The sequence below is a fragment of the Bradyrhizobium sp. ISRA430 genome (genome assembly GCF_029909975.1).
Lineage (GTDB): Bacteria > Pseudomonadota > Alphaproteobacteria > Rhizobiales > Xanthobacteraceae > Bradyrhizobium.
The window spans coordinates 1-53,235 of sequence record NZ_CP094516.1; the positions used below are offsets into that span (position 1 = coordinate 1).

60 protein-coding genes and 2 pseudogenes (1 of these 62 only partly in view) are annotated in these 53,235 nt (G+C 64.6%); 33 read left to right on the top strand and 29 right to left on the bottom strand.

Annotation, left to right across the window (positions count from 1 at the left end):
- The first annotated feature begins 243 nt into the window (after window positions 1-243).
- A complete protein-coding gene (locus MTX21_RS00005; RefSeq protein WP_280969916.1) occupies window positions 244-2,484 on the top strand; it encodes a DUF1522 domain-containing protein in 2,241 nt (746 codons plus the stop codon).
- A 291-nt stretch (window positions 2,485-2,775) separates the two neighbouring features.
- A complete protein-coding gene (flaF, locus tag MTX21_RS00010) occupies window positions 2,776-3,144 on the top strand; it encodes a flagellar biosynthesis regulator FlaF (RefSeq protein WP_280969917.1) in 369 nt (122 codons plus the stop codon).
- A gap of 63 nt (window positions 3,145-3,207) precedes the next feature.
- On the opposite strand, the gene MTX21_RS00015 is transcribed toward flaF, so the two are convergent.
- The 4 genes from MTX21_RS00015 to MTX21_RS00030 all read right to left on the bottom strand — a co-directional run bounded on the left by MTX21_RS00015 (window position 3,208) and on the right by MTX21_RS00030 (window position 5,728).
- Entirely contained in the window at window positions 3,208-3,567 is a 360-nt protein-coding gene (locus tag MTX21_RS00015) for a hypothetical protein (protein WP_280969918.1), read from the bottom strand.
- A gap of 159 nt (window positions 3,568-3,726) precedes the next feature.
- Window positions 3,727-4,227, bottom strand: a complete 501-nt coding sequence (locus tag MTX21_RS00020; protein WP_280969919.1) for a hypothetical protein — start codon at window positions 4,225-4,227, stop codon at window positions 3,727-3,729.
- Window positions 4,228-4,238: 11 nt separating this feature from the next.
- Complete coding sequence (gene flgJ / locus MTX21_RS00025) at window positions 4,239-4,604, bottom strand: flagellar assembly peptidoglycan hydrolase FlgJ (RefSeq protein ID WP_280969920.1); 366 nt, start codon at window positions 4,602-4,604, stop codon at window positions 4,239-4,241.
- Window positions 4,604-5,728: a flagellar basal body P-ring protein FlgI gene (locus MTX21_RS00030; RefSeq protein WP_280969921.1), complete on the bottom strand. Its 1,125-nt coding sequence runs from the start codon at window positions 5,726-5,728 to the stop codon at window positions 4,604-4,606. The genes flgJ and MTX21_RS00030 overlap by 1 nt, the downstream gene beginning before the upstream one ends.
- 270 nt (window positions 5,729-5,998) lie before the next feature.
- Between MTX21_RS00030 and MTX21_RS00035 the strand changes: the two genes are divergently transcribed.
- Window positions 5,999-6,412, top strand: coding sequence for a flagellar assembly protein FliX (locus tag MTX21_RS00035; protein WP_280969922.1), 414 nt, complete (start codon window positions 5,999-6,001; stop codon window positions 6,410-6,412).
- Between the two features lie 185 nt (window positions 6,413-6,597).
- On the opposite strand, the gene MTX21_RS00040 is transcribed toward MTX21_RS00035, so the two are convergent.
- The gene (locus MTX21_RS00040) at window positions 6,598-6,969 is read right to left on the bottom strand and encodes a helix-turn-helix domain-containing protein (protein ID WP_063697924.1); all 372 of its coding nucleotides are present in this window, start codon (window positions 6,967-6,969) and stop codon (window positions 6,598-6,600) included.
- Between the two features lie 140 nt (window positions 6,970-7,109).
- On the opposite strand from MTX21_RS00040, the gene MTX21_RS00045 reads away from it, so the two are divergent.
- The 3 genes from MTX21_RS00045 to MTX21_RS00055 all read left to right on the top strand — a co-directional run bounded on the left by MTX21_RS00045 (window position 7,110) and on the right by MTX21_RS00055 (window position 9,520).
- Window positions 7,110-7,721, top strand: coding sequence for an NAD(P)-dependent oxidoreductase (locus MTX21_RS00045; RefSeq protein ID WP_280969923.1), 612 nt, complete (start codon window positions 7,110-7,112; stop codon window positions 7,719-7,721).
- Window positions 7,722-7,935: 214 nt separating this feature from the next.
- On the top strand, window positions 7,936-8,301 hold the full coding sequence (gene dksA / locus MTX21_RS00050) for an RNA polymerase-binding protein DksA (RefSeq protein ID WP_085966600.1): 366 nt from the start codon (window positions 7,936-7,938) through the stop codon (window positions 8,299-8,301).
- A 439-nt stretch (window positions 8,302-8,740) separates the two neighbouring features.
- On the top strand, window positions 8,741-9,520 hold the full coding sequence (locus MTX21_RS00055) for a fumarylacetoacetate hydrolase family protein (RefSeq protein ID WP_280969924.1): 780 nt from the start codon (window positions 8,741-8,743) through the stop codon (window positions 9,518-9,520).
- A gap of 266 nt (window positions 9,521-9,786) precedes the next feature.
- Here MTX21_RS00055 and flgH read toward each other — a convergent pair whose 3' ends face one another.
- Genes flgH through flgF form a run of 4 tightly spaced genes read right to left on the bottom strand, consistent with a single transcriptional unit; the run spans window position 9,787 to window position 13,202 of the window.
- Window positions 9,787-10,551 carry a flagellar basal body L-ring protein FlgH gene (flgH, locus tag MTX21_RS00060; protein WP_280969925.1) on the bottom strand — a complete coding sequence of 255 codons (765 nt, stop codon included), beginning with the start codon at window positions 10,549-10,551 and terminating at the stop codon, window positions 9,787-9,789.
- 3 nt (window positions 10,552-10,554) lie between these two features.
- Complete coding sequence (gene flgA / locus MTX21_RS00065; protein WP_280969926.1) at window positions 10,555-11,625, bottom strand: flagellar basal body P-ring formation chaperone FlgA; 1,071 nt, start codon at window positions 11,623-11,625, stop codon at window positions 10,555-10,557.
- 10 nt (window positions 11,626-11,635) lie between these two features.
- The gene (flgG, locus tag MTX21_RS00070) at window positions 11,636-12,424 is read right to left on the bottom strand and encodes a flagellar basal-body rod protein FlgG (RefSeq protein ID WP_279376780.1); all 789 of its coding nucleotides are present in this window, start codon (window positions 12,422-12,424) and stop codon (window positions 11,636-11,638) included.
- Between the two features lie 16 nt (window positions 12,425-12,440).
- Window positions 12,441-13,202 (bottom strand): flagellar basal-body rod protein FlgF, encoded by a 762-nt coding sequence (flgF, locus tag MTX21_RS00075; RefSeq protein WP_280969927.1) that lies wholly within the window; start codon window positions 13,200-13,202, stop codon window positions 12,441-12,443.
- A 385-nt stretch (window positions 13,203-13,587) separates the two neighbouring features.
- On the opposite strand from flgF, the gene fliL reads away from it, so the two are divergent.
- Genes fliL through MTX21_RS00095 form a run of 4 tightly spaced genes read left to right on the top strand, consistent with a single transcriptional unit; the run spans window position 13,588 to window position 16,520 of the window.
- Window positions 13,588-14,088 (top strand): flagellar basal body-associated protein FliL, encoded by a 501-nt coding sequence (fliL, locus tag MTX21_RS00080; protein WP_280969928.1) that lies wholly within the window; start codon window positions 13,588-13,590, stop codon window positions 14,086-14,088.
- Between the two features lie 18 nt (window positions 14,089-14,106).
- Window positions 14,107-15,309: a flagellar motor switch protein FliM gene (gene fliM / locus MTX21_RS00085; RefSeq protein WP_280969929.1), complete on the top strand. Its 1,203-nt coding sequence runs from the start codon at window positions 14,107-14,109 to the stop codon at window positions 15,307-15,309.
- Complete coding sequence (locus tag MTX21_RS00090) at window positions 15,306-15,752, top strand: DUF6468 domain-containing protein (RefSeq protein ID WP_279376784.1); 447 nt, start codon at window positions 15,306-15,308, stop codon at window positions 15,750-15,752. Before fliM ends, MTX21_RS00090 begins: the two co-directional genes overlap by 4 nt.
- Window positions 15,753-15,761: 9 nt before the next feature.
- Window positions 15,762-16,520: a flagellar protein FlbB gene (locus MTX21_RS00095; RefSeq protein ID WP_280969930.1), complete on the top strand. Its 759-nt coding sequence runs from the start codon at window positions 15,762-15,764 to the stop codon at window positions 16,518-16,520.
- 11 nt (window positions 16,521-16,531) lie between these two features.
- Here the strand turns inward: MTX21_RS00095 and MTX21_RS00100 are convergent, their stop codons facing one another.
- Window positions 16,532-16,735, bottom strand: a complete 204-nt coding sequence (locus MTX21_RS00100) for a hypothetical protein (protein ID WP_280969931.1) — start codon at window positions 16,733-16,735, stop codon at window positions 16,532-16,534.
- A gap of 394 nt (window positions 16,736-17,129) precedes the next feature.
- Here MTX21_RS00100 and MTX21_RS00105 point away from each other — a divergent pair, with 394 nt between their 5' ends.
- The 3 genes from MTX21_RS00105 (at window position 17,130) to MTX21_RS00115 (ending at window position 22,040) form a co-directional block, all read left to right on the top strand.
- Window positions 17,130-17,321: a hypothetical protein gene (locus MTX21_RS00105; protein ID WP_280969932.1), complete on the top strand. Its 192-nt coding sequence runs from the start codon at window positions 17,130-17,132 to the stop codon at window positions 17,319-17,321.
- Window positions 17,322-17,619: 298 nt separating this feature from the next.
- Entirely contained in the window at window positions 17,620-21,387 is a 3,768-nt protein-coding gene (locus MTX21_RS00110) for a tetratricopeptide repeat protein (protein WP_280969933.1), read from the top strand.
- Between the two features lie 365 nt (window positions 21,388-21,752).
- Window positions 21,753-22,040 carry a GIY-YIG nuclease family protein gene (locus tag MTX21_RS00115; RefSeq protein ID WP_280969934.1) on the top strand — a complete coding sequence of 96 codons (288 nt, stop codon included), beginning with the start codon at window positions 21,753-21,755 and terminating at the stop codon, window positions 22,038-22,040.
- 398 nt (window positions 22,041-22,438) lie between these two features.
- Here the strand turns inward: MTX21_RS00115 and fliP are convergent, their stop codons facing one another.
- Both fliP and MTX21_RS00125 read right to left on the bottom strand, forming a co-directional pair.
- Complete coding sequence (fliP, locus tag MTX21_RS00120; RefSeq protein ID WP_280969935.1) at window positions 22,439-23,194, bottom strand: flagellar type III secretion system pore protein FliP; 756 nt, start codon at window positions 23,192-23,194, stop codon at window positions 22,439-22,441.
- Complete coding sequence (locus MTX21_RS00125; protein WP_280969936.1) at window positions 23,191-24,150, bottom strand: flagellar biosynthetic protein FliO; 960 nt, start codon at window positions 24,148-24,150, stop codon at window positions 23,191-23,193. Before MTX21_RS00125 ends, fliP begins: the two co-directional genes overlap by 4 nt.
- Window positions 24,151-24,503: 353 nt before the next feature.
- On the opposite strand from MTX21_RS00125, the gene flgB reads away from it, so the two are divergent.
- From flgB to MTX21_RS00175, 10 genes are all read left to right on the top strand, one after another.
- Window positions 24,504-24,908, top strand: coding sequence for a flagellar basal body rod protein FlgB (gene flgB / locus MTX21_RS00130; protein WP_280969937.1), 405 nt, complete (start codon window positions 24,504-24,506; stop codon window positions 24,906-24,908).
- A 123-nt stretch (window positions 24,909-25,031) separates the two neighbouring features.
- Window positions 25,032-25,457: a flagellar basal body rod protein FlgC gene (gene flgC, locus MTX21_RS00135; RefSeq protein WP_280969938.1), complete on the top strand. Its 426-nt coding sequence runs from the start codon at window positions 25,032-25,034 to the stop codon at window positions 25,455-25,457.
- A gap of 16 nt (window positions 25,458-25,473) precedes the next feature.
- Complete coding sequence (gene fliE, locus MTX21_RS00140; protein WP_008142413.1) at window positions 25,474-25,782, top strand: flagellar hook-basal body complex protein FliE; 309 nt, start codon at window positions 25,474-25,476, stop codon at window positions 25,780-25,782.
- A 167-nt stretch (window positions 25,783-25,949) separates the two neighbouring features.
- On the top strand, window positions 25,950-26,213 hold the full coding sequence (fliQ, locus tag MTX21_RS00145) for a flagellar biosynthesis protein FliQ (RefSeq protein WP_011088555.1): 264 nt from the start codon (window positions 25,950-25,952) through the stop codon (window positions 26,211-26,213).
- A gap of 17 nt (window positions 26,214-26,230) precedes the next feature.
- Window positions 26,231-27,001, top strand: coding sequence for a flagellar biosynthetic protein FliR (gene fliR / locus MTX21_RS00150; protein ID WP_280969940.1), 771 nt, complete (start codon window positions 26,231-26,233; stop codon window positions 26,999-27,001).
- A 13-nt stretch (window positions 27,002-27,014) separates the two neighbouring features.
- Window positions 27,015-28,094, top strand: a complete 1,080-nt coding sequence (gene flhB / locus MTX21_RS00155; protein ID WP_280969941.1) for a flagellar biosynthesis protein FlhB — start codon at window positions 27,015-27,017, stop codon at window positions 28,092-28,094.
- A 154-nt stretch (window positions 28,095-28,248) separates the two neighbouring features.
- On the top strand, window positions 28,249-30,825 hold the full coding sequence (locus tag MTX21_RS00160) for a PAS domain-containing protein (protein ID WP_280969942.1): 2,577 nt from the start codon (window positions 28,249-28,251) through the stop codon (window positions 30,823-30,825).
- A 304-nt stretch (window positions 30,826-31,129) separates the two neighbouring features.
- Window positions 31,130-32,116, top strand: a complete 987-nt coding sequence (locus tag MTX21_RS00165) for a Tim44 domain-containing protein (protein WP_280969943.1) — start codon at window positions 31,130-31,132, stop codon at window positions 32,114-32,116.
- Window positions 32,117-32,255: 139 nt separating this feature from the next.
- Window positions 32,256-32,945: a lectin gene (locus MTX21_RS00170; RefSeq protein WP_280969944.1), complete on the top strand. Its 690-nt coding sequence runs from the start codon at window positions 32,256-32,258 to the stop codon at window positions 32,943-32,945.
- Between the two features lie 229 nt (window positions 32,946-33,174).
- A complete protein-coding gene (locus tag MTX21_RS00175) occupies window positions 33,175-33,882 on the top strand; it encodes a glutathione S-transferase (protein WP_280969945.1) in 708 nt (235 codons plus the stop codon).
- 1 nt (window position 33,883) lies between these two features.
- Here MTX21_RS00175 and MTX21_RS00180 read toward each other — a convergent pair whose 3' ends face one another.
- The 3 genes from MTX21_RS00180 to MTX21_RS00190 all read right to left on the bottom strand — a co-directional run bounded on the left by MTX21_RS00180 (window position 33,884) and on the right by MTX21_RS00190 (window position 35,624).
- Entirely contained in the window at window positions 33,884-34,558 is a 675-nt protein-coding gene (locus MTX21_RS00180; RefSeq protein ID WP_280969946.1) for an isoprenylcysteine carboxylmethyltransferase family protein, read from the bottom strand.
- A gap of 117 nt (window positions 34,559-34,675) precedes the next feature.
- On the bottom strand, window positions 34,676-34,849 hold the full coding sequence (locus MTX21_RS00185) for a hypothetical protein (protein WP_280969947.1): 174 nt from the start codon (window positions 34,847-34,849) through the stop codon (window positions 34,676-34,678).
- Window positions 34,850-35,144: 295 nt separating this feature from the next.
- Window positions 35,145-35,624, bottom strand: coding sequence for a hypothetical protein (locus tag MTX21_RS00190; protein ID WP_280969948.1), 480 nt, complete (start codon window positions 35,622-35,624; stop codon window positions 35,145-35,147).
- A gap of 245 nt (window positions 35,625-35,869) precedes the next feature.
- Here MTX21_RS00190 and MTX21_RS00195 point away from each other — a divergent pair, with 245 nt between their 5' ends.
- Window positions 35,870-37,525, top strand: coding sequence for a fumarate hydratase (locus tag MTX21_RS00195; RefSeq protein WP_280969949.1), 1,656 nt, complete (start codon window positions 35,870-35,872; stop codon window positions 37,523-37,525).
- 159 nt (window positions 37,526-37,684) lie between these two features.
- On the opposite strand, the gene MTX21_RS00200 is transcribed toward MTX21_RS00195, so the two are convergent.
- The 4 genes and pseudogenes from MTX21_RS00200 to MTX21_RS00215 form a co-directional block, all read right to left on the bottom strand.
- On the bottom strand, window positions 37,685-37,981 hold the full coding sequence (locus tag MTX21_RS00200) for a hypothetical protein (RefSeq protein ID WP_280969950.1): 297 nt from the start codon (window positions 37,979-37,981) through the stop codon (window positions 37,685-37,687).
- A gap of 176 nt (window positions 37,982-38,157) precedes the next feature.
- On the bottom strand, window positions 38,158-38,712 hold the full coding sequence (locus MTX21_RS00205; RefSeq protein WP_280969951.1) for a septation protein IspZ: 555 nt from the start codon (window positions 38,710-38,712) through the stop codon (window positions 38,158-38,160).
- 12 nt (window positions 38,713-38,724) lie between these two features.
- Window positions 38,725-39,300: a hypothetical protein gene (locus MTX21_RS00210; RefSeq protein WP_280969952.1), complete on the bottom strand. Its 576-nt coding sequence runs from the start codon at window positions 39,298-39,300 to the stop codon at window positions 38,725-38,727.
- A 297-nt stretch (window positions 39,301-39,597) separates the two neighbouring features.
- Window positions 39,598-40,991, bottom strand: a pseudogene (locus MTX21_RS00215) (carotenoid oxygenase family protein).
- Window positions 40,992-41,095: 104 nt separating this feature from the next.
- Between MTX21_RS00215 and MTX21_RS00220 the strand changes: the two are divergent.
- Together MTX21_RS00220 and MTX21_RS00225 are read left to right on the top strand one after the other, a co-directional pair.
- On the top strand, window positions 41,096-41,824 hold the full coding sequence (locus MTX21_RS00220) for a TetR/AcrR family transcriptional regulator (protein WP_280969953.1): 729 nt from the start codon (window positions 41,096-41,098) through the stop codon (window positions 41,822-41,824).
- 195 nt (window positions 41,825-42,019) lie between these two features.
- Entirely contained in the window at window positions 42,020-42,580 is a 561-nt protein-coding gene (locus MTX21_RS00225) for an SET domain-containing protein (protein WP_280969954.1), read from the top strand.
- A 139-nt stretch (window positions 42,581-42,719) separates the two neighbouring features.
- Here the strand turns inward: MTX21_RS00225 and MTX21_RS00230 are convergent, their stop codons facing one another.
- The gene (locus tag MTX21_RS00230; protein WP_280969955.1) at window positions 42,720-43,118 is read right to left on the bottom strand and encodes a hypothetical protein; all 399 of its coding nucleotides are present in this window, start codon (window positions 43,116-43,118) and stop codon (window positions 42,720-42,722) included.
- A gap of 34 nt (window positions 43,119-43,152) precedes the next feature.
- The gene (locus MTX21_RS00235; RefSeq protein ID WP_280969956.1) at window positions 43,153-43,383 is read right to left on the bottom strand and encodes a hypothetical protein; all 231 of its coding nucleotides are present in this window, start codon (window positions 43,381-43,383) and stop codon (window positions 43,153-43,155) included.
- A gap of 101 nt (window positions 43,384-43,484) precedes the next feature.
- On the opposite strand from MTX21_RS00235, the gene MTX21_RS00240 reads away from it, so the two are divergent.
- Together MTX21_RS00240 and MTX21_RS00245 are read left to right on the top strand one after the other, a co-directional pair.
- The gene (locus MTX21_RS00240) at window positions 43,485-44,306 is read left to right on the top strand and encodes a helix-turn-helix transcriptional regulator (protein ID WP_280969957.1); all 822 of its coding nucleotides are present in this window, start codon (window positions 43,485-43,487) and stop codon (window positions 44,304-44,306) included.
- A 69-nt stretch (window positions 44,307-44,375) separates the two neighbouring features.
- Entirely contained in the window at window positions 44,376-45,041 is a 666-nt protein-coding gene (locus MTX21_RS00245; RefSeq protein WP_280969958.1) for a DsbA family oxidoreductase, read from the top strand.
- A 5-nt stretch (window positions 45,042-45,046) separates the two neighbouring features.
- On the opposite strand, the gene MTX21_RS00250 is transcribed toward MTX21_RS00245, so the two are convergent.
- Window positions 45,047-46,216, bottom strand: a complete 1,170-nt coding sequence (locus MTX21_RS00250; protein ID WP_280969959.1) for a GNAT family N-acetyltransferase — start codon at window positions 46,214-46,216, stop codon at window positions 45,047-45,049.
- 192 nt (window positions 46,217-46,408) lie between these two features.
- Between MTX21_RS00250 and MTX21_RS00255 the strand changes: the two genes are divergently transcribed.
- Entirely contained in the window at window positions 46,409-46,837 is a 429-nt protein-coding gene (locus MTX21_RS00255) for a YeeE/YedE family protein (RefSeq protein WP_280970933.1), read from the top strand.
- 5 nt (window positions 46,838-46,842) lie between these two features.
- Window positions 46,843-47,310: a DUF6691 family protein gene (locus tag MTX21_RS00260; RefSeq protein ID WP_280969960.1), complete on the top strand. Its 468-nt coding sequence runs from the start codon at window positions 46,843-46,845 to the stop codon at window positions 47,308-47,310.
- 79 nt (window positions 47,311-47,389) lie between these two features.
- Here MTX21_RS00260 and MTX21_RS00265 read toward each other — a convergent pair whose 3' ends face one another.
- From MTX21_RS00265 to MTX21_RS00280, 5 genes and pseudogenes are all read right to left on the bottom strand, one after another.
- Complete coding sequence (locus tag MTX21_RS00265; RefSeq protein ID WP_280969961.1) at window positions 47,390-47,716, bottom strand: hypothetical protein; 327 nt, start codon at window positions 47,714-47,716, stop codon at window positions 47,390-47,392.
- A gap of 111 nt (window positions 47,717-47,827) precedes the next feature.
- Window positions 47,828-48,298, bottom strand: coding sequence for a PaaI family thioesterase (locus MTX21_RS00270; RefSeq protein ID WP_280969962.1), 471 nt, complete (start codon window positions 48,296-48,298; stop codon window positions 47,828-47,830).
- Window positions 48,295-48,624, bottom strand: coding sequence for a helix-turn-helix transcriptional regulator (locus MTX21_RS40020; RefSeq protein WP_348637486.1), 330 nt, complete (start codon window positions 48,622-48,624; stop codon window positions 48,295-48,297). The genes MTX21_RS00270 and MTX21_RS40020 overlap by 4 nt, the downstream gene beginning before the upstream one ends.
- 69 nt (window positions 48,625-48,693) lie before the next feature.
- Window positions 48,694-48,891, bottom strand: a pseudogene (locus MTX21_RS40025) (Ada metal-binding domain-containing protein); the annotation flags it as partial.
- 88 nt (window positions 48,892-48,979) lie between these two features.
- Window positions 48,980-49,384, bottom strand: a complete 405-nt coding sequence (locus MTX21_RS00280) for a hypothetical protein (RefSeq protein ID WP_280969964.1) — start codon at window positions 49,382-49,384, stop codon at window positions 48,980-48,982.
- 153 nt (window positions 49,385-49,537) lie between these two features.
- On the opposite strand from MTX21_RS00280, the gene MTX21_RS00285 reads away from it, so the two are divergent.
- Both MTX21_RS00285 and MTX21_RS00290 read left to right on the top strand, forming a co-directional pair.
- Complete coding sequence (locus MTX21_RS00285; protein ID WP_280969965.1) at window positions 49,538-49,771, top strand: hypothetical protein; 234 nt, start codon at window positions 49,538-49,540, stop codon at window positions 49,769-49,771.
- A gap of 13 nt (window positions 49,772-49,784) precedes the next feature.
- On the top strand, window positions 49,785-51,821 hold the full coding sequence (locus tag MTX21_RS00290) for a pyrroloquinoline quinone-dependent dehydrogenase (RefSeq protein ID WP_280969966.1): 2,037 nt from the start codon (window positions 49,785-49,787) through the stop codon (window positions 51,819-51,821).
- Between the two features lie 44 nt (window positions 51,822-51,865).
- Here the strand turns inward: MTX21_RS00290 and MTX21_RS00295 are convergent, their stop codons facing one another.
- Together MTX21_RS00295 and MTX21_RS00300 are read right to left on the bottom strand one after the other, a co-directional pair.
- Window positions 51,866-52,108, bottom strand: coding sequence for a PilZ domain-containing protein (locus MTX21_RS00295; protein ID WP_280970934.1), 243 nt, complete (start codon window positions 52,106-52,108; stop codon window positions 51,866-51,868).
- 174 nt (window positions 52,109-52,282) lie between these two features.
- Window positions 52,283-52,747 (bottom strand): PaaI family thioesterase, encoded by a 465-nt coding sequence (locus tag MTX21_RS00300; RefSeq protein ID WP_280969967.1) that lies wholly within the window; start codon window positions 52,745-52,747, stop codon window positions 52,283-52,285.
- Window positions 52,748-53,151: 404 nt separating this feature from the next.
- Between MTX21_RS00300 and MTX21_RS00305 the strand changes: the two genes are divergently transcribed.
- Window positions 53,152-53,235, top strand: partial view of a hypothetical protein gene (locus MTX21_RS00305; RefSeq protein ID WP_280969968.1) — the start only. The gene runs 201 nt beyond the window's last position; the window shows 84 of its 285 coding nt (coding positions 1-84); the start codon lies at window positions 53,152-53,154; its stop codon lies off the right edge, out of view.

Consider the following 53,235-nt stretch of genomic DNA (forward strand, 5'->3'; position numbering starts at 1 on the left):
GTAACCAGCGGAAATTACAAGACAAAAGAGAGCGGCGGGGCTTCGGCCCCGCCGCTTTTTTGTTGCCGTCAGAGCCTTGCAGATCCGCATCTTGCGGCGGGGAAGGGCGCTAACCCGGCATTAACCCTATCCCTTAAGTCGCCGTTAACCATACTTTAAAGGACAGCCCCTAGAACTGGACCAAAGCCCGCTTTCCAGATCGGCGAGCCCGATTCGTATCCGGTTCAAAAGGAAGACCCGCCAATGTCCAACATCGTTCTCTCGGCGTCAGTTCGTCAGAACCTGTTGTCCCTGCAATCGACGGCCGACCTGCTGGCGACGACGCAGCAGCGCCTGGCAACCGGCAAGAAGGTCAATACGGCGCTGGACAACCCCACCAACTTCTTCACCGCGCAGGGGCTGGACAATCGGGCGAGCGACATCAGCAATCTGCTCGACGGCATCAACAACGGCGTGCAGGTGCTGCAGGCAGCCAACACCGGCATCACCTCGCTACAGAAGCTGATCGACAGCGCGAAGTCGATCGCCAACCAGGCGCTGCAGACGACCGTTGGCTACTCGACCAAGTCGAATATCTCGACCACGATCCCCGGTGCGACGCCGGCTGACCTGCGCGGCACCACGAGCTATACGAATGCGTCGGCGACCGGCAATGTCGTCACCAACGGTACCGCTGGTGGTACGACTCCGATCACCACCGCGACCACGCTGGGGGGCATTTCGCAGTCCCTGGTCGGCACGGCTGCCCCGGACGGTGCCGGCACTCCTGCCAGCCTTGCGACGGGCCTCACCCTGCTTGGTACGCCCAGCGCGAGCACCATCGCGGCGAACGGTGCGCCGTCGGACGGTGACGTGCTGGTCGTCGACGGCAAGACGATTACGTTCAGAGCTGGCGCCACGCCGACAGCGGCCGCCGTCCCCGCGGGCTCTGGCTTGAGCGGCAATATCGTCACTGACGGCAATGGCAACTCGACCGTTTACCTCGGGACAAACGCCAGCCCGACCGCCACCGTTCAGGATGTGATGAATGCGATCGACCTCGCGAGCGGCGTTCAGAAGGCAGCCATCTCGGCAGGTCTTGCCACCCTGTCGAACTCGTCGGGCACCAACGCCTCCATCGCCGGCGGTGCTCTCACCCTCACCACCGGCACGGGTGCCGACCTCAGCATCACCGGCAAGTCCGATTTCCTGAAGGCACTCGGCCTGACGACCGCGACCGGCTCCGGCAACGTCACTGTAACCAAGGCGCGTCTGACGACCTCGGCGACGCTGGGCACGCTTGTTCAGGACGGCTCCACGCTCAATGTCGATGGCAAGACGATCACGTTCAAGAACGCGGCCGTCCCCGCTGCCGCTCCGTCGGGCTCCGCCAAGGTCGGCAATATCGTGACGGACAGCAGCGGTAACTCCGTCGTCTACCTCCAGGGCGCGGACGTTCAGGATACGCTCAACGCAATCGACCTCGCGACCGGCGCTGGTACCATCAGCGCGGGGGCCGTGGTGGCCGCGAGCGGTTCGTCGCTTTCGTCGGTCGTCAATGGTGCTCTCAAGATCAGCACCGGCACCTCGGCGGATCTATCGATCACCGGAACGGGCAACGCGCTGTCCGCGTTTGGGCTGACCGGTTCGACCGGCACCGGCACCGCCTTCACCGCGAGTCGCTCGCCGGGGGCCGGCAGCATCTCAGGCAAGACCTTGACCTTCACCGCCTTCAACGGAGGCACGCCGGTCAACGTCACCTTCGGTGATGGAACCAACGGCACGGTCAAGACGCTTGATCAGCTCAACTCTCAGCTTCAGGCAAACCATCTGACGGCGACGATCGACGCCAATGGCGTGCTCACGATCACCACGGTCAACGAGTACGCCTCTTCAACGCTCGGCTCGTCGACTGCCGGCGGCGTGGTCGGCGGCACGATCACGGGCGTGGTCTCCTTCACCACCGCGCAACCGCCGATCCAGGATCCGGTCGCGCAGACGGCGCGTTCGAATCTGGTCAACCAGTTCAACAACATCCTGGCGCAGATCGACACGACGTCGCAGGACGCCTCCTTCAACGGCGTCAACCTGCTCAACGGCGATACGCTGAAGCTTATCTTCAACGAGACCGGCAGCTCCACGCTCAGCATCAACGGCGTGGTGTTCAACGCGGCGGGCCTGGGCCTCAGCAACCTCGTCAACGGCGTCGACTTCATCGACAACGGTGCCACCAACAGGGTGCTCGCGAGCCTCAACGCTGCTTCGAGCACGCTGCGGTCGGAAGGCTCCGCCCTCGGTTCGAACCTCTCGATCGTGCAGGTGCGCCAGGACTTCTCCAAGAACCTGATCAACGTGCTGCAGACCGGATCGTCCAACCTGACGCTCGCCGACACAAACGAGGAAGCGGCCAACAGCCAGGCGCTGTCGACCCGCCAGTCGATCGCGGTCTCCGCGCTGTCGCTCGCCAACCAGTCGCAGCAGAGCGTGCTGCAGCTCCTCCGCTAAGCGCGACGCTGACGACCGCAATGAAGAGAATGGCGGCGAGGCTGATGCCTCGCCGTTCTTTTGATTGAGATTCATAACGCTCGATTAGTCGAAATCGGCGCATGATGGACGCAAGCGTTTACAGTGCACGCACGCGCGTTTAGCCTTGAGGTGAGGAAGACTCCGCGACCCGTAATTGTCCGGAGCCCGTTCGCACTCTCACGTAAGCAAATCTTAAGCGGCGCTGCCTAGGGTTGGGAAAGAAATCCTTAAGTCTGTTCAACGGACCAGGAAACCTCCAAGGTGTGATTGATGTCGAATTCTGCTGCCTCGGCTTACGCGCGCGTTGCAACGACCACCGCATCTCCTCGCGACATTGAGGCGCAGACCCTGCTCAAGGCAGCGAACAAGCTGCAGGACGCCGTCAACAGCGCCGATCCGCTCAGCGAGCAGACCAAGCAGGCACTGCTGTTCAACCGCAAGCTCTGGACGATCTTCCTGAGCGAAGCGATGCGTGACACCAATCCGCAGCCGCTCGACGTCCGGCAGAAGATCGCCAACATCAGCGTGTTCGTGCTGAGCCAGACCGCTGCGCTGCAGATGAGCCCGCAGTTCGATCACTTCCGTCCGCTGATCGAGATCAACAGGAATATCGCCGCCGGTCTGTCCGGCCGGCCGTGATGGTCAACATCATGAGCATCCCGTCGACCGCCGTCATCGCAGGCCAAGCTCGATGCCCGAGCGTCAGGCGCTGAGATCGGTATTGAGCGGACGCGAGGGCTCGGACTTCAGATCCAGTGCATGGAAATAGGCGCGGCGGCGCAGCATCGCCTCGTCGGGAAACTGGTTGACCACCGCGTCGGTCTTGTCGTTGACGACCTGGAAGACAAAGGACGCCGCCGCCTGGTCGAACACGACCTGGCGCGAGATGTTCTCGTTATTTTGCAAATCATTGCGCACGGCCGCGCTGGTATCGCTCGCGGCCACCGTCTGGCTCACGGGCAAATCGGTCTGCACGGCGTCGTTCGCCGCCGCATTCGACGTCGTTACGATTGGCGCGGGGGCCGGTATCCCCACCGGCCTGATGCTGAAATCTGTACTCATGGCAGCCTCCTGGTTGCCTGGTCTGAGTCAAATCCCAACCCCTCTAATCGCGCAACCATGAAACATCAGGATTGAAGGTCGGGTTACGAAACGTGCCTAACCGCGCGGCGATATCGCCGCGCGGTTTTTCGTAAAATTGCAGGTAGCTTTCGCGTGCGCTCAGAGCGACCGGCTGACCGCGAGCGGCGTGATGTGGCGTGGGCCGGGAGCGGCGCGGCGTCCCGCCGCCGTATAGGTGTTCGGCACGTTGCGCTTCTGGATCTCGGCATTGACGCCGCGCACCACGCTCTCGCTCACCGCATGCGCGGTCGCGAGCACGGTGAGATTGACCTGGAGCATCGCGCGGAATGCATCATGATGGCGATGCAGCGTCGAGAGCAGCTCCGGCGCGGATTTCGCGAGCTGGGTCTGGTTCGCCTTGAGCTGGCTGACGGCCCCGACATAGCGTCGCGACAGCTCCCGCTTCTTGCTCTCGAATTCCATCGCTTCTCGTAGGCGGCCGGCCCGCACGAGCTCGGTCTCGCGCTCGACCAATCCGAGCAGCGCATTCATCGCGTCCATCAGATCCTCGGCGAGCTTGCGCGCCTCGGCATTGCCGGGTGTGGCGGCTGGGCGCGAAGCGGGCAGCGGCTGACGTGATGCGTTGAAGTGGTGGTTCATGTCGTTTGACCTTATGCCGTGCGGACGGTTTTCGCCTGCTGCAGGATGAGGGTGCGATAGACCTCGCTCGCCACGCCGACGCCGCCGGCATTGGCGAAATTCTTGGAATACTGCTCGGTCAGCATCGAGCGCCAGACGCCGGTGCCCGGCGTGTCGCCGAACGGACCTTCGCCCTTCAGGCCCGAGGTCATCTGCGAGAACATCGCGTTGAGGAACATGCCCTCGAAATCGGTCGCGGTCTTCTGCGCCTTGGCCTGCTGTTGCGGCGAGACCTTTTGCAGCGCGGCGGCGAGCTCGAAATCCGGGCGGCCGTTGCGGCTCTGTACGGCGAAGGCCGAGTTCACGACATGCGCGGTGTTGATCATGCCCGTCTGCATCACATCACCTCGATGTCGGCCTCGATCGCGCCCGCGGCCTTGATCGCCTGGAGGATGCTGATGAGGTCGCGCGGGCCGATGCCGAGGCCGTTGAGACCGTCGACGAGCTGCTGGAGCGATACGCCGTCCTTGACGACGGCAAACTTCTTGCCGTCCTCGGTGACCCCGACGCTGCTGCGCGGCGTGACCACGGTGCGGCCCCGCGACAGCGGGTTGGGCTGGCTGACCTGCGGGCTCTCGGAGATCGTGACGGTGAGGTTGCCCTGCGCGACCGCCACGGTGGCGACGCGGACGTCGCGGCCCATCACGATGATGCCGCTTCGCTCGTCGATGACGATCTTGGCGGCGAGGTCAGGATCGACCTGGAGCTGCTCGATCTCGGTGAGGAAGGCGACCACGTTGCCCTTGAACTCCGGCGGGATCGAAAGCTGCACCGTGGAGGGATCGAGCGGCTCAGCGGTCTTGACGCCGAGATAATCGTTGACCGCGGCCGCGATGCGCTTGGCAGTGGTGAAGTCGGCGTTGCGCAGCGCCAGACGCACGTTTGGCAGCCGATTGAGCGCGAACTCGATCTCACGCTCGATGATGGCGCCGTTGGCGATGCGGCCCACCGTCGGCACGCCGCGGACGATCTTTGCCGCTTCACCCTCCGCCTGGAAGCCGGAGATCGCGAGCGTGCCCTGCGCGACCGCGTAGACGTTGCCGTCGGCGCCGAGCAGGGGAGTGACGAGCAGGGTGCCGCCGCGCAGATCCTTGGCGTCACCGAGCGCGGAGACCGTGACGTCCATGCGCGTGCCTTGCGTAGCGAAGGCTGGCAGGTTGCCGGTTACCATCACGGCGGCGACGTTCCCGGTGCGGATGGTGGCGCCGCGGATGTTGACGCCCATGCGCTCGAGCATCGCCTGCAGCGACTGCTTGGTGAAGGGGATGTTGTTCAGCGTGTCGCCGGTGCCGTTGAGGCCGACGACGAGGCCGTAGCCGATGAGCTGGTTCTGCCGCACGCCTTCGATATTGGCGAGGTCCTTGATGCGCGAGGTCGCGGCCGCCGAGGTGACCGACAACGCCAGCGCCGACAGCGCGGCGCAGGCCACTCCCAGAATCCTCACCCAACGAACGCCTGGCATCCTCTGCTCCCCGAGGCTCCTCAAATCGAAGGACCGTCTGCGACACTCCCATGACGAGCTGGTCCGAACCTCTCCATGCGAGCGCTGTGCCAGATCGGGGCAGAGGGGGTAGGCGGTTGAATACGTTGAGTAAATCTGTTTAGACCGGCGTCAGCCGGCGTTCGCCGTGAGGCGCGAAACTGCCGCCTGTCGGCAGATTTTGCCGGGCTGTTTACGCACCATTAACCATAGTCCGGCGAAGCTGGGGCATCGATCACCCGGATTGCTTCGATGCGCATCTACGGACCGAACGGCACCACGCTTGAAACGCCGGCCAGCCAGGCTAGGCGGACCAGCTCCGGCACCTTCGTGCTGCCCGACACTTCGTCGGCGCAGGAGACGCGTTCCGCGTCCGCGCCGAAGGCCGCCGCCAACATCGATGCGCTGCTCGCGCTGCAAGGCATCGAGGAGGATCCGGTGGAGCGGCGCAAGCGCTCGGTCGCGCGCGGCAAGGCTGCGCTCGACGTGCTCGACGATCTCAAGATGGGCCTCCTGTCCGGCAACCTCAACGCCTCGACCGTGATGCGGCTGCGCGATGCGGCGGCAAACCTGAAGTCGTCCTCCGGCGATCCTGGCCTAGATGCTGTGCTCTCCGAGATCGAGCTGCGCGTCGAGGTCGAACTCGCCAAGGCGGGGCAGGGCTGAGCCGCCAATCTAGCTCGTAGTCGTCTTGAAATCTCTCTCAGCACGTCGTCGCCCGGTTTAACCGGGCGACCCAGTACTCCAGAGAGAGCGACGTATACGGAGAGGCCGCGGCGTACTGGATGCCCGGTCAAGCCGGGGCACGACAGCGGAGTTTTGGGCGGCTTTGCTTCGCTTGATCGTGCGCTCTACGCCGCCTCTTCCTTCTGCTGCGCGTCGTAGCGGCGCTGGGCGGCGAGCACATCCTTCAGATTCTGCTCGGCCCAATCGCGCAGCGGATCGACCGCCGCAGCCAGCGTTACGCCGAGCTGGGTGATCGAATATTCCACCGTCACCGGCACGGTTGCGATGGCGTGGCGCTTGATCAGTCCGTCGCGTTCCAGTGATTTGAGAACCTGGCTCAGCATCTTCTGCGAAATGCCTTCAATCGTGCGACGCAACTGATTGAAACGCATCGGTTCCTCGCGCAACAGCAGCAGGATCAGCACCGCCCATTTGTCGCCGACGCGATCGAGGATCTGGCGTGTCGGGCAGTTGGCTGCATAGACGTCGGGTTTCATCTCCGTTCCTCGCGCTCTGTTCCGCTTACGCTGCTGGGTTACCCTTGCGTAATCAGGTAAGCACAAAGTGCTCTCTTAACACCAGCATCCTTTGCGATATCTAGTTACTGCAAGTTACCACAGGAGCAAAGGAGCCTTCCATGAAAATTGCTGTCGCTGGTGCCTCGGGCCGGGCTGGATCGGAGATCACCAAGGAACTGTCCCGCCGCGGTCATAGCGTGACCGCCATTGCCCGAAACCCCGAAAAGATTGCCGCACTAGCGAACGTTACACCCACCAAGGGCGACGTGCTCGATCAGGCCGGCCTGACCAAGCTCTGGGCCGGGCACGACGTTGCGGTGAGTTCCGTGCACTTCCTGGCCAGCGATCCGCACAAGCTGGTCGGCGCGGCCAAGGCATCTGGCGTCGGTCGCTACCTCGTCGTCGGCGGTGCCGGCAGCCTTGAGGTCGCGCCCGGCGTGAAGCTGGTCACAACTCCCGGTTTTCCGGCGCAGTACAAGGCTGAGGCAGAGAAGGGTTCCGCTTTCCTGGATCTGTTGCGGCAGGAACAGGACCTGAACTGGACCTTTCTCTCGCCGTCGGCGCTGTTTATCGAGGGCGAACGGACGGCCAAGTTCCGGCTCGGGGGCGATCAGCTTCTCGCAGATGCGAACGGTAAAAGCTGGATCACCTTCGCCGACTACGCCATCGCGCTCGCCGATGAGATCGAGCGTCCGGCTCATCTGAAACAGCGTTTCACGGTCGGCTACTGAGCTCCGCGGCCGCCCCCGGGTTCTTCCGGATAAACGTTCCTGTGCAAGGGCTTGGGGGCGGTAACTGCGTGCTCAGGGAAATATTGTCTGTCACAGGAGGCCGCTATATAAGGCCCGGCTCAACGGACCCGTTTTGTTGCGAGTCGTTGCTTAAAAAGATAGGCCGCCCTTGGAAAAGTTGAAAAACTACCGACCGACCGAAAAAGAGCCTTTCATGAACGACCGGCAGAAGGAGTACTTCCGTTTGAAGCTCCTCGCCTGGAAGGATGAGATCCTCAAAGAGTCCAAGCTCACCCTGCAGGCCCTGCAGGAGGAGAACGTGAACCACCCCGATCTCGCCGATCGGGCTTCGTCCGAAACCGACCGTGCCATCGAACTCCGCGCCCGCGATCGCCAGCGCAAGTTGATCGCCAAGATCGACGCCGCGCTCCAGCGCATCGAGGACAACACCTACGGCTATTGCGAGGAAACCGGCGAGCCGATCTCATTGAAGCGGCTCGAGGCGCGGCCCATCGCGACGCTCTCGGTGGAGGCGCAGGAGCGCCACGAGAAACGCGAGAAGGTCTATCGCGACGAATGAAAGATGAGCCGCCGCGTGCGGCTCTTTCGTTTTTTGATGCAAGGGCGCAGCTTCGCGCCGCAAATCGCGTTTGCCTGCCGGTTGAAGCCAGGCGCATTACCGCTCGGTCGGGGAGCGCGAAAAATGAATCGCGATCAATGGGCTAGACTCAGCTCCTGCGAGCTCACGTGAGCTCACATGAGAAACAGCCTTCACATCAGGTGCGTTTCGCGAGTCGGGTCAATGTGTTCGGCTCGACCGTTGAGGCAGCGGCTCTGCGGCTTCACGTAGCACTGCAATCACGCCTCCAGCGCCACCTCTGAAACTGCGAGGCGCGCGCCTCCATAGAGCCTGGACCAGCTCAACAATTCCTTAAGCGCCGGCCGGACGCCTGCTTGTCAGGTCGGGGCGGGGATGCTGAACTGCGCCGCACAAACGCGTAGCGTGGGAGGCGGCGCCAATGGACAAAATTCTCGAAGCCGCAAAAGCGATCGCGGCTGCGCGCCGAAACCGTGCGCCACTTGCGGCATTGGACGTTCCCCTTGCCGACGAGGCCGAGGGCTATCAGGTCCAGCGCGTGCTGCACGATCTCCTGTTGAAGCAGGTGGGGCCGCTCGTCGGCTACAAGATCGGCTGCACCAGCCAGGTGATGCAAGACTATATCGGCATCCCGCATCCTTGCGGCGGCGGCGTGTTCCAGAAGGGCGTGCACGACAGCGGCGCGAAGCTTGCCGCATCCAACTATGTCCGCGTCGGTGTCGAATGCGAAATCGCGGTGCGGCTGAAGCGCGACCTTGCGCCCGGTGAAGCGCCGTTCACCGCCGAATGGGTCGGCGAGGCGGTCGAAGTCTACCACCCCGCGATCGAGATCGTCGACGACCGCTACGTGGAGTGGGAAACGATGGGGGCGCCGACGCTGATCGCGGACGATTTCTTCGCGGCCGGCTGCGTGCTCGGGCCGGCGGTGGAGCGCTCGTCCGTGCCGGACCTGACGGCGCTCAAAGGCCGCGCGATCCTCAACGGCGAGGAAATCAGCCAAGGCACCGGCGCCGACGTGCTCGGCCATCCCCACAACGCACTCGCCTGGCTCGCCAACCACCTCGCTGCCGAAGGCAAGGGGCTGCATGCCGGTCAGCTCGTGCTGACGGGAAGCCTGGTCAAGACGCTGTGGCTGAAAGCCGGCGACAAGGTGCGGATGGAGCTGGACGGGCTGGGCATGGTGGAGGCGGAGTTCACCTGAGCTCTCACCGTCGTCATTGCGAGGAGCTCTTGCGACGAAGCAATCCAGAGTCTGTCCGCGGCAAGATTCTGGATTGCTTCGCTGCGCTCGCAATGACGGCGTGTGGGGCAGCAGCGTCGGGCTACAATTGTGCGAGCCTCACTCGCTGCGCGCAGCCACCACTACAAAATACATGCGGCCCTCGCCAGGGGAGCTAGCGAGGGCCGCGTAGTACATCGTCGTTCGCGCCTAGGTTCGCGAACACGATGTGGGAGCTCTTACAGAAGTTAGAAGGGCAGCAGCACGTCCATGACTTGCTGGCCGTAGCGCGGCTGCTGCACGTCCGTGATCTGGCCGCGGCCGCCATAGGCGATGCGGGCCTGCGCGATCTTGCTGGAGTCGATGGTGTTGTCGCTCTGGATGTCCTCGGGGCGCACGATACCGGCGACAACCAGTTCGCGAATCTCGAAGTTGACCCGGATCTCCTGCTTGCCCTCGACCACGAGGTTGCCGTTCGGCAGCACCTGCGTCACGACCGCTGCGACGTTTGTCTGCAACGCTTCCTGGCGATTGACCGAGCCCTTGCCGTCAGCGGAGGACGTCGAGTCGGTGGTGAGAAGTCGGCCAGGCAGGATCTTCAGTGGCTGCGTGACCGTCTGGCTGCCGATGAAGTCGGTGATTCCTGAATCTTCCTTGGCAGTTCGGCTGCGCTGGGTCTCGTTGGCGATGTTGGCCTTGTCCGTGAAGTTCACCGTCACCGTCAGGAGATCGCCGACCTGGTGGGCGCGCTGGTCCTTGAAGAAGGCGCGGCTGCCGTTACGCCACAGCGAGTTCGGGTTGTAGGAGGCGACTTCCGGCTTCGGCATCGGCATCTGCACCGGCTTGTAGCCGGGCTGCGTCGTCGGGTTGTCGATCGCCGACAGTTTCGGCTGCTCGCCGATCTGCGACAGGCGGTCGATCGAGGAGCAGCCGCTTGCGAGGGCGCAGGTTGCCAGCAGCAGGCCGGAGATCGCGATGCGACGAAGACGGGCGGCGGAACTGAACGTGGACATGACTTACTCTGACTTGGCTGGAGCTGGCGAAATCTGGCTTTGGGCAAGGGCGACGGGCGCGGACCGGTCACGCGGTAGCGAGGAGGTCTGCTCGACTGCCGGCGGCATCGGTGCGGCCTGGCTTGCGCCCTGCACCGTGACCTGGCCGCGGCCGGTGACGATGCCAGTCAGCGTGCGCTTGGACTGCACGTTGAGGACGCTGACGGTGTCGCCTTCGGCGCCGCTCTCGATCGCCTTGCCGCGCGTGGTGAGATAGAGGCCGGGCACCTGGTAGATGATGGTGACGTTCTGGTCGCGCTGCACGAAGTCGGGCTTGACGATGTCGGCGACGCGGATCGGCGTGCCCGCCCGCATCGGCCGGCGGAGCTGCATGCCGATCGTGCGGTCGCGCAAGGCGGGCTCGCCGGTGACATCCGCCTTCGGCCGGCGCTCCAGCACGATGTCGGAGGATTTGAGCAGCTCGGCGCGGTCGATGTCTCGCGTGAGCACGGCGACCTCGACGGTCTCGATCGCGGTGCCGGTGAAGCGCAGCTTGGTCGGAGCCGGATTGTTGTCGTTGTTGATCTCGAAGGTCAGGTCGAAACGGCCGCTGCGCGCGTCGTAGCGGGTCGCGACCGGCTGCAGCGCGCCGGTGTTGGAGGCATCGAGCCGCAGCTCAGAAACGCCGCGGTCGAAGGTGACGGTGATGTTGGCGGCATCGCCGAGGCCAAAGCGGCGCTCCAGCGCCGAGGCGACCGCGTTCTCGAGGTCCTTGTTGGCGAAGGTGCGGGCGAGCCGCGTGACCGAGACCTCCTTGATCTCGCCGGTCATCACTCCAATCACCTGTTTTGCGCGCAGCACCGACAAGACCTGGGCGACCGGCAATGCGCCGGTGGTGCCGAGATCGGGCGAGCGGTACACCGGGATCATTGCGGTCGAGCCGGCATTGTCGATGAGGTCGCCGACCCGCACCACGTCGGCGGTGACGGTGACGCTCGCGCGCAGCGTCGGCGCGACGATCGCGTCGTCGGCGGCCCGCGCCGGCAACGCCAGCGCGGCGAGGACGGAGGCGGTGGCAAGCGTCATGCGGATCATCGTCATCACCTCAGCGGAACAGTGCCGTGGTCGATTGCATCATCTGGTCGGCGGCGCTGATCACCTTGGCGTTCATCTCGTAGGCGCGCTGGGCCGCGATCAGGTCGCTCATCTCCGAGACGACGTCGACATTGGCCTGCTCGAGGCTGCCTTGCGTGATGTTGCCGTAACCCTCGGCGGTCGCGGTGCCGTCCTGGGGCGGACCGGAGGAGGGGGTCTCGGTGAACTGGTTGCTGCCGACCGGCTGCAGGCCGGCCTTGTTGATGAAGCGGGTCAGGCCGATCTGGCCGAGAATGGTCGAACTCGACGAGCCCGGCAGCGTCACCGAGACCTGGCCCTGCACGTTGACGGTGAGGCCCGACGCGTTGTTCGGGATCGTGATCGTCGGCTGCACCGGGTTGCCCTGCGCGGTGACGATGCGGCCCTGATTGTCCATCTGGAAGGTGCCGTCGCGGGTGTACTGGTAGGTACCGTCGGGCATCAGGATCTTGAAAAAGCCTTCGCCCGAGATCGCGAGGTCGAGGTCGTTGCCGGTCTGCGACAGCGTGCCTTGCGTCATGCTGCGCGGCGTGCCGACGGTCTTGACGCCGCCGCCGATGTCGACGCCGACGGGCAGGATGGTGCCCTGGTCCGACGACTGTGCGCCGACGCGGCGGATGTGCTCGTAGATCAGGTCCTGGAACGCCGCCGTCTGCTTCTTGAAGCCGGTGGTGCGCAGGTTGGCGATGTTGTTGGAGATCACCTGAACGTTGAGTTCCTGTGCCGCCATTCCGGTCGCTGCGGTGTGAAGCGCCTGCATGTCAGTTCTCCCCTAATCAGGCCGGCACGTCGGCGAGCTTCTCGATCGCCGATTTGTGGAGGTCGCTCTGCTGCTGCAGCAGGTTGGCGATCGCGGTGTAGCTTCGCATCACCTCGACCATGCGGCCCATCTCGCCGACCGCGTTCACGTTCGACTTCTCGATGTAGCCCTGGCGTACGGCGGACTTGGTGTCGGCCTGCTGGGTGGCGCCGCCGGCGTCATAGAGGTTGGCGCCAAGCTTGGTCAGCTTCGTCGGGTCGTCGAATGACACCATGCGGATCTTGCCGCGGATCGAATCGGTGCGGGCCGTGCCCTCGAGCACAGTGATCGTTCCGTCGGGCGCGACGTTGATGTCATGGTCGGTCGGCTGGAAGGTGATCGGGCCGCTGGTGCCGAGCACGAGGTTGCCGTCAGACGTGACGAGCTGGCCGGTGCTGTTGAGCGAGAATTTGCCGTCGCGGGTGTAACGCTCGGCGCCATTGGCCTGCACGGCGAAATAGGCGTTGCCGTCCACCGCCATATCGAGCGGGTTGTTGGTCGGCTCCATCGGCCCCTGGGCGATGTCGCGGAAGGTGCCGCGATCCTGCACATAGGAGACGCGGCGGTCGGAGCTGAGGAAATTGTCCTCACGCGCGTTCGAGTTGAGATACTCCTCGAACAGCGAATGATCGGCCTTGAAGCCGTTGGTGTTGGCATTGGCGACGTTGTTGGCGATGACATCCATCTGCCGTTCCAACGTCATCTGCCGTGACAGGCCGATCAGAAGCGCGTTCTGCATCGGATAGATCTCCCCTGAGTGAAGCCCGCCTCGTCGCTCTCCCAAGCGCCTCGGTGGACCCCGTGAACGAGACCGTCGGGCTCTCCCAAACCATCGGGTCTCGGTCCTCTCTCAGCGAAAGCCGTGCCAACTTATAAAATTTTGCGATTACAATGGCTTGTAAGTTTTTCGGAGGCGCTAAGGGGCGGCAGAAAGGTTCTGTTGACCATGTTTACCCGGCAGATTTTTCCTAGCGCCGGGCCAATTGAAAGGTTCCGTTAACCATTATTACCGTAGCGTTTGCGTGTAAGAGGAGCGCGTTGCGCTGGGGCATTTGTATCGCGTCACTGTCTGCCAGGAGGCTTCGCTCTTTCGACCCTTTAAGAGATGAGCGGGCGCGGCGACCATGGCAGAGAATGAAGCGGAAGGCGGCGCAGCCGCCGAGGGCGCGGAAGCCGCTGCACCGAAGAACAAGCTCAAGCTGATCATCATGGCCGTCGGCTTGCTCGCCGTCCTCGGCGCCGGCGCTGCGAGCTGGTTCTTCTTCTTCCGCCATGGTGACGACGAGCATCATGCCGAGGCGGCGCCGCCGCCGAAGCCGCCGGCCTTTGTCGACGTCCCCGACATGATGGTCAATCTCGCCGGCGCTCCCGGTGAGCGCGTGCAATATCTGCGGCTGAAGATCGTGCTGGAGTTGAAGGAAGAGAAGCAGATCGAGGCGATCAAGCCGACGATGCCGCGCGTCACCGACATCTTCCAGACCTATGTCCGGGAATTGCGCCCCTCCGACCTCAACGGCTCGGCCGGTATCTTCCGCCTCAAGGAAGAGCTGACCAAGCGCGTCAATGCGGCGGTCGCGCCGATCCAGGTCAGCGCGGTGCTGTTCAAGGAAGTCGTGGTGCAGTGAGGCTGATGGGCTAGCGCCATGGCGGGCAACGATCCAGTCGACCAGGATGCCATAGCCGCCCAGTGGGAGGCCTCGCTTGATTCCGAGGATCCCGCGGAGGCCGCGAAGGCTGCTGCCGAGAACGAACTATCGGAAACCATGGCCCTGCAATGGGCGGCCATGGTCGAGGACGGCAGTCGCGATCTCGGCAACGGCAAGAACAGCGGCGAACGCGTGCTGTCGCAGGAGGAAATCGACAATCTCCTCGGCTTCACCGTCGGCGACGTTGCGCTCGACGACCATTCCGGCATCCGCGCAATCATCGATTCGGCGATGGTCTCCTACGAGCGCCTGCCGATGCTCGAAATCGTCTTCGATCGCCTGGTGCGGCTGTTGACGACAAGCTTGCGCAATTTCACTTCCGACAACGTCGAAGTCTCGCTCGACCGCATCACCTCGGTCCGCTTCGGCGACTATATGAACTCGATCCCGCTGCCTGCCGTGCTCTCGGTGTTCAAGGCCGAGGAGTGGGAAAATTTTGGAATGGCCACGGTCGATTCCAACCTGATCTATTCGATGATCGACGTGTTGCTCGGCGGCCGCCGTGGCACGAGCCAGCTCCGCATCGAGGGCCGTCCCTACACCACGATCGAGACCGAGCTGGTGAAACGGCTGGTTCAGGTGGTGCTGACCGACGCCGAGCAGGCGTTCCGGCCGCTGTCGCCGGTGACCTTCACCATCGACCGGCTGGAGACCAATCCGCGCTTTGCCGCGATCAGCCGGCCTGCGAATGCCGCGATCCTGGTGCGCCTGCGCATCGACATGGAAGATCGCGGCGGCAACATCGAGCTGTTGCTGCCCTACGCGACCATCGAGCCGATCCGGGGCGTCCTGCTCCAGATGTTCATGGGCGAAAAGTTCGGCCGCGACCCGGTCTGGGAAGGCCATTTCGCCACTGAGATCGTGCAGGCCGCGATCTCCGTCGATGCCGTGCTCTACGAGGCGGACATTCCGCTCAAGCAGCTCATGCGGCTGAAGGTCGGTGACACGCTGCCGCTCGAAATGCGCGCCGACGCCAACGTGACCGTGCGCTGCGGCAACGTCATGCTCACTGAGGGGCGGATGGGGCGGGTCGGCGACCGCGTCGCGATCCGCGTGACGAAACCCCTGCGCAAGCCAGGTACGACACTTGCGATGTTCGAGAAGGTGGACGAACAGAACAAGATGATGGAGGCCCCATGAACCACTCCCTGGGAATGGCGATCGAGACGCTGGTGGCTATCCTGCTGATGCTGACGATCGGCTACTGCATCCTGCTCAACAAGCGGCTGACGCGGCTGAAGGCGGACGAGCATTCGCTGAAGGCGGTGATCGCCGAGCTGATCACCGCGACGGAAATTGCCGAGCGCGCGATCGGCGGGCTGAAGCTCGCCGTGCGCGACGTCAACGAGAACCTCGGCAGCCAGCTCGCGGCCGCGACGCAGATGTCTGACCAACTCTACAAGCAGCTCGGCGAGGCCGACAACGTGGTGCGCCGCCTCTCCAAGATCGCGATCGCCGCGCGACCCGTCACCAATCCGGAGACGATCGCCGCGCCGGCAGCCAAGCCGTCATCGGCGAAGGCGGTGGCCGCGGCGGCCGAAGCGTTCTCCGAGCGCAGAAAGTCCAACGGTCTCGCCGCATAAAGTGAAGGTATGAAGTCCTTTCGTAACATCCGCGTCATTCCCGTCGTGCTGGTTGCGGTCGCAGGTCTCGCCATGCTGAAGGTGGCGGGCCTCGTGCTCAACGGCGGCTATGTGTTCGACTATCAGCCGAATCCGACCAGGAAATCCTGGGCTGAGGAGAATCTGAATTTCCCGACGGGGCGCGAGGACCCTGATATCACGGGCTCGACGCATGGGGCGCCGAAAGAGGCTCCCAAGCCCGCCGCGCCCGAGACCAAGCCGGAAGGTACTGCGGTCAAGCTGGAGGAGAACCAGGCACCGGTCTCGGCCTCGGAGCGCGCCATCCTCGAGCGCCTGCAGGCGCGCCGCCAGGAGATCGAGTCGCGCCAGCGCGAGATCGACATCCGCGAGAGCTTGCTGAAGTCGGCCGAGAAGCGAATCGAATCCAAGGTCGAGGAGATGAAGGCGGTGGAATCCCGCATCTCCGCGACTGCGGCCGAACAGAAGGCTGCCGAAGCCCAGCGCATGAAGGGCCTCGTCACCATGTATGAGGGCATGAAGCCGAAGGATGCCGCACGGGTGTTCGACCGGCTCGAGATGAGCGTGCTGATCGAGATCGCCTCGCAGATCGCGCCGCGAAAGATGTCGGACATCATGGGCCTGATGTCGCCCGAAGCCGCCGAGCGGCTGACGGTCGAAATGGCGCGCCGTGCCGGCGGCGGCGATCAATCCGCGTCCGCCGCCGATCTCCCCAAGATCGACGGCAAGCCGACGCAAAAGCCGAACTGACCCTGGCGCGTCTACTTCGCCCGCCGCGGCTGACCGCTCTGTGCGGCAAGCTTGGCAGTCGTCATGTTGAGCCACGTCTTGTTGGGCCAAGTCTCATTGGAGCAAGACTTGCTGGGTAGCGTCGTCTTCAATTGTTGCCTGACAACCGCCGCCTTCGTGACGCGGGTCACGAGATTGAGCGTGCTGTGGCAATCGGCACATTCATAGAGCTTCATGGCGTATCCGCGAGACACTGGAATGATGGCCACCAGTGCTCTCGCTCGACTGCACACGGTGCAGTTTGCTTCTCCGCGCATCGATCGACCCCGAACCTGACCAATCCGAATTTGCGTCGCGGCGACATCATCAATGCAGTCTGAGTCGCGCATCGTCCGCAACGGCTCGACGGTTGTATGGACGCGCGCGGCAACCTATCAAGCTTGCCGAGCGCGCAGCGTGCGCCGCGCAAGCTCAGGTGTGCAGCCGCTCGCGCTGCGGCTGCAGTGGATGCGAGCCTCATCTTGTAAGGATGCGATGAGTTGACGCGTGCAAGTGTGAACTGAAATACACTTGCCTTGGACGGATTGTCCTAGCTTGGGGTGTCCGCAATCAGCGTCGCGGGAGGGAGCAATGAATCCGTGCTCGTCCGCAGCGGAACGCGCGATCGAGGCCGTCAACCGTCTGCTTATCATTGCAATGACGTACGCCTGGACAGCCACGTTGAACCATCAGCACATAGTGCTGCCTTCGGACGAAGCCGACGGCAAGGTTTCTGCGCAGGAAAATTCCGCCGCGGCGGAATTCGTCCGCAGGCAGAATTAGTGGATGTTTCGCAGTTTTGCCGCAGTTTGCAATGCCCCCGCGATGCCGTGACGACCGGGCGGTCGCAATGCAGCGCCTGCGGCGGGACGACGGCAGAGTGTTAATAGACCTTTAAGCGCCTGTTCCGCGAATTCGGCGCGCGAACGCTAGAGTTCGCAAGCCAACCGCCGCGATTTCTTGCGCCAAGCCAGTTCGTCAAGACAGCATTAACAAGTCCTTAATTGGCAAAACCTACATTCGAAGGCACGGCCGGCACCAGTGCCGGCCAGGACCGTCGAACCCGGAAGAAATGCTGCCAATGGCGCAGAAGGCTGCCGCCGGATTTGTGTCGCGAGCCCGCGCGCTGGCACGAGCTCTGCTGCGTCATGCCCTTTTGGCTCCTGCGCTTGCGGCTTGCTTTCTGATTGGACTGAACCCGGCCGCCCGCGCTGTCGATTCGATCCGGGGCGAGGCGACCTTTTCAGCCGCGGGCGGCTTTGCCCGTCTGGTGATCAAGCTCGGCGAAGATATTCCCTCCGAGGTGTCGACCGCCGGCTCGATCCTCATCATCCGCTTCGACCGGCCGGTTGACGTTCCCGTCGACCGCGTCCCTGAAGGCGCACCGGACTACGTCAACTCCGCCCGCCGTGACCCCGATGGGGGAGCGATCCGGCTGTCGCTGGCGCGGCGCGTCACCGTCAACACCATGAATGCCGGCGAGCGCACCTTCATCGACCTCCTGCCGGAGGGCTGGAAAGGACCGCCGCCGCCTCTGCCGATGGACGTGGTCAAGGAACTGGCCGAGCGCGCGCGGGTCGCCGAGCGCGCGTTGCGGGCCCAGCGCGCTGCGGCCGAGACCAAGAAGCGTCCGCCGATCCGCGTGCGCGCATCGGTGCAGCCGACCTTCGTGCGCTTCGTGTTCGAGATGCCTGACGGTATCGGCGTCTCCTCCGTGCTCAACGAGCAGAAGCTCACGCTCGCCTTCAACGCCAACCTCAATTTCGACCTGGCCGATGCGGTCGTCGCCGCGCCGCCGAACGTCGCTTCGATCAAGCAGAAAGCCGACATCGACCAGACCACCGTCGACATCGCGCTGATCGGCGATGCCGACGTGCACTCGTTCCGCGACGAGAAGAACTACGTCGTCGACGTCGCCTTCCAGCCGGACAAGGGCAGGGCTGCCGCGACGGCCGAGGCGGTGATCGCACAGGCAAAGCCGGCCGGCGCGCATGGGCCGCATCCGGCCGCCGACAAGCCTGCGGCCGAGAAGTCGAAGGAGCCCCATCGCGAGATCACGCCGCCGACGTCGGAGGCGATCGCCCGCGATGCCAAAATCGAGATCAGGCCTGATGGCAAGCCGGAAGCCGTCGCCGACGCGGCGCCCGCCGAAGCGCGGAAGCCCGCGATGGAGGCGGCGGTCACGGAGGCGCCGCGCGCCGCGGAAGCGCCCAAGCCTCCTGCGTCTCCAACCGCCTTAGCTGCACCGGTCCTTCCGCCCAGGCCCGCGGAGCCCGCCGCCGCCGACTTGCCCAGGGAAGCGGAGAAAGAGGCTGCGAAGGAACCGAACAAGGAAGTGCCGAAGGCACCGGCCAAAGAAGCTAATAAAACTGCTCCCACAGAGGCGCCGGCGCCGCAGCCCGGTGCGGCGGCCAGCGTCGACGTACGCCGCGACAGCGACGGTCTTCGCGTGACGTTCCCGCTTCAGGTCGCAACGCCCGCAGCGGCGTTCCGTCGCGGCGACACCGTGTGGCTGGTGTTCGACTCATCGAAGCCGATCGACGTCGAGGCGATCCGCGCCAAGGGCGGCGCGATGATCGGCGAGGTCGGCCGCCTCCCGCTCGCCAAGGGACAGGCGGTCCGCATCCGTCTCACCCGTCCGCTGGTCTACTCGCTGACCAGCGAGGAGGTCGGCAAGGAGACGAACTGGCTGCTGACGCTCGCCGACAAGATTCAGGCAACGCCGCTGCCCCTGATGATCTCGCGCAACATCACCGATCCGGCGCTTGCCAACATCGCGATCCCCTTCGCCGCGCCCGGCTTGCTGCACAAGCTTACCGATCCCGATGCCGGTGACACGCTCTACGTCGTCACCGCGCAGCGGCCGGTCCGCGGCTTCATCAAGCGTCAGGATCTCGTCGATCTCTCGCTGCTGGAATCCGCGCACGGCATCGCCATCCGGCCGAATTCCGACGAGGTTGGCGTCGAGGTCGGGTCCGACAAGGTTATTTTGGGCAAGAAGGGCGGCCTGACGTTGTCGCCCGTCGACGTCTCGGTCGAGCGGGCGCCGACGGCGGTGCGGCCGATCTTCAGTCCGGAAGGCTGGCGCAGGGGCCAGTCCGAAAGCTTCATTACGCGTCAGAGCGACTTGATCACGGCGGTCTCGGCCGTCGAACCGGCGCAGCGCTCGCTGCCGCGGCTCGAGCTCGCGCAGTTCTACATGTCGCGCGGCATGTATCATGAGGCCAAGGCCATCACCGACGTCATGCTGAGCGATCCCCTGAACAAGGAGGAAAGCGGCGCGCTGATCATGCACGCGATCGCGAGCATCCTGATCGGCCGTCCGGCACAGGGCCTCAAGGATCTCGCCAATCCCGTGATCGGCAACAGCCACGATTCGCAACTCTGGAAGGCGCTCGCCTTCGCGCGCCAGGGCAAGTGGGCGGATGCTCGCGAGAAGTTCAAGAATGTCGAGTTCGCGATCGCCTCGCTGCCGCTCGACATCCAGCGCATCGTGACGATGGATGCCATGCGCGCCGCGCTCGAGGTGAAGGACTATGCCGGCGCCTCCAAGCGCCGCAGCGAGATCGAGGTGGTCGGCGTTCCGCCCGATGCGGCGCCCGGCTTCGCCGTGCTGCGCGGCCGGCTCGCCGAGGCGCTCGGCCACGACAAGGATGCGCTCGACGACTACAAATTTGCGGTCGCCTCGAATGACCGGCAGGCGGCGGCCGAGGCCAAGCAGCTCGAGATCGCGCTCAGGCAGAAGCGCGACGAGATCACCAAGGAAGACGCGCTGCGCGAGCTCGAGGTCCTGTCCATGACCTGGCGGGGTGACGCCATCGAGGTGAAGACGCTCCAGATGCTGGCGCAGATGTATGCCGAGATGGGGCGCTACCGCGATGCGCTCGCTGCGGCGCGGACCGCAACCAAGCTGCAGCCGAACGCCGAGGCCTCTCGGCAGGCGCAGGACCTCGCATCCGAACTGTTCACGCAGATATTCTTGGGGCCCAAGGGCGACGATTTACCGCCGATCGAGGCGCTTGGGATGTTCTACGAGTTCCGCGAGCTGACGCCGATCGGCCGGCGCGGCGATGAGCTGATCCGCCGCCTCGCGGACCGCCTTGTCTCGATCGATCTGCTCGATCAGGCCGCCGAACTCCTGCAATACCAGGTCGATCACCGCCTCGAAGGGGCGGCGCGCGCGCAGGTCGCCGCGCGCCTCGCCATGGTCTATCTCGCCAACCGCAAGCCGGACATGGCGATCTCGGCGCTGCGCGCCAGCCGTATCAGCGATCTCTCCGGCGAGCTGCGTCAGCAGCGCCTGCTGCTCGAAGCGCGCGCGCAGAGCGATGTCGGCCGCCATGATCTCGCGCTCGACATCGTCTCCAATGTGACCGGGCGCGAGGTGATCCGGCTGCGCTCGGACATCTTCTGGGCCGCGCGGCGCTGGCGCGAATCTGCCGAGCAGATCGAGCTTTACTACGGTGAGCGCTTTCGCGACTTCAAGCCGCTCAACGCGGTCGAGAAGAGCGACGTGATCCGCGCCGCGGTGGGCTATGCGCTCGCCGACGACTCGATCGGCCTTGCGCGCTTCCGCGAGAAATATGCGCCGTTGATGAGCGAGAGCGCCGATCGGGTCGCCTTCGACATCGCGAGCAAGCCCGCCGCGGCGTCCAGCGCCGAATTCGCCGAGATCGCCAAGCTCGCCGCCAGCGTCGACACGCTCGACGGCTTCCTGCGCGAGATGAAGCAGCGTTTCCCCGATGCCACCGCGCGCGCGCCGGCCGCGCCGCAGGCCAAAGACGAGACCGAGCACACCGGCTCGCTGCCGACGATCCCGGCCGTGCGGCAGATCAAGATGGCGCGGTAGGGTCCCTGCCACCTTCGGCCTCTCGACAGTCGGGCGCTCGATCATCCGCGAAAGCAATCGAGGTCCTTCCGTGGGCGACACTCTGGATGCTTCGTCGCAAGAGCTCCTCGCAGTGACGGTGGGGAGGGCTGGCGTCCCACGACGGTGCTTCGACGCGCGGCAGGAATTGCGCGAGGTACCGCCACATCCTCCGTCATTGCGAGCGAAGCGAAGCAATCCAGAGTCTTTCCAGCTGGATTGCTTCGCTGCGCTCGCAATGACGATGTGGAGCGAACCTCGCCATTTTCTCGCATTCATCGCTGTTGCTGCTCGTAATCATCTTCTGATTGTGGTATTATCGAAGCTCTCTCCAACCGAGCACGATCATGAAGCAGCCCTGCGTCTACATGTTCGCCAATCGCCGTAACGGGACGATCTACACCGGCGTCACGTCCAATCCGCCGCGTCGCGCGTTCGAGCATCGAGAGGGTCTGACGAAGGGCTTTTCATCGCGGTACGACTGCAAGCTGCTCGTTTGGTACGAGCTGCACGCGACCATGATCGACGCGATTGCGCGCGAAAAGCAGATCAAGGGTGGCAGCCGGGCGAAGAAGCTGGCGCTGATCGAGAGCCTCAATCCTGACTGGAAGGATTTGTACGACACGCTGATCTAGCAGTGACCGTCGATTGCTGACGTGGGGCGCGTTGTCGCCACACCTTCCGTCATTGCGAGCGAAGCGGAGCAATCCAGCATGCTTCCGCGGAAGCAGTCTGGATTGCTTCGTCGCAAGGGCTCCTCGCAATGACGGTGGAGAGGGCTGGCATCCCGTGATGGCGCTTCGACGCGCCGCGGGAATTGCGCGAAGCACCGTCACATCCTCGTCATTGCGAGCGAAGCGAAGCAATCCAGAATGTTTTCCGCGGAGGCACTCTGGATTGCTTCGTCGCAAGGGCTCCTCGCAACGACGGGGAGGGGGAGCCGAAGTTCGATACTTGGCGCGACGCGCGGCGGGATCTTGCGGTGGTTCGCTGCGCCCGCAGGACGGGCGGGATGGGCGCGCCTCTGTTCCCGTCACCCTCCGTAGCTCTGCACCAGGCTTCCGGCCACCAGTGACCAGCCGTCGACCAGCACGAAGAAGATCAGCTTGAACGGCAGCGAGATCGTCGCCGGCGGCAGCATCATCATGCCCATCGACATCAGCACGGAGGCGACGACGAGGTCGATGATCAGGAAGGGAAGGAACAGGAGGAAGCCGATCTCGAAGGCGCGTTTCAGTTCGGAGATCATGAAGGCGGGGACGAGAATGCGCAGCGCGAGCTCGTCGGGCGTGGCCGGCGGCGGCTCGCCGGAGAGGTCGAGGAAGAGTTTCAAATCCTTCTCGCGCACGTTCTTCTGCATGAAGCCGCGCAACGGGACGGAGGCGCGCTGGAGCGCGTCCTCGACGCCGATCTGGTTTGCGACGAGAGGGCGGATGCCCTCGTCGTAGGATTTTTGCAAGACGGGCCCCATCACGAAGAAGGTGAGGAACATCGCGAGCGCGATGATCACCGAGTTGGGCGGCGCGGTCGCCGTGCCCATCGCGGTGCGCAGCAATGACAGCACGACCACGATGCGCGTGAACGAGGTCATCATGATCAGGATCGACGGTGCGATCGAGAGCACCGTGAGCAGCGCGATGAGCTGGATCGCGCGCTCGGTGACGCCGCCGCCACCCTGACCGCCGAGATTGATGCTGATGTCCTGCGCATGCGCAAGGGACGCGAGCGACGCCGCGGCGATCAGAATAGAAAGGAAAAGAACTCTACGCGGGAGGGCCGGCAGGCTCACGAAGGGGGCTTCGGACGGCCGAGCAGCGAGGCCATCTCGTCTTCGAGATTTTCAAAGCTGGTCTTTTCGACGGTCGGCTTGGCGGGCGCGGCCGGTGGCGCCGGCGGCTCGCTGCGCGCCGCGCGCGGAGGAGGCGCTGCCGGCGGCTCGGGAGCCACCGGAGGCGCGACGGTCTCGCCGGCAGGGCGACGCAGGGCGGCTTCGAGCCGCTGAGCCATCTCGGCGAGATTCTGCTCGGCGCTCGACGGCACCGGAGCCGGCGGCGGCACAGGCGGAGCCTGCGGGACCGGCGGCGGCGGTGCCGCCGCGCGTTCGGCGCGCACCGGCGGCACCTTCGCCGGCTCGCTCTGGCGCGGCGGGCGCGGCATCATCGGCTCGCTGCGCGCAACGCGCGGCGGAACCGGTTCGGGACGCGGCTCGCGCTCCGGGCGCGGCGCGATTGGCTCGGGCGTGAAGCCGGCGAGCGGATCGTTGCGACGCTCGGCCAGCGCGGGCGCGGGCCGGCGCACCTCGTCCGCGAAAGAGGGACGTACGGGCCGCGGCGGCGGCTCCGGCATGTGCGGTTCGGGGAGATCGAGCAACTCGGGCCGCGGCACTTCGTCGGCCCAGCCGCTGGTCTCGGGCATCGGGGCAAGCCGGGGCGGTTCGGCGACGCTGGCGCGCTGCGGAAGCTGGTCGCGGCTTGGGGCGGCGCGCACGATGTTCGGCTCCACGACGATGTCGGTGGGACCGCCGATCATCAGGAGATGCTCGACGTTGTCGCGCCGGACCAGCACCAGGCGGCGGCGACCGTCGACCGCGGCCGCATCGATCACGGCAAGCCGGGGCATCCTGCCGCGCTGGGTGTTGGCGCCGAGCCGGCTGGTGGCGAATCGCCGAACCAGCCACGCGGCGACGCCGATCAACGCCAGAACGACGATGAACGCGACGATGAAGGTTATCGGGCTACCTTGCATACTTGTCCCCGGCAAATGGCGCTTTTCACGTGCCAGCCACGGTCAGAATCCACCGACCAGCGGCGTGCGAGCCCCAAAAACTGCGATCTCTTAACATCCCACGGCAAGCTTTGCCGTCCCCAACTCTTAATAACCCATGAATCGCCCGATCCAAAACGACTTCTTGGGCCCAGCGCAGGCCGCCAAGAGGTTGGGTTAATGCGGCTTTTGGGAGGCGTAGAATTACGGGGCGCAACGCATGTTCCATTCCGGGGATACGTCCGCTCGGCCGCTTTAACCACCCGTTAACCATACAGGCGGCAAATTCTGCCTAGCTTCGGACACAGATCCGAATGGCGGAAGGAGCCGCAACGATGTCCATCAACGACCTCCCGGTGCTTTCGGCGCTTCGGACCAAGATGCAATGGCACCAGGAACGCCAGCGTGTCCTGTCCGAAAACGTCTCCAATTCCGACACGCCCAATTTCAGGCCGCGCGACCTGATCGAGCCGAAGTTCGACAGGACCGGGGCCGTCGCCGGGTCGATGGGGCCTCTGGCGCTCACCCGCACCAGTGCCTCCCACATGACGCCCGCCGGCGCGGCATCAGGCTTCGACCAGAACAGGAACGCGGGCTTCGAGACCCGCCCCGCGGGCAACGCCGTCAATCTCGAGGAAGAGATGATGAAGGCGGCGAGCAACCAGATGGACTACGCGGCGGCGACCTCGCTCTATTCCAAGAGCCTGCACCTGCTCAAGACCGCGATCGGCAAAGGTTAGGGCATGATCCGGACCCGAAGGGCCGCGTTAGCGCAAAGTGTGCAGCGGTTTTCCCTCGCGACAAACGCGGAACGCGTTTGCGCGGAGATCATGCTCAAACAAGGAGCCTGACGGAGGCTGACCATGGCGAACGACAGCAGTGACTTTGCCCGCTCGATGGCGATCGCGACCTCCGGCTTGCGCGCGCAGGCCGGGCGCATGCGCGTGATCTCGGAAAACATTGCCAACGCGGATTCGACCTCGCACACCGCCGGCGGAGACCCGTACCGGCGCAAGGTGCCGACCTTCTCCTCCGCTCTGGACCGCACGCTCGACGCGCAGGTCGTGACGCTCGGCAAGATCCGGCCGGACCAGTCCAGCTTCCGCGTCAAGTACGAGCCGAACAATCCGGCGGCCGATGCCAGCGGCAACGTCAAATATCCCAACGTGAACTCGGTGGTCGAAATGACCGACATGCGCGACGCGCAGCGGTCCTACGAGGCCAATCTCAACATCATCAGTGCGACGCGCCGGATGATCCAGCGCACGCTCGACATCCTCAAGACCTGAACGGGACATCTGAGCCATGGCCTCACCGACGATCGCCGCCAATGCCTATGCGAATCTTGCCCGCGTGTTGGAAAACAGCGGCGCCGGCAAGGGCAGTGAAGCGAGCGGACAATCCTTTGCTTCGCTTCTGAAGGACGCTGTCGGCAGCGTCATGGAATCGGGCCGCAAGTCCGACGCGCAGACGGTGGCGATGGCCGCCGGCAAGGCCAACGTGATGGACGTCGTCACCGCGGTCGCCGACACCGACGTGGCGGTCTCCACGCTGGTTTCGGTCCGCGACCGCGTGATCGCGGCGTATGAAGACATCATGAAGATGCCGATCTGATTTCGGCACCCGCCCCACTCGTCGTTGCGAGCGCAGCGAAGCAATCCAGAATCTTTCCGCGGGCGCAGTCTGGATTGCTTCGCTTCGCTCGCAACGACAGGGGATAGGTCTTCGCATCGCCCGGAACGGCGATGGAGAGGCGAGAAAATGAATAGAGGAATCTTGCAATGACCGGACCTGAGACCCTCGACGTCGCGCGCGACGCCATCTGGACGATCGTAATCGTGTCGTCGCCGCTGATGGTGGTCGGCCTCGTGGTCGGTGTGATCGTGTCGCTGTTCCAGGCGCTGACCCAGATTCAGGAGCAGACGCTGATCTATGTACCGAAGATCCTGGCGATCTTCGCCACGATGCTGTTGGCGCTGCCGTTCATGGCCGACTCGCTCCACGCCCACATGCTGCGGATATCGTCGCGAATCATCGGCGGCTGAGGCAAGGTGCGTGAACTATGCGCATCGACGTCTCGCTGCTGCCGGCGCTCGCCGCGGCCTTCATGCTTGCCTTCGCCCGGATCGGCGCGATGGTGATGCTGCTGCCGGGCCTTGGCGAGACCAATATCCCGACGCGGGTGAAGCTGTCGATCGCACTGTTGCTCACGCTGATCATCCTACCCTTGCATCGTAACGCCTATCACGTCGACATGGGCTCGATCGCGCCGCTCCTGGTCATGATGCTGCACGAGATCGTGATCGGCATCGTGCTCGGCGCGACCGCGCGCGTGACGCTCGCGGCCTTGCAGGTCGCAGGCTCCGTGATCGCACAGCAGATGGGGCTCGGCTTCGTCACCTCGGTCGATCCGACCCAGGGGCAGCAGGGCGTCCTGGTCGGCAATTTCCTGACCATGCTCGGCGTGACGCTGCTGTTCGCCACCGACAGCCATCACCTGGTGATCGCGGCGCTGAACGACAGCTACGCGATCTTCTCGCCGGGCGAGACGGTGTCGAGCGGCGACGTCGCTTCGCTGGCGACGCGCGCCTTCGCCGCCGCGTTCCGCCTCGGCTTGCAGCTCTCCGGACCGTTCCTGGTATTCGGCCTCGTCTTCAATATCGGGCTCGGCGTGCTGGCGCGGCTGATGCCGCAGATGCAGGTCTATTTCGTCGGCATGCCGCTGTCGATTTTCGCGGGCTTCCTGGTGCTCGGCGTGGTGATCGCGGCGATGATGGGCACGTTCCTCGACTATTTCATCGGTGTCATGCACCAGATGATGCCGCTCAAGTGAGAGGGATCGATCTATGGCGGAAGACAACGATCCCGAGAGTCAGACAGAAGACCCGACGCAAAAGCGTCTGGACGACGCGCTCGAGCGTGGCGACGTCGCCAAAAGTCAGGAAATCAACACCTGGTTCGTGATCGCGGGCGGCACGCTCGTGGTCTCGACCTTCTCAGGCTCGATCGGCGGCGGCCTGGTCACGCCGATGCGCAACCTGCTCGCCAATTCCTGGATGATCAAGACCGACGGCAGGAGCCTGCTCGCGTTGATGCAGCAGCTCGAATTCGTGGTGCTCGCGGCGATCGGCGTGCCCCTGCTGATGCTGGCGCTGGCGGCGATTGCCGGCAACATGCTTCAGCATCGCCTGGTCTGGTCCGCCGAATCCCTGAAACCCAAGTTCAGCAAGCTTTCCCCCGCCGCCGGCTTCAAGCGCATCTTCGGCAAGCAGGCGGCGGCGAACTTCTTGAAGGGCATCGGCAAGCTGATCGCGCTCGGCGCGGTCATGACCATGGTCCTGTGGCCGGAGCGGCACCGCATGGAGGCGATGGTCAAGCTCGATCCGTCCGCCATGCTCGGCGCCACCACCAGCATGACCATCCACCTTCTGGGCGCGGTGGTCGCCGCCCTCGCGATCGTCGCGATCGCGGACTACTTCTTCCAGTATCGAAGCTGGTTCCAGCGGCAGAAGATGTCGCTCCAGGAGATCAAGGAGGAGTTCAAGCAGTCCGAGGGTGACCCGCACATCAAGGGCAAGATCAGGCAGCTCCGTCAGCAGCGCGCCAAGAAGCGCATGATGGCGGCGGTTCCCAAGGCCTCCGTGATCATCACCAATCCGACCCACTATTCGGTGGCGCTGTCCTATGAGCGCGGCATGCAAGCGCCGGTCTGTGTCGCCAAGGGCGTCGACAATCTCGCCTTCAAGATCCGGGAGATCGCGCGCGAGCACGACATCCCGATCGTGGAGAACGTGCCGCTGGCGCGCTCGCTCTACGCCACCGTCGAGGTCGACCAGGAAATCCCGGTCGAGCACTACCATGCGGTTGCCGAAGTCATCGGCTACGTCATGCGGCTGAAGCGCGGATTTGGCGCCGGACGGGGATAAAACTCCCGCAAGGCACCGGAAATGGCCGTAATCTGGGAATCAGCGTACCTTTCGCCGTTGGCGCCCTTGCGCCCGCGGGTCCGATTCAGGCAGGGAGGACCCCGCGTGCCCCGTGGCGCGTTCGTAATCTGCCGACAGGCTGCACCCGCTTGAGATGACCGCCGAGACCGACCACGACCTCACACGCGAGCCTGTTGCGGCACAGGAGCCGGCGCCGCGTTCGGGCAGCATCGCGCTCGTGCTGCTGGTGGCCGCGGCGCTCGTCGCGGTTGCCGTCGGCCTGATGACGCTCGGGCGCGTGCAGGCGCAGCCCTATATCCTCGGCATCCTCGCGGTCCTGGCGATGGTCGGCCTGTTCAACCTGTTCGCCTTCGCGGCCGGCATCATCCGCTTCGCCGACCGCAGTCTCGATGATCCCATCATCGGCCGTATCTCCGATCACGCTTTCGACGGGCTCGCGGTCACCGATGCACGCGGCCACGTGGTCTATTCCAACGCCGCTTATCTGACGCTGACCGGCGCCTCCGGCCCGCAGGACGTGCGGCCGGTCGAGCGCGTCTTCATCGGCAATCCCGATGTCTCGGAAGCGGTGTTCCGTCTGCTGAAAGCCGCGCGTGAAGGAAAACGGCAGCAGGAGGAAGTGCGTATCTCCGGCCACGACGGCAGCCAGGGCCGCTGGCTGCGCATGCGCGTGCGTCCGCTCGGCACCGGAAAACGCGAGGCCAAATACGCGGTGTGGTCGATCGCCGACATCACCCGCGACCGCGAGCGCCAGGAGGACGTGTTCCAGGAGCTCCAGCACGCCATCGAATATCTCGACCATGCGCCTTGCGGCTTCTTCTCGGTCAACCCGGCCGGCGAACTGGCCTACGTCAATGCGACGCTTGCGAACTGGCTCGATTACGATCTCGCCGAGATCGGCTCCGGCGGATTGAAGCTCACCGACATCGTCTCCGGCGACGGCGCCTCGCTGCTCACCTCGATCGTGGCGGTGCCAGGCGAGGTGAAGACGGAAGTCTTCGACATCGATCTGCGCATGCGCACCGGCCGGACCATGCCGGTCCGGCTCTACCACAAGCTCGCTTTCGGCGCCGACGGGACGCCCGGGCCCTCGCGCACGCTCGTCATCAGCCGCGCCCGCGACGAGCGCAGCGATCCTGACCGCGCTGCCGAAGTGCGCTTCATGCGCTTCTTCGACCATACGCCGATGGCGATCGCCACCGTCGACCGCGGCGGTAATGTCGTCCGCGCCAACGCGCGCTACGCCAAGCTCGCGCAGGGCCTCGGGCTCGACAGCGCCAGCAAGTCTATCTTCCGCGCCATCAATTCGCGCGACCGGCATCTGCTGACCGCGGCGATCAACCAGGCCGCCGAAGGCCAAGCCGACATCGCGCCGGTCGAGGTGGCGCTGGAAGGGTCGAAGGAGCGCTGGGGGCAGTTCTTCGTGACGCCGGTCGATGCGGCCGAGAACGATGCTGAAGCTGCGATCGTGCACATGCTCGAGACCACCGAGCGGCGCGCGCTGGAAAACCAGATCAACCAGTCGCAGAAGATGGAGACGGTCGGCCAGCTCGCCGGCGGCATCGCCCACGACTTCAATAACGTGCTCTCCGCCATCATGATGGCGAACGACTTCCTGCTGAACGCGCACAAGCCGACCGATCCGTCGTTCCAGGACATCATGCAGATCAAGCAGAACGCCACGCGCGCTGCGACGCTGGTGCGGCAGTTGCTGGCGTTCTCGCGGCGCCAGACGCTGCGCCCGCAGGTGCTCGACCTCGGCGATGCGCTGTCCGATCTCACCATGCTGCTGCGCCGGCTGATCGGCGAGAAGGTCAAGCTCGACCTGATCCACGGCCGCGACCTCTGGCCGGTCAAGGTCGACGTTTCCCAGTTCGAGCAGGTCATCGTCAATCTCGCCGTGAACGCGCGCGACGCGATGCCCGACGGCGGCAAGCTGATCATCCGCACCGCCAACGTCAGCGCCGAGGACGCGGGCAAGCTCGCCTACAAGGGCATGCCGGCGGCGGAGTATGTGCGGATCGAGGTCGCCGACACCGGCACCGGCATCCCTGCCGACATCCGCGACAAGATCTTCGAGCCGTTCTTCTCCACCAAGGAAGTGGGCAAGGGCACGGGCCTCGGCCTCTCCACCGTCTACGGCATCGTCAAGCAGACCGGCGGCTTCATCTATGTCGATTCCGAGCCGGGGCAGGGCACCTCGTTCCACATCTTCCTGCCGCGCCACCATGCCGAGCCGGAGGCGCAGGTCGAGCAGCCGGCGGCGGCGACTGCAACCAATGGCGCCGCGAAGGAGACTGCGCCCGCGGAGGCGAAGCCGCGCACCGATCTCACCGGGCAGGGCACCATCCTGCTGGTCGAGGATGAAGAGGGCCTGCGCGCGCTGAATGCGCGCGGCCTGCGCTCACGCGGCTACACCGTGGTCGAGGCCGAGAACGGCGTCGAGGCGATGGAGGTGCTGGAGGAGCAGGGCGGTGCCATCGACCTCGTCGTCTCCGACGTGGTGATGCCGGAGATGGACGGCCCGACCTTGCTCAAGGCGATGAGAGAAAAGAATCCCGCCATCAAGTTCATCTTCGTCTCCGGCTACGCCGAGGACGCCTTCGAAAAGAGCCTGCCCGAGGGCCAGCAGTTCGACTTCCTGCCAAAGCCATTCACGCTGAGCCAGCTTGTGGCGGCGGTGAAGGAGACGATGACGAAGTCGGGGTAGGGCATTGGTGAGGATCGTGGCGATGCCGCCAAATCCGCAGTGTCGTCCTGGATCGGCGCTCGCTCCGCTCGCTTGTCCAGGACGACGTCGGGACGCGGCTCGTAATGACGGTGGGACGCGAACCAAACGTTCATCCTGAGCAGCAAAGGCGCCGGTAACCTGCGACCACGGTTCCGCTCCGCGCCCTCCAAACCTCCTCCAAATACGAGTTTTTGCCACATCCCCGCGACTGAGGGCCGCAGCCGGGGGTTCCGAAACCGGCTTCACTTTTGTACAAGGCTGCCCATCTTAAGAGCACCTCCCCATGGCGGGGATTTGGGAAACACACATGAATTTCTCGCAACGTAGCCGCAGTTTCGTGAAGACGATTGCCGTCGTGCTGGCGCTGGCGCTGCCGACCGCGCTCGCGATCTCGTCCGCCGACGCCCGCGTCGGCGGCGGCTTCTCGTCGGGCTCGCGCGGCTCGCGCACTTACTCGGCGCCGCCGTCGACCACGACCGCACCGGGTTCGACGTCCCAGTTCAACCGGACCTACACCCAGCCCGGCGCAGGCATGAACTCGCCGACAACCGCGCCGGCGCGCGGCGGCTTGTTCGGCCGCGGCGGCGGCTTCCTGGGCGGCCTCGCGGCCGGCTTCCTCGGCGCTGGCCTCTTGGGCATGCTGTTCGGTGGCGGCCTGTTCGGTGGCCTCGGCGGTCTGTCGTCGATCCTCGGCCTGATCCTCCAGATCCTGCTGGTGGTGTTTGTGGTGCGGCTGGCGATGTCGTGGTGGCAGCGTCGCAACGCGCCGCCGCAGCACGCTTATGCCGGCGCTAATGTCGGTCCCGGCCCGCAGCCGAGCTATCGCAGCGGCCTCGGCGGCTTCGGCTTCGGCGCCAACAATGCGCCGCTCGAAATCCAGCCGGCCGACTATGAGGCGTTCGAGCGCCTGCTCGGCGAGACCCAGACGGCCTGGTCGAACGAGGATGTGGCCAAGCTGCACACGCTCGCAACCCCGGAGATGGTCTCCTATTTCGAGAAGGACCTCGCGGAGAACCGCGCGCGCAACGTCGTCAACAAGGTGACCAACGTCAAGCTGCTGCAGGGCGACCTCGCCGAAGCCTGGCGCGAGGGCGAGACCGATTACGCGACGGTCGCGATGCGCTTTGCGCTGACCGACAAGACGGTCGACCGCAACACCGGCGCGCTCGTCGCCGGCAGCGAGCAGCCGAGCGAGGCCACCGAAGTCTGGACCTTCGCTCGGCGCACGGGCGGCGGTTGGGAATTGTCGGCGATCCAGCAGGCCAACTGATCGCGGGCGGATCGAACAAGAAGGGCGTCGTGCTTCGGTACGGCGCCCTTTTTGTTTGAGGCGACTTGCCCCACGGAATAACAGGGCGTGCCTCGGGTTGAAGTCAGGCAGCCAACAATAAACACAACCGGAGGAAGAGATGACCCGTTTGGAGAAATCCGCGAAATCCCTATGCCTTGCTCCCGCCGTGGCCGCATTCGCCTTGCTCGCGGCGCCATCTGCGCGGGCACAGTCAGTGGACATGACCTTCTTCGTGACCTCGAGCGGTCCCGGTAAGGGCGCCGACCTCGGGGGCCTCGAAGGTGCCGATGCACAGTGCCAAAAGCTCGCGCAGGCCGGCGGCGCCGGCGCCAAGACCTGGCGCGCCTATCTCTCGACGCAAGCCGCCGACGGCAAGCCGGCCATCAATGCGCGCGACCGCATCGGCAAGGGACCGTGGCAGAACGCCAAGGGCACGGTCATCGCCAAAGACGTTGCCGATCTGCACGGCGCCGCCAACAACCTCACCAAGCAAACGGCGCTGAGCGAGAAGGGCGAGGTCATCAATGGGCGCGGCGATACGCCGAACCGGCATGACATCCTCACGGGATCGCAGCCGGACGGCACGGCGTTTGCCGCCGGCGATGACAAGACCTGCAAGAACTGGACGTCGAGCACGCAAGGTGCAGCGGTGGTCGGCCATGCCGATCGACAGGGCCTGCGCGACGACGAACCATCGAAATCGTGGAACAGTTCGCACCCTTCGCGCGGCCCCGACGGTGGTTGCTCTCAGGCCGACTTGAGGAGCACGGGCGGAGACGGATTGCTGTATTGCTTTGCGTCGAACTGAGGCGCCGAGTTCGTGTCCATCGTTATTGCGAGCCAAAGGGGCCGTGTGTAGCGCGGCCCGATGGCAGGCTCTGCGAAGCAATCCGGAATCCTACCGCGGAAAGACTCTGGATTGCTTCGCTGCGCTCGCAATGACGAGGTTGTGTCGAGCGGCCTCGCTCTCGCTCTGAAGGAACCCGGCGCTGCGTGCTACATTGGTCCGGATGCACTCACGCTCACGGACGCCATCCATGAAATACGAGCTCTACTACTGGCCTGAGATCCAGGGCCGCGGCGAATTTGTGCGGCTGGCGCTGGAGGAGGCGGGCGTTGCTTATGCCGATGTGGCGCGTGGCCCGCGCGGCAGCAGCGCCATGATGAAGATGATGAACGGTCAGGGCGGCACACCGCCCTTCGCGCCGCCGTTCCTCAAGGCCGGTAAGCTCGTCATCGGCCAGACCGCCAACATCCTGCTCTATCTCGGCGCCCGCCACGGGCTGGCGCCGAAGACGGAAGGTGGCAGGCTTTGGGTGCATCAGCTTCAGCTCACGATTGCCGATTTCTTGCTGGAAATCCACGACACCCATCATCCGCTCGGGCCATCGCTCTATTACGAGGACGCGCGGCCGGCTGCGAAGAAGCGCACCGCCGAGTTCTGGGACGAGCGCGTGCCGAAATATCTCGGCTATTTCGAGGAGCTTCTCGACGCCAATGGCGGCGTCTACGTCACGGGGAGGAAACTGACCTATGTCGATCTCTCGCTGTTCCAGCTCGTCGACGGCTTGCGCTACGCATTTCCAAAGCGGATGAAGATCTTCGAGAATGAGATTCCCGGCCTCGTCGCCTTGCGCGATCGCGTTGCGGCGCGGCCGAACGTCAAGGCCTATCTCGACAGCGACCGCCGCATTCTCTTCAACGAGCAGGGCATCTTCCGCCGTTACAAGGAGCTGGATGCGTGAATTACCAGATGCCGGGCACGAGGCGGTAGCGCACCCGCGCCGCATAATCGGCATAGCCGGGCAGGCCCTCTCTCAGCGTGCGCTCCTCGATCCGGATGCGGATTGCGAGCAGGGCGAGCACGACGGGCGCGGTCGCAAGGCCCCACCACGAGCCCAGCAGCAACGGCATGCCGCCGAAGAACAGGATCATGCCGCTGTACATGGGATGGCGGACATGGGCGTAAGGCCCAGTCGAGATCACCCGCTGCGCGCGCTCGGATTGCAGCTTTACGACGGGTGCCGCGAACGAGTTTTCGCGGAACACCCACAGCGTGAACAGCGTCGAGCCGAGGAACAGCAGGAAGCCGAATGCCTGCAAAGCGAGGGGCATATCGGAGGCGAGATAGCGCCGGTCGAGCCCCATCGCGACCAGCCAGATCAGCATCACCAGAATAAACACGGCCATGAAGGCCTTGTCGGCGGGCGGCTGGTCTTTCTGGATGACCGGGCGGAGACGCTCGGCGAGCAGCGCCGGATCGAGCCGGTAAAGCCACCAGCCGCAGAGCGGACCGAGGATCGTGGAGGCGATCAGCAACACCCAGGCCCCTGGCCAATTCATCGTGCCGGCGGACGCGAACAGAAGCGCGCCTATTCCGACGACGAAGATCGTATTCTGCAGCAGCAGCCGTGCGATCATGCGCGGTTCCCGGACGAATCTCGCATGACATTGTACCCGCTATCCGGCAAAGATGCGGATTAATGCGCGACAAGTCCGATCAAGCGGATCGAGCAGCCTTATCTCGGCGAGGCATGATCAGGCGAGCTGATCGATCCTGGTGCCCTGACCCGGCGGCAGCGGGGCCGGCGGCGGCGGCTGATAGGTCGGGTCGTTGTCCTTGGTTTTGGCCTGATCGTCCTGCTGCTTGGTCGTATCGTAGTTCGGCACCACGATCGCGATCGGCGGCGGCGCAACGCTGGAAACGCTCATCCACAAATCCTCACAGATTGAAACAGGAGACTGACCTGCAAGGGACGAAGCTTCCGTCAAGGCAATCGTTAAAATGCGAGGGAATTGGTGGGCCTTCGCGCGCGCCATCGCGCTATTTCGGCGAGGCGACGGACCTCTCCTCGTCATTGCGAGCGCAGCGAAGCAATCCAGAATCTTTCCGCGGAGGGACTCTGGATTGCTTCGCTGCGCTCGCAATGACGGAGTATGTGGCGCGCGGCGCCATGACACGTACGGACCGTGGCCGCGGCCAACAGCCGCGAGAAGTGCCTTGCGCCTACTCGTCCTTCGGCCGCGTGATTGCGATCGCAGCCTCGGTCTTCGTGCGCGAGCATTCCATGTTGAGGCGCTTGTAGCGCATCGCCACCTTGTCGCCGCGGAAGAGACCCATGCGCTTGAGGCAGCGCGTGGTCCCCTTGGTGGTGTCGTCCTTCGGCAGCGTGAAGATGATCGCGGCTGCGGAGCCGACCAGATCATAAAATTGCGGCGTCGGCTTGCGGTCGCCCTTGGCGTAGAGCTCGTTGGAATAATTCTGCCCCTGCGCGCGGCAGCCGAGCGACAGCTCCTTCGCCGCTGGATGGGTGAGATAGATGATGTTGGCCGCCTTGAAGTTGACCTTCAGTTTGTCGACGCCGCTGGCAAGCTGCTTTGCGATATCGTCACACTGGTCCGCGCGCGCCGGCGAGGCGAGAGCCACAAGGCTGGTGATTGCGGCGGCGACCAGGATCGCGCCGCGAACGTCGAATTTCAAAGTCATGATGAAAAGCCCCTTCGGGTTCGTATTCAATCGTCGGCGCGCGCAGAGTGCAAGGGGTGCAGCCAGACCGTGTTGGACAGGGGGCACGAGCCCGGCACGAGGCTGCACCGTGACCAAAAATGCCACCGAGGTGCCCGAATCGGCATGCTCCGGCCGCGCCAGAGCGCCTTTCCTTTACGGCAAAAATGCTTAGAACGCTTCTATGACAGAAGCCCGCGCGAGGGCTCCAGAACCCGAGATCGACCATGAACGCTCCCACCGCCTTTCCCGACCAGTCCAAGCCCGTCCCGCCCTACAAGCACACACCGCTGTTCCCGCTCGGGAAGGACGAGACGCCCTACAAGAAGGTCACGGGCGAGGGCGTCCGGGTCGAGAAGGTGCTCGGCAAGGACATGCTGGTGGTGTCGCGCGAGGCGCTGCGGGCGCTGTCGGAGGCCGCTTTCGGCGAAATCAACCACTATCTGCGTCCGGGTCACCTGAAGCAGCTTCGTTCGATCCTGGAGGACTCGGAGGCGAGCCCGAACGACAAGTTCGTCGCGCTCGACTTCCTGAAGAACGCCAACATCGCTGCCGGCGGCGTGCTGCCGATGTGCCAGGACACCGGCACCGCGATCATCATGGGCAAGAAGGGCTGCAACGTCATCACCGACGGCGACGACGAGGCGGCGCTGTCGGAAGGCGCACGCGATGCTTACTTGCGCCGCAACCTGCGCTACTCGCAGGTCGCTCCGCTGTCGATGTATGAAGAGAAGAACACCGCCAACAACATGCCGGCGCAGTGCGAGATCTACGCCGAGGGTGACGACGCCTACAAGTTCATGTTCATGGCGAAGGGCGGCGGAAGCGCCAACAAGAGCTTCCTGTTCCAGGCGACGCCTTCGGTGCTGACCAAGGACCGGCTGCTCGCCTTCCTCAAGGAGAAGATCCTCACCCTCGGCACCGCCGCGTGCCCGCCCTATCACCTCGCCATCGTGATCGGCGGCACCTCGGCCGAGCTTTGCATGAAGACGGTGAAGCTCGCCTCCGCGCGCTATCTCGATGCGCTGCCGACCCACGGCTCGGCGGACGGCAACGCCTTCCGCGACGTCGAGATGGAAAAGGAAATCCACAAGATGACGCAGTCGCTCGGCGTCGGTGCCCAGTTCGGCGGCAAATATTTCTGTCACGACGTGCGCGTGATCCGTATGCCGCGCCACGGGGCTTCGCTGCCGATCGGGCTCGGCGTGTCCTGCTCGGCTGACCGCCAGGTGCTCGGCAAGATCACCAGGGACGGCGTCTATCTCGAGGAGCTCGAGCACAACCCGGCGCAATATCTGCCGCAGGTCGAGCAGTCGCTCGGCGGTGAGGTCGTCAAGATCGATCTCAACCAGCCGATGAAGGACATTCTGGCGACCTTCTCGAAATATCCGATCAAGACGCGGGTCTCGATGACGGGCACCATGATCGTCGCGCGCGACTCCGCGCATGCCAAGCTGCGCGAGCGGCTGGAGAAGGGCGAGCCGCTTCCGGATTATTTCAAGAACCACCCGGTCTACTACGCCGGCCCCGCCAAGACGCCCGAGGGCTACGCATCCGGCGCGTTCGGCCCGACCACGGCGGGCCGCATGGATTCCTTCGTCGACCAGTTCCAGGCCGCCGGCGGCTCGATGGTGATGGTGGCCAAGGGCAATCGCGCGCCTGCCGTGCGCGAGGCCTGCAAGAAATATGGCGGCTTCTATCTTGGCTCGATCGGCGGCGCGGCGGCGAACCTCGCCGAGCACTGCATCAAGAAGGTCGAGGTGCTCGAATATCCCGAGCTCGGCATGGAAGCGATCTGGCGCATCGAGGTCGTCGACTTCCCGGCCTTCATCATCATCGACGACAAGGGCAACGACTTCTTCAAGGAGTTGAACCTGGGCTGAGGCCTTATCGTCATTCCGGGGCGCATAGCGCGAGCCGGAATTCATCGGGCCTCAGTGCAAGTGGTAGAATGGATTCCGGGCCTGCGTGCTTCGCACGCATCCCGGAATGACAACAGTCCCGGACGAGTCCGGTGATGACGCCTGGATGCGTGGAGAGGCTTACGCTCTGGCGCCCGTGAAGGGGAAGCTGCCCATCGGTCCGATGCCCATTTCGCCGTTGATGCTGTCGCCGGAGACCGTGCCGGTGAATTCGAGGGTGAGCGGCATCGGGTTGGTGATCGAGACCTTCCAGGAGACGTTGTCGCCGCTGACGGTGCCGTCGAAGATTTCGGCGATATTGCCGTCCGCACCCTGCGTGCCCGTGAGCGTGTCGCCCGCCGCCTTCAGGCTCAGCGTTGCCTGGCGCTCGCCCATCGGCGTCGTCATGGTCAGATTCCAGTTACCGTCTACGGCCATTCCCGTCTCCCAAGATAGTCCGGCGAACCGCGACAATCCGCGGCCGGTCCAGCGCCGAGCCTATAACCCAACTTGCACCGCGCGCCTAACGCCGTGTGCATGATCCGGAAAGTGTGTAGCGGTTTTCCGAGCAGATCATGCGCAAATGACAACCTAAAGCGCGATCATATCGCGCTTTAGGCGCGAGCAGCGGCACGCAAGCGGCTTGTGACGATGAGCCGCAGAACCACGTACTGCACGGCGAAGGCCAGGATCTTGGTGCCGCCCGCAACCACCGAGATATAGAACGCCCACAGCTTCAGGTCGCCGGTCGAGGCCACGGCGATCATGCCCACGCCGATCACGAACATCAGCGCCGCCCAGGCATAGCCGGCCGCCGTCACATATTCCGGAACGGTCTCCGCGACGATCGGCGGCACGTAGCGCAGCATCCAGCCGCGCTTGAGCATGATGAGCCCGATCGCGAAATGCGCGATCGAGGGCTTTGCCAGCATGAAGCGGGGATCGTTGGTGAACAGCGTGACGGCACCGAGCACGATGACCAGCGCGAGGCTCGCATAGGTCATGAAATTGAGCTGACGTCCCTTGATGCGAGCATAGATGACCTGCGCGATCGCGCCCGCAATCGCCACCGACGTCGCCAGGATGACGTTGTCGGTGATGAGGTAGATGACCAGGAAGACGATGGCCGAGAGGAAGTCGGAGGCGAGGCGGGCGAACACGTCCTTCATCGTCGATCCTTTTCATCGGGAATTCGGTAGCGCGCCGGCCGGCACACCGTACTTGATCCTGCAATATCCAGGATACCATTTTGTGAAATAGATCGCGCTGTTGCGGGCGCCGAAGGCGACCGCCAGGCCCGACCAGATCGGCAGGCCGGGGACATAGAGCAGCACGATATTGGAGGCCATCATCAGCAGGGCGGCCGCGGTCCATGCGCCGGTGATGGTGTAGTTGGCGCGCAGGAAGCCGGGCATCGCCGCAGTCTCGGCCGGGACGGATTCCAGCGCATATTGCAGGGTGAACGGCCGCCGCGCCAGCATCGAGCCGAGCGAGATGGCGAAGATGCCGATGTCGACCGACAGCTTCACGGCGAGGGTGCTGAGGGCCGGATTGAGCAGCACGAGGTAAAGGCCGGTCCCCGCGAACACCACGGCCGAGCCCGCCGCCAGGATCTTCACCGAGCGGCCGCGGGCGACGTCGATTGCAATGGTGCCGAGGCAGATCGCCGTCGCTGCAAACATGCTGACGGTGGCGGAGGTCAACAGCATCAGGAGGGCATAGACGCCGTAGGGGGCTAGGATCAGGAAAATCGCCATGGGCCGCCTCGATCAGACCGATCTTGACAATGTCAAGATGAGTAATTCAGGGGCAGGAAACCGTCAAGCCGAATCTTTACACTGTCAAAATTATGTGAGTGAGCCACGTTTTGACCTCCACCGTCATTCCGGGGCGTCGCGACTTGTCCGCCGAAGCTCGAAGAGCGAAGGCGGAAGCGATGAGCCCGGAATCCATCGTGCCGCATGACACGCGGTGGAATGGATTCCGGGCTCGCGCCAAGTGGCGCGCCCCCATTGCGCACTTGCGCAACGTGGAGCGACGGGAGGAGGGGGCATCTAGGCCGCCCCAACCCAATTGCCGTGAAAACCGTCGGGGACACGATGGCCGAGCTGCACCAGCGCGACCGGGCCGGCCTCGACATCGGTGGCGTTGAACACCGCGAGGTCGCTGCGGTTGTCCCGCGCGCGCCAGACCACCGCGAGCAGCCATCGCCTTCCTGAGCATCCCTGGATCGTTCGACGAACACCGGCTCGGAGATGGTGTCACCGGGCGGCAGCAGGTAGTGTCCGAGCCGGCGGCCATTGCCGTCGACATGGGCGATGCCGGACAGCGCGCCGAACATCGGCAGCCTCGGATTGGCGCAGGCGTACCAGCCGTGACGGCTCTTCAAGCCGGCGCGGCGATCGTCGATGCGGGGGAATTCGCCGGTGAGGTCGTCGAGATACATCTGTTGGAAGCGGTCGGTATTGCCGTCGAGATCGAAAGTCCAGCGGCAGTGGCGGGCGCGCGACTTTTCCGGATCCGTCGGCCGTCCGTCGGGATGCGGAAACAGCGGCGCCTCCTCGAACCGCATGACGTCGGCGACGATGCGGTTGCCGTCCTCCCACGCGTTCATCACGTGGAAGACGTAGCAGGCTTCAGCGCGAAACCAGACGATCTCCTTCGACGTGCCCTTGCGCTTCATCACGCCGACATAGGCGCCTTTCTCCGGCTCCCAGGCGTAGGGCGGCCGCCCCGCCATCGCGCGCTCCATGCTGCCGGTGAGCGGCAGGATCGGAAACAGCACGTGGTTCTCGGTGACGACGAAGTCGTGCACCATGCTGGCATAGGGCGCCTCGAACCGCTCGAAGCGCGCTGCTCTGCCTGATGCATCGATCGATCCGTAGGAGAGGCTAGGCGTGAGCGGCCCGGCGGCGTTGTAGCCGAAGAACACCAGTTCGCCAGTGACCGGATCGATTTTCGGATGCGCGGTGAAGGTGCCGGCGACGCGGCCGTGGTAGTTGCAATAGCCGCGCGTGGCCAGCGTGCCCGGTTCGATCTCGGTCGGCAGATGCGCCTCCTCCAGCGCGAGCAGCTTGCCGGCATGGAAGATGATGTTGGTGTTGGCGACGCCGCCGTCGGTCAGATGCGCCGGCGCATCCGGCAACTTGCGGCCGAAGCCGCCGAACAGCGCGCGGCCGGCATCGTGCTCGGCCTGCCATTTCGGCGTGCGGACCCAGCGATTGCGGTAGCTGGCGCGGCCGTTTTCGAGGTGAAAGGCGTGCAGCATGCCGTCGCCGACGAACCAGTGCGCACCGGGAGATTCGAATTGCGGATTGGGGCCGTTGCGATAGAGCGTGCCGTTCAGCTCGCGCGGCAGCTCGCCAACGACCTTGAGGAAGGGTGCGTCGGCCTCGAACGGGATCGGCGCGAGATTGTTGCGGCGCTCTGCGAAGGCGTCCTGCTGCACGGCAAGTCCTCCAATCTTTACATCGTAAAGATCAGATAGGCCGAGTGAAGATCTCGGTCAAGCGAAATCTTTACACTGTCAATATTGCGTCATATAGCTGAGGCATGGCCAAAACCGACACCAAGACCAGGACTGAAACAGCGCGCCGCGCGCGCCGGACGTCATCCGCCGGCGGACGGCCTCGCCCCGCGCCGCGCACCGCCAGCGCGAAGACCGAGACGCCCTATCATCACGGCGCACTGCGCGAGGCGCTGCTGCAGGCGGCCGAACGGGTGCTGGAGCGCGACGGGCTCGCCGGCCTGACGCTGCGCGCGGTGGCGCGCGAGGCGGGCGTGTCGCATGCCGCACCCACGCATCATTTCGGCGACCTGACCGGCCTCGTCAGCGAGCTCGCGGCGATCGGCTTTCGTCAGTTCAACGAAGCGATGGCCTCGTCCTGCGCGGCCGCGGCGACGCCGCCCGAACGCATGTTGGCGCGGCCCAAGGCTTATGTCGCCTATGCGCAGGCCCATCCCGGCATGTACGGTCTGATGTTCCGCGCCGAACGGCTCGACTATTCCAAGCCTTCACTGCACGAGGCCGCCGAGGCCTCCTTCGCCGGGCTCGCCAACGCCATCGGCGCGATGCGGCAGGAGCAGATCAGCGGCGATGCACTGACGCTGGACCAGGGCGCCGCGATCGCGCGGGCCTGGTCGATGGTCCATGGCTTCACCACGCTGCTGCTCGATGGCCGGCTCGAGGACATCCTTGAGCGGCTGCCCAAGGGCACGACGGCCGAAGGGCTGCTGGAAGCGATGCTGAAGTCGACGGTGGGCCCGAAGTTCCCCACGTGACGCCGCGATCCATGGCCAAGCAACCGAATGTGACAACGCCTCATGACGAAGCGTCGTCTTCTGGAACTCCATCCGTCAGACGGTTCATTGTGGGGAAGGTTCAAACAGACCCTGACAGGGGCGCTGAATCGTTCTAGAAGAGCGGCTTCGCTTCGGCCTATCCTCGCCTCGTTTGTGTTGTCGCTTCTCTCGATCATGCCAGTCATCTCGTCCAGCAAACCTTATCGCGTCGGCCGCTCAAAGACCGGACTCGGTCTTTTCGCCACCAAACCGATCAAGAAAGGGACCCGGATCATCCGCTATTTCGGACCGATCCTGGACTCGCGCATTCCCGAACACGACGAGATTGAGAACAAATACCTGTTCGAGCTCAACGGCCGCTGGACCATCGATGGCTCGGTGCGCAAGAACGTCGCGCGCTACATCAATCATTCCTGCCGGCCAAATGCGGAATCCGATGTGCGCCCGCGCGAGCGCAAGGTTTTTATCCGCGCCATCAAGAACATCGAGCCGGGCGACGAGATCAGCTACGACTACGGCACCGATTACTTCAAAGCCTATCTGAAGCCGATCGGCTGCAAGTGCGAATCTTGCGAGAAGAAGCGCAAGAAGCTGCGCGCCGAGGCACGGGCCGAGCGGGCCAAGGTGAAGGCGCGTGCGGAGCGCAAAACCAAGCAGGCCGGCGCGAAGGCTGGCGGCAAGAAGAAGCTCAACGGCCATGCCATCGGCAAGGCGAACGGCCGCGCGCGGGCGTAGCCGTCAACTCCGCTGTCATTCCCCGCGAAAGCGGGGAATCCAGTACGCCGTAGCCTGTCCGCATACGACTACCGTCTCTGGAATACTGGGTCGCCCGGTCAAGCCGGGCGACGACTAGCAGTTGTGATGCGGTCAAGCGTCACGCCGCCACTGCACTCCCGCTCTTTCGCAATCCCACATATTGCAGTTCGGCGAATACGCCCGTTGCGATCGCTTGCGCAACGACCATGAGCTCGCCGGCAATGTTCGGGGACACGGCTCCTGAGAACAGGAGCGCAATACTTGCGACCGTCCAGACTGCATTGCCGATCACGACCAGGAGGACGAGCGCCTTCGGCAGCGAGGCGCGCGAGCCGAGCCAGCCGACCAGCGCGGTGTAGGCGATCAGGAACAGTCCGGTCTCGCGCAACAGCACGTCCGGCAGATTGAAGAGCGATGCAAAGGCAGGCGCGCCAAAGGTGAGGCCGAGCGCCGAGACGCCGCTGAAGACGGCGTCGGCAAGCAGGGCGCGGCGCAGGAATGTGGATGCGTCGATCATCTTGGTTCTCCTTGGGTTGAGGCTTCCGGGAAAATCAGTGCAGGCCGCGCCACCAGGCGCGGATCAGGCGGGCGAGACGGAACGGGCAGAGGCTTTTGCCTACGCCGTGTTCGAAGGCGGCCACTTGTGCGACGACGTAGTCGCCGGTCGAATGCACCAGCGGCTCCGGCATGTTGAGGCCGCGCGCGAGCATCCGGGTTGCGAACGTCACACCCCAGGGTACGAAGTGGTCTGCGAAGGTGCGGTAGAGCAGCAGCGCGATCATGGTCATCTCCTGTTGCGAGCGAAGATGCGCCGGTGCGATGCCGAATTCGATTACCTCCCGGGTAATGGATGGGACGAAATCCGCGTGCTAGGTTTTCGACCATGAACGCACATGCATCCACCGCACACACCGAACGAAGCCAGCCGATCCATATCGGCGATCACTTGCGCGATTGGCGGCAGCGCCGCCGCATGAGCCAGCTCGATCTCGCGGGCGAGGCCGAGATCTCAGCGCGGCACTTGAGCTTCGTCGAGACCGGCCGCGCCGTGCCCTCGCGCGAGATGGTGCTCAAGCTCGCCGAACGCCTCGACGTGCCCTTGCGCGAACGCAACGTGCTGCTGGTCGCAGCCGGCTACGCGCCGGCCTTTCCGCAGCGCCCGCTGGAGGATCCCGCCTTGAAATCAGCCCGCCAGGCGATCGACCTCGTGCTCAAAGCGCATGAGCCCAATCCCGCGCTCGCGGTGGACCGGCACTGGAACCTGGTGTCCGCCAACCGCATGGTGGCGCCGCTGCTCGACGGCATTCCGCAGCGACTGCTCGGCCAGCCCTTCAACGTGCTGCGGCTCGCCTTTCACCCGGAGGCGCTGGCGCCGCGCACGGTCAATCTCGCGGAGTGGTGCGGGCATCTGCTGGAGCGGCTGCATCGGCAATGCGAGGCGACCGCCGATCCCGAATTGATCAAGCTCTACAATGATCTCAAGAGCTACCCGATTCCGGCGCGCGCTGGGCCGCTGTCGAGCGACAATGTCGCGATCCCCTTCAAGTTGCGCCACGAGGGGGAGATACTAAGTTTCTTCTCCACCACCATGGTGTTCGGTACGCCCGTCGACATCACCTTGTCGGAGCTGGCGCTGGAGACCTTCTTCCCGGCCGACGAGCGCACCGCCGAACGGTTGAAGCAAATGGCGGCAGGTATGACCTAGCGCACCTTGCCTCGGCGCGGGTTCGGCTTATCTTCGGGCAAACCCTTGAAGTGCCCGAAGGAGGCGCCCATGAGCACGCTGAAACCGCTCCAGATCGACGTCGTCTCCGATGTGGTGTGCCCGTGGTGCTACATCGGCAAGCACCGGATCGAGAGCGCGCTCGCGTTTGTTCCGGACGTGCCGGTCAAGCTCAATTTCCGCCCGTTCTTCCTCAATCCCTGGGTGCCGCGCGAGGGCATCAGCCGCGAGGACTATCTCACCACCAAGTTCGGCTCGGTCGAGGCCTATAAGGGCATTGCCGGCCGCGTCGTCGCAGCGGCGAGCGAGGAGGGCCTCGTCTATCGGCCCGAGCTGGTCGCGCGCCAGCCCAACACCATCGACTGCCATCGCCTGATCCTGTGGGCGGAGGCGATCGGCAAGGCGCCCGAGATGAAGCAGCGCCTGATGGAGCTTTATTTCCGCGACGGTGGTGATCTCACCGACGTGAACGTGCTGGTGCAGGCCGCCGCCGATGTCGGGCTCGATGCCGAGGACGTGCGGCGGCGCCTCGCCACCGACGAGGACGTTGCGCGCATCTCGGCGGATGCACAGGAAGCCGCGGACAAGGGCATCTCCGGCGTGCCGACCTACGTGTTCGCGCAGAAATACGCCGTCTCCGGCGCGCAGGATCCGAACCTGCTCGCCCGCGCCATCCGCCAGGTGTCGGCGGAGATCAACGCGCAGGCGGCGGAATAGCTGTCTTATTTCCGCAGCAAGCGAACAGCGCGTCGCGCCGCTGCGTAGGCGGCACCATGCGCCACCAGCGCTGCGTGAATGAGCGCCACGAGCGGATCGTTTCGCCTCAAGGGGATCAGCACGTCGCCGATCGCGAAGCGGCCGCGCCAGATCGGGTTGATCATGGGATGGTCGGCGTTGGCAGTGGAGTCGGCGTTCGCGATAGCGGGATCGGCGCAGAGGTGGCGGGTGAGCTCGACCGTGAGCTGCACGCCGGGCGAATTTTTTGCAAAGCGCTCGTCGACGCCGAGCTTGAAGAAGAAGGCACGGTCCTGATGACGCAGCACGATGCCAGCGGCGACCGGAGTTAAGCCGGCGCGCAAGCTGACGATCTCGCATTGCGCGGTTTCCGCGAGCGCCGGCACGGCGCGGCGGATGAACGTTGCATCGCCCGCATCCTGGATCAGCGCGGTGCCGCGCTTGCCTTTCCAGCCGCTGGCTTCGAGTTGCAGGAAAGTTTCGAGCGCCGGTCCGATCTCGTCAGGCTTGCGTGCCACCTCAAACGCGACGGGACCGTGCTCCGCGAGGCGATGGCGCTGACGGCGCAGCTCCTTGAGCTTCTTCGTGCCGAGCGCCTCTTGCAGCAGCTTTTCGCCGTCCTGCGTCGCGTCGAGCGCGGCACGAACGTAGGAGCTCAGCACGCGCGGCTTCAGACCGGTTCGGGCCAGCACATTATCGAGCGATGTCATCGCCGCGCCGTGGAGCGCGACGTCGCGCAGGATCAGCGCATGCGCGCCGGCATCGCGTGCCTGCTGGAGCAGACACGCGGCAGCCTCTGCTGAGTAGTCGCGGTCGATCAGCGGGCTGCACAGCGTGCCGTAGGGATGGGCGCTCACCAGCGCGGGCAGGGGGATCTTCCACGCGCGCCAAAGCGAGACCACTGGCATCAGCCCGATCAACCGCTTTGAGGACGCATTGAACGCGCGCAAGGCGCGCGCACCGGTGCGGCCCTGCGCTGTCGCGCTGACGGCGAGTTCCCAGGCGGGCAGGTAATAGCCATTCGGCTCGATCGCCTGCTGGGCAAGCGAGCGCCATTGTCCGATATCGACGGAGGTCAGTGGGACGAGCGCGCGCGCCGGTACGGCATCCATTGCGGATGCCGGATTGATCGCAGCCTGGTGCGCGATGTCGACCACGTCCCGTCGTCCCCGTTCACGCCGGCAAAAGCCGGGTCACGCGGCCATGCTTAGCGTAAAGATTGGAAAAATACCGTTGGGACGCCGTTTCAATTCGAGTGATATTGTTAACGTCTCATTGAGCATCCGCCCGGCAAGCCGCCGGATGCTGCGATGGATGCGCAAAGAGTGCTCTCGATCCGGAGGATCAACATGATCGCAACGCCTTTCACACCGATCGCTTCGCTCCTGGGCGGGGCGTTGATCGGTCTGGCCGCCGTGCTCTTGATGTGGGCGACGGGACGGATCGCCGGCGTCAGCGGCATCGCCGCGCGCCTGTTTCCGCCTTATGAGGACCGCGAATTCGCTGGCCGTCTCGCCTTTGTCGCAGGCCTCATTGCCGCACCCGTCTTGGTGCGGCTCGCCACCGGCAGCCTGCCGGCGCAGACGATCGAAGCGGGAACGACGGCCCTGATTGTCGGCGGACTGCTCACGGGCTTCGGCACGGTGTGGGGCAGCGGTTGCACGTCCGGCCACGGCGTCTGCGGCCTGTCGCGGCTGTCGGTGCGCTCGCTGGTCGCGACCATCACCTTCATGGCGGCGGGCATGGCCACCGTCTTCCTGATGCGGCATTGGAGCTGACGGTAATGGCCATCCTCGTTCAATTCGCAATCGGTCTGATCTTTGGCCTCGGCCTCATCGTCTCCGGTATGTCCAATCCGGCAAAGGTGCTGAACTTCCTGGATGTCGGCGGCATCCCGGGAGGGACGTGGGACGCGAGCCTCGCTTTCGTAATGGCCGGCGCGGTCGTCGTGACCTTCATCGGCTTCAACCGTGTCTTGAAGCTCGCGCGGCCTTTCTTCGCCGAGCGGTTTTACGTTCCGACGCGAACGGATGTCGATCTGAGAATTGTCGCCGGTCCCGCCATCTTCGGCGTCGGCTGGGGGTTGGTGGGCTTTTGCCCGGGGCCGGCGCTGACTGCGCTCGGATTTGGCTCGGCCTCCGCCTTCATTTTCGTCGCCGCGATGTGTGCCGGCATGGTGCTGGCCCGCTTCATCGCTCACCTGCCGTCGTTGACGCGCTTCGTCACGCCGCCCGACCCGCTCGAAACCTGACTAGAAGGTCAGTCATCCGACACCATGACATGGAAGGGACCGGGCAAGCATTCTTGCCCGGTCCCCAAGTCAAGTGCGATCAATAGCGGTCGGTGCCGACGCCCACGCTGACGCCGGGGGCGCGGATGCCGACGCCGGCCCGCGGTCCTTCATCCCAATCGCGATAGGTGCGACGCTCGTAGTAGCGATCGCGCGGCATTCTGGCATAGGAGTCGCGCACGATCACGCGCGAGCCGCCACGGGTGCGATAGCAACGGCCGGCATCGTCGCAGACGAGCCGCACCTCTTGGATGAGATCAGGATTGGTGTATTCGCTGGTCGTGTAGAAGTCCGCGGCCTTCGCGCCGCCTGCTGCGGCCAGTGCTCCGACGCCCGCCAGCAGCGCAATCGTGAACGTCCTCATCATCTCCTCCTCCGGTACTGCCCTCGGCGGTAACAAGAAGAGGAGGCGGCGTTCGTTCCGGCCGGTATTCATGTTTTTCCCGGAACTGGACCTCGCGCCGATGGGTTCCCGCATTCAGGCGGGGAAGATGAGACACGTCGTCGTGCCGTGGGCGAGCAACCGACCCTTGGCGTCCGTCACGCGCCCATCGGCCGTTCCGATGCGACGGCCGCAATTCAAGACCTTGCCCTCGGCCCGGACCAGGCCGGTCTCCGGCGTGATGGGACGCACGAGAGAAATCTTGAACTCAAGCGTCGTCTGGCTGATCCCCTTGTCGAGGGTCGACTGAATGGCGAGCCCCATGCAACTGTCGAGCAGGGTAGCCGTGAGGCCGCCATGGACCGTGCCGGCCGGGTTGAGGTGAGCGGCCGTTGGCACAAGCGCGACGACGACGCGACCGCTCTCGGCCTCCACCACATCATAGCCGAGCGTCTGCGCGATGGTGTTGAGAGGTAGAGCTCGCCTCGCAAGGCCCTGCACGAACTCAAGGCCGCTCATTTGCTTCTGTTGTTCGGGAGTGACCGTCCCGTAGATCCTGGTGGTCATCGTGATCTCCCTCGACCGTTTTCGAACTTTGACGTTCTGGCCGTTCTGCGGAACGCCGAAGGCGGACGGCCGTAGAGGCGCGTGAAAGCCATGCACATGCGTCGCGTGCTCGAAAAGCCGGATCGTTCCGCAACAGCGGCGATGGGAAGATCGGTTGCATCGATGAGGCGCTTGGCGCGCTGGATGCGGAGCGACAGCGCCACTTGCAGCGGAGACGCATCGAGGTGACGGGCGAACAGGCGCGCCAGATGGCGCGGGCCAACTCCGAGCCGTTCGGCCAGCCGGTCCACGCTGCTGCGGTCAAGCTCACCGTTCTTGATGAGCATCAAGGCACGTTCGACGGTTGTCCTGGTGCCCTTCCACGCAGGGCAGAACGGCGCCGTTTCGGGACGGCATCTGAGGCAGGGCCGGAAGCCGGCGTGCTCGGCAGCGGCCGCGCTACGATAGAATGTCACATTGCGAGCGAGCGGCGTGCGCGCCGGACAGACGGGACGGCAATAGATCCCGGTCGTCTTGACAGCGACGAACATGACGCCGTCCAGCGCGGCGTCGCGGCGGCGAAGGGCTTCATATCGTCCATCGAAGTCGAGCATGGAGCCGCTATAGCGCCAGCATTGTCGCGGTGCGAGTCCGATACGGTGACCACGTCCGAAAACGTCCGATGTGCCGCAAGGCAGTCCGCTAGATCGGCTCGTAGGTCTCCGACGCACAGATGTCGTCAGGTTCGGCGCGGCGCCGGTCGACCACCTTTCCGCCGGCGATCGTCACGATGTACGTCTGGATGCCGAGCGCCGTACCGGTGGCGGAGGTGAGCTGCGCGCGGACACAGGCCGTCCAGCCCGGTCCGCGCACTTCGTGATGGGGCGGGGCGACACGAATCTCGCGAGGATAGGATGTCGTCAGGAACACCACGTCAATCTGTTCGCGCACCACGCGCTTGACGTCCGGGGCCGGTTCGGGTGGCGGCTGTTCGGCCTCCTTCATGCGCATGAACTCGGGTACCGGGGCGCGGCTGTCGGCAAAGCCGCACGCGCCGAGCGCAAGTGCGCTGGCGAGCAGCGCCACCCGAGCAACAATCCGCAACATTCGTGAAAATCCCCCTGCGGGCCAACACATAGGTACAAATGCGACCCGGCGAAGCCCCTGCCGATCAACATTTGCTGAAGCCGGCAGGCAAGCGGGATTTGCTATTACGGGATTGCGGGCTAGTTTGTACCCCAGACGAGGGGGATTGCGCCAATGAGGATCTTGGTCATTGCGGCCGCGGTGTTGGTGCTGACGGCCGCCTCGGCGCAGGCCCAGATGGGCGGCGGCCGGCGGCAGCCCGGCAATGATGCCCCCAAGGCGGACAACAAACCCAAGGTCGACGAGAAGGCCTACAAGGCCGCGCTCGAGCGCATTCCCGAGCCCAAGGATAAGTACGATCCGTGGAGCGGGGCACGCCCGGGCGATCCCGCAAAGAAATCGAAATAACGCGGGGTGGGCGTTGCCGAGGCGCCTGCGATATCCAGTCGGCCTGATCGCGCTTCTCTTGCTTGTGGCGCGGCCATGTTCGGCCTGGGAAAGCTGGGGTGGCGATGCCGGCGGCTCGCGCTTTTCGCCGTTAGGGCAGATCACGCCCGACAATGTCGGCAATCTCGTTCGGGCATTCGAATTCCGCACCGGCGATCTCGCGGCTCGTCCTCCCGAGGTGATGCGGCGAACGAAGTTCGAGGCGACGCCGCTGTTCGTCGAGGACAGCCTGATCTTCTGCTCACCGTTCAACGAGGTGATCGCGCTCGATCCCGGCACCGGCGTGCAGAAGTGGCGCTACGATCCGAAGATCGCCATCAATCAACGTCCTGCCAACCGCTATGTCTGCCGCGGCGTCACTTACTGGATCGACGATAACGCGCCTGCGGATGCCGCCTGTCGATCGCGCATCTTCATGGGCACGAATGATGTCCGCCTGATTGCGCTCGATGCGAAAACAGGAGCCCCGTGTGCCGATTTCGGCAATGGCGGCGAGATCAGGCTCGAGATCGGCACGGCGCTGGAATGGCCCGGCGAATTCCAGATCACCTCGCCGCCGGCGATTGGCCGCGGTGTCATCGTGGTCGGCTCTGCGATCGGCGACAACCGCCGCGTCGACGCGCCGAGCGGCGTGGTGCGTGCGTTCGATGCGCGCAGCGGCCAGCCGCGTTGGACGTTCGAGCCACTCAAGCGCGACGGCATCGCAGCCGGACATGCCAATGTCTGGGCGCCGATGTCGGTCGACGAGGCGCGCGGGTTGGTGTTCCTGCCGACGTCCTCGCCGTCGCCGGACTTCTGGGGCGGCAGGCGTCCCGGCAACAACGAGCATGCCAATTCAGTCGTCGCGCTCCGCATCGAAACCGGCGAGCTCGTGTGGGCGTTCCAGACCGTGCATCACGACGTCTGGGACTACGATCTGCCGGCACAGCCGACGCTGACGCGGATCGATACCGGTGCCGGTCAGCGCGATGTCGTGATTCAGCCGACCAAGCAGGGTTTCGTCTTCGTGCTCGACCGCGACACCGGCAAGCCGGTGTGGCCGGTCGAGGAGCGCGCCGTGCCGCAAGGCGGTGCCGAGGGCGAAAGGTTGTCGCCGACGCAGCCGTTCCCGACGCATGTGCCGGCGCTGACATCGCAGACAATCTCGAACGACGATGCACACTCGCTAGTGCCGGGCCTGCGCCGCTCCCCTTGCGAGCGGCAGTTCGCGGAGGCGCGCAACGAGGGACTCTACACACCGCCGTCGGTACACGGCACGCTGGAGTTTCCCTTCACTGGCGGCGGCGTGAACTGGGGCGGCGCAGCCTTCGATCCGGCCCACCAGATCCTCTACGCCAACACCAGCCGCGCCGTACATCTCGTCAAGCTGATCCCGCGCGCAGAAGTCGCCGGATTCAATCCGCCGCCCGGACATGATTTCGGCCGGCAGCAGGGCGCGCCGTTCGCGATGTCGCGTGCGGTGGTGACGTCGCCATTCGGGCTGCTCTGCAACAAGCCGCCCTGGGGCGAGATGGTCGCGGTCGATCTGAAGGCGGGCAAAATCCTCTGGCGTTCGACGGTCGGCACCACCGAGGATCTGGCGCCGCTCGGCGTGCCGCTTCCCTGGGGCGCGCCGCTGGTCAACGGGCTTGCGGTCACCGCAGGCGGTCTCGTCTTCACCGGCGCGATGGATGCTTATTTGCGCGCGTTCGATGCGCGAAGCGGCAAGGAGCTGTGGCAGGTCCGGCTGCCGGTACCCGGTGTCGCAAACCCCATGACCTATCTGTGGAAGGGTGAGCAGTATGTGGCGATCGGCGCCGGCGGTCACTCCGAAGCCGGCACCTCGATCGGCGACAGCGTCGTCGCCTTCCGCCTGGCGCGGCCGGGGGAGGCGGCGTCACTGTGGTCGCGCACCGTCGATCGTCCCGGCGGACGATTCCAGGCGGCATCGTCAGCGATCGTGCTTGCGATCATCGCCGTGGTGATCGCGGGCCTGCGCTGGCGCCGCAAGCGTCGTATCAAGCAGGCATGATGGCTGCCTTGGGTGATGCGAACGGCCGTTCACATCGCGTTGCGTTATTGCACGAAGGCGATGCCGACACGCGTGTCGTTGCGCCATACCGGGCGGCAATTCCGCACGAAATTGTCGCGCGCGATCGATAATGTGAACGATTGCGGCAGCGTAACGAAGCCATCCAGGTCGATCGCCGCGCCGCCCGTCGACATGTTTCGCACCGTGCACGGGATTCCGCTGCCTTCAAAGGTGATCGTGCCGCCCTTGAAAACACGGTGGCGCTGCGCTGCACGCTTCTCGATCATCGCGTTCATCCACTATGACGATCGTAAAATAGTGCATAGAAATTACGTTGAAATGAATTCAATACTGGCGCTACTTGCACGGCGCTTCAGACTTCGTTTACGAAGCCGAAGCGGGGACTCTTCTCCGCTGAATTTTCAAAGCCGTTCTTTTATGGCGCGGCGCGCTGGTCATGCTCATCCAGGCAGCATCGCGAATGCGCTCGAGACCATCGCCACCGGCTTGTTGTCGGTGGCGGAGAGCAGCGTGACGCGGCCGAAACTCATGGTGCGCCCGAGCCGCACCACGCGCGCGTCCGCCAGCACGTCGGAGGATGCGATCGCGCGCATGAAATGCGTGGTCTGGTCGACTGTCGTCATCGGCCGGTAGCCGCGATTGGCGGCGAGGATGGCGATCACCATCGCGGTGTCGGCGAGCGCCATCAGCGCCTGGCCGCAGACCACGCCGCCGTGCCGGCACAGGCGTTCCGAAAAGGTCATGCGCAGGGTTGCGCCCGGTTGCCAGTCCGGCACGTCGGCCGGCGCGATGTGGTCGATGTGCTCGACGGAGAGGCCGAGATCCTGGACCCATGGGGCAAAGACCTCGCCGAGCACGCGTCTGGCTTCAGTGATGCCGAACTCCGCTTCGGGCTGCGATTGCATTGCTGTCGTTTCCTCATCTGTTGCCGGTTGTTTCAGCCATTCTGCCCGGATTGGCGCGGCAAAGTCACCCGGTCCGCCGGCGGTCCAGCGGCTTGAAAATGCCCGACTTCACCTTCTAAAATACTGTGCTTGGCAGTGGGTGGACGATGTTGCGTCGATTTGTCTTGGTGTTTTGCCTGGCCGCGCTTGGCCTCGCTTTGAACGGGTGCACCAAATGCGGCCCGATCTGGGACGATTGGCTGTATTCCCCGAAGTCGTGCAGATCGGACCGGCTCTGACGGTTCGTGCGGCCTGCGCGGCGCCCAAGGACTCGTGATGAAGGCCCGTGATAAGGACCGCGGCAACGCTGCGGCAGGAATGATGAGGCGCGGTGATCTGCGCTCTCGATGATCAAGGAGTGAATGATGAAGGTTTTCCGTATGGCGGCGCTACTGGCTGTGCTGGCAGGGCCGGCCTACGCGCAAGCGCCCCATATCAATCTGCTGCAG

Bases quoted from the DNA above. Each gene is read 5' to 3' on its own strand.
- MTX21_RS00270 (WP_280969962.1), bottom strand. From the start codon at position 48,298: ATGACCACCAGGATCTACGGGACGGTCACTCCCGAACAACAGAAGCAA.
- MTX21_RS00245 (WP_280969958.1), top strand. From the start codon at position 44,376: ATGAGCACGCTGAAACCGCTCCAGATCGACGTCGTCTCCGATGTGGTG.
- MTX21_RS00035 (WP_280969922.1), top strand. From the start codon at position 5,999: ATGCGCATCTACGGACCGAACGGCACCACGCTTGAAACGCCGGCCAGC.
- flgC (WP_280969938.1), top strand. From the start codon at position 25,032: ATGGCGAACGACAGCAGTGACTTTGCCCGCTCGATGGCGATCGCGACC.
- flgB (WP_280969937.1), top strand. From the start codon at position 24,504: ATGTCCATCAACGACCTCCCGGTGCTTTCGGCGCTTCGGACCAAGATG.
- MTX21_RS00125 (WP_280969936.1), bottom strand. From the start codon at position 24,150: ATGCAAGGTAGCCCGATAACCTTCATCGTCGCGTTCATCGTCGTTCTG.
- MTX21_RS00205 (WP_280969951.1), bottom strand. From the start codon at position 38,712: ATGAAGGACGTGTTCGCCCGCCTCGCCTCCGACTTCCTCTCGGCCATC.
- fliR (WP_280969940.1), top strand. From the start codon at position 26,231: ATGCGCATCGACGTCTCGCTGCTGCCGGCGCTCGCCGCGGCCTTCATG.
- MTX21_RS00175 (WP_280969945.1), top strand. From the start codon at position 33,175: ATGAAATACGAGCTCTACTACTGGCCTGAGATCCAGGGCCGCGGCGAA.
- MTX21_RS00160 (WP_280969942.1), top strand. From the start codon at position 28,249: ATGACCGCCGAGACCGACCACGACCTCACACGCGAGCCTGTTGCGGCA.
- flgF (WP_280969927.1), bottom strand. From the start codon at position 13,202: ATGCAGAACGCGCTTCTGATCGGCCTGTCACGGCAGATGACGTTGGAA.
- MTX21_RS00265 (WP_280969961.1), bottom strand. From the start codon at position 47,716: ATGATGAGGACGTTCACGATTGCGCTGCTGGCGGGCGTCGGAGCACTG.
- MTX21_RS00195 (WP_280969949.1), top strand. From the start codon at position 35,870: ATGAACGCTCCCACCGCCTTTCCCGACCAGTCCAAGCCCGTCCCGCCC.
- MTX21_RS00095 (WP_280969930.1), top strand. From the start codon at position 15,762: ATGAAGTCCTTTCGTAACATCCGCGTCATTCCCGTCGTGCTGGTTGCG.
- MTX21_RS00260 (WP_280969960.1), top strand. From the start codon at position 46,843: ATGGCCATCCTCGTTCAATTCGCAATCGGTCTGATCTTTGGCCTCGGC.
- MTX21_RS00235 (WP_280969956.1), bottom strand. From the start codon at position 43,383: ATGATCGCGCTGCTGCTCTACCGCACCTTCGCAGACCACTTCGTACCC.
- MTX21_RS00100 (WP_280969931.1), bottom strand. From the start codon at position 16,735: ATGAAGCTCTATGAATGTGCCGATTGCCACAGCACGCTCAATCTCGTG.
- MTX21_RS00240 (WP_280969957.1), top strand. From the start codon at position 43,485: ATGAACGCACATGCATCCACCGCACACACCGAACGAAGCCAGCCGATC.
- MTX21_RS00055 (WP_280969924.1), top strand. From the start codon at position 8,741: ATGGACAAAATTCTCGAAGCCGCAAAAGCGATCGCGGCTGCGCGCCGA.
- MTX21_RS00020 (WP_280969919.1), bottom strand. From the start codon at position 4,227: ATGAACCACCACTTCAACGCATCACGTCAGCCGCTGCCCGCTTCGCGC.
- MTX21_RS00190 (WP_280969948.1), bottom strand. From the start codon at position 35,624: ATGACTTTGAAATTCGACGTTCGCGGCGCGATCCTGGTCGCCGCCGCA.
- MTX21_RS00045 (WP_280969923.1), top strand. From the start codon at position 7,110: ATGAAAATTGCTGTCGCTGGTGCCTCGGGCCGGGCTGGATCGGAGATC.
- MTX21_RS00090 (WP_279376784.1), top strand. From the start codon at position 15,306: ATGAACCACTCCCTGGGAATGGCGATCGAGACGCTGGTGGCTATCCTG.
- MTX21_RS00280 (WP_280969964.1), bottom strand. From the start codon at position 49,384: ATGTTGCGGATTGTTGCTCGGGTGGCGCTGCTCGCCAGCGCACTTGCG.
- MTX21_RS00285 (WP_280969965.1), top strand. From the start codon at position 49,538: ATGAGGATCTTGGTCATTGCGGCCGCGGTGTTGGTGCTGACGGCCGCC.
- MTX21_RS00015 (WP_280969918.1), bottom strand. From the start codon at position 3,567: ATGAGTACAGATTTCAGCATCAGGCCGGTGGGGATACCGGCCCCCGCG.
- MTX21_RS00170 (WP_280969944.1), top strand. From the start codon at position 32,256: ATGACCCGTTTGGAGAAATCCGCGAAATCCCTATGCCTTGCTCCCGCC.
- flgJ (WP_280969920.1), bottom strand. From the start codon at position 4,604: ATGCAGACGGGCATGATCAACACCGCGCATGTCGTGAACTCGGCCTTC.
- flgA (WP_280969926.1), bottom strand. From the start codon at position 11,625: ATGATCCGCATGACGCTTGCCACCGCCTCCGTCCTCGCCGCGCTGGCG.
- MTX21_RS00180 (WP_280969946.1), bottom strand. From the start codon at position 34,558: ATGATCGCACGGCTGCTGCTGCAGAATACGATCTTCGTCGTCGGAATA.
- MTX21_RS00220 (WP_280969953.1), top strand. From the start codon at position 41,096: ATGGCCAAAACCGACACCAAGACCAGGACTGAAACAGCGCGCCGCGCG.
- MTX21_RS00005 (WP_280969916.1), top strand. From the start codon at position 244: ATGTCCAACATCGTTCTCTCGGCGTCAGTTCGTCAGAACCTGTTGTCC.
- MTX21_RS00165 (WP_280969943.1), top strand. From the start codon at position 31,130: ATGGCGGGGATTTGGGAAACACACATGAATTTCTCGCAACGTAGCCGC.
- MTX21_RS00225 (WP_280969954.1), top strand. From the start codon at position 42,020: ATGCCAGTCATCTCGTCCAGCAAACCTTATCGCGTCGGCCGCTCAAAG.
- fliE (WP_008142413.1), top strand. From the start codon at position 25,474: ATGGCCTCACCGACGATCGCCGCCAATGCCTATGCGAATCTTGCCCGC.
- fliM (WP_280969929.1), top strand. From the start codon at position 14,107: ATGGCGGGCAACGATCCAGTCGACCAGGATGCCATAGCCGCCCAGTGG.
- flhB (WP_280969941.1), top strand. From the start codon at position 27,015: ATGGCGGAAGACAACGATCCCGAGAGTCAGACAGAAGACCCGACGCAA.
- flgG (WP_279376780.1), bottom strand. From the start codon at position 12,424: ATGCAGGCGCTTCACACCGCAGCGACCGGAATGGCGGCACAGGAACTC.
- MTX21_RS00255 (WP_280970933.1), top strand. From the start codon at position 46,409: ATGATCGCAACGCCTTTCACACCGATCGCTTCGCTCCTGGGCGGGGCG.
- MTX21_RS00210 (WP_280969952.1), bottom strand. From the start codon at position 39,300: ATGGCGATTTTCCTGATCCTAGCCCCCTACGGCGTCTATGCCCTCCTG.
- MTX21_RS00295 (WP_280970934.1), bottom strand. From the start codon at position 52,108: ATGATCGAGAAGCGTGCAGCGCAGCGCCACCGTGTTTTCAAGGGCGGC.
- MTX21_RS00115 (WP_280969934.1), top strand. From the start codon at position 21,753: ATGAAGCAGCCCTGCGTCTACATGTTCGCCAATCGCCGTAACGGGACG.
- dksA (WP_085966600.1), top strand. From the start codon at position 7,936: ATGAACGACCGGCAGAAGGAGTACTTCCGTTTGAAGCTCCTCGCCTGG.
- flaF (WP_280969917.1), top strand. From the start codon at position 2,776: ATGTCGAATTCTGCTGCCTCGGCTTACGCGCGCGTTGCAACGACCACC.
- MTX21_RS00200 (WP_280969950.1), bottom strand. From the start codon at position 37,981: ATGGCCGTAGACGGTAACTGGAATCTGACCATGACGACGCCGATGGGC.
- MTX21_RS00040 (WP_063697924.1), bottom strand. From the start codon at position 6,969: ATGAAACCCGACGTCTATGCAGCCAACTGCCCGACACGCCAGATCCTC.
- MTX21_RS00300 (WP_280969967.1), bottom strand. From the start codon at position 52,747: ATGCAATCGCAGCCCGAAGCGGAGTTCGGCATCACTGAAGCCAGACGC.
- MTX21_RS40020 (WP_348637486.1), bottom strand. From the start codon at position 48,624: ATGCTCATCAAGAACGGTGAGCTTGACCGCAGCAGCGTGGACCGGCTG.
- MTX21_RS00110 (WP_280969933.1), top strand. From the start codon at position 17,620: ATGGCGCAGAAGGCTGCCGCCGGATTTGTGTCGCGAGCCCGCGCGCTG.
- flgH (WP_280969925.1), bottom strand. From the start codon at position 10,551: ATGTCCACGTTCAGTTCCGCCGCCCGTCTTCGTCGCATCGCGATCTCC.
- fliQ (WP_011088555.1), top strand. From the start codon at position 25,950: ATGACCGGACCTGAGACCCTCGACGTCGCGCGCGACGCCATCTGGACG.
- fliL (WP_280969928.1), top strand. From the start codon at position 13,588: ATGGCAGAGAATGAAGCGGAAGGCGGCGCAGCCGCCGAGGGCGCGGAA.
- MTX21_RS00230 (WP_280969955.1), bottom strand. From the start codon at position 43,118: ATGATCGACGCATCCACATTCCTGCGCCGCGCCCTGCTTGCCGACGCC.
- MTX21_RS00105 (WP_280969932.1), top strand. From the start codon at position 17,130: ATGAATCCGTGCTCGTCCGCAGCGGAACGCGCGATCGAGGCCGTCAAC.
- MTX21_RS00185 (WP_280969947.1), bottom strand. From the start codon at position 34,849: ATGAGCGTTTCCAGCGTTGCGCCGCCGCCGATCGCGATCGTGGTGCCG.
- MTX21_RS00030 (WP_280969921.1), bottom strand. From the start codon at position 5,728: ATGCCAGGCGTTCGTTGGGTGAGGATTCTGGGAGTGGCCTGCGCCGCG.